This is a genomic window from Rhizobium centroccidentale, assembly GCF_030182565.1.
Taxonomy (GTDB): Bacteria; Pseudomonadota; Alphaproteobacteria; order Rhizobiales; family Rhizobiaceae; genus Rhizobium.
The window spans coordinates 57,672-112,663 of sequence record NZ_JAQJCG010000013.1; the positions used below are offsets into that span (position 1 = coordinate 57,672).

60 protein-coding genes (2 of these 60 cut by a window edge) are annotated in these 54,992 nt (G+C 60.7%); 29 read left to right on the forward strand and 31 right to left on the reverse strand.

The window, feature by feature from the left end; genetic code table 11:
* Positions 1–15 carry the start of a bifunctional riboflavin kinase/FAD synthetase gene (locus PH562_RS17925; protein ID WP_285174424.1) on the reverse strand. Its footprint begins 969 nt before the window's first position, so only the first 15 of its 984 coding nucleotides appear in the window; it begins with the start codon at positions 13–15; its stop codon lies beyond the left edge, outside the window.
* Between the two features lie 15 nt (positions 16–30).
* Positions 31–879, reverse strand: a complete 849-nt coding sequence (locus tag PH562_RS17930; RefSeq protein ID WP_285174425.1) for a TIGR01459 family HAD-type hydrolase — start codon at positions 877–879, stop codon at positions 31–33.
* Between the two features lie 425 nt (positions 880–1,304).
* On the opposite strand from PH562_RS17930, the gene groES reads away from it, so the two are divergent.
* From groES to PH562_RS17945, 3 genes are all read left to right on the forward strand, one after another.
* Positions 1,305–1,601 (forward strand): co-chaperone GroES, encoded by a 297-nt coding sequence (gene groES, locus PH562_RS17935; protein ID WP_113233149.1) that lies wholly within the window; start codon positions 1,305–1,307, stop codon positions 1,599–1,601.
* 74 nt (positions 1,602–1,675) lie between these two features.
* Positions 1,676–3,316, forward strand: coding sequence for a chaperonin GroEL (gene groL, locus PH562_RS17940; protein WP_113234049.1), 1,641 nt, complete (start codon positions 1,676–1,678; stop codon positions 3,314–3,316).
* Positions 3,317–3,788: 472 nt separating this feature from the next.
* Entirely contained in the window at positions 3,789–4,247 is a 459-nt protein-coding gene (locus tag PH562_RS17945) for a hypothetical protein (protein ID WP_285174426.1), read from the forward strand.
* A gap of 57 nt (positions 4,248–4,304) precedes the next feature.
* Here PH562_RS17945 and PH562_RS17950 read toward each other — a convergent pair whose 3' ends face one another.
* Positions 4,305–5,012 carry a glutathione binding-like protein gene (locus PH562_RS17950; protein ID WP_285174427.1) on the reverse strand — a complete coding sequence of 236 codons (708 nt, stop codon included), beginning with the start codon at positions 5,010–5,012 and terminating at the stop codon, positions 4,305–4,307.
* A 213-nt stretch (positions 5,013–5,225) separates the two neighbouring features.
* On the opposite strand from PH562_RS17950, the gene PH562_RS17955 reads away from it, so the two are divergent.
* A complete protein-coding gene (locus PH562_RS17955) occupies positions 5,226–5,669 on the forward strand; it encodes a DoxX family protein (protein WP_285174428.1) in 444 nt (147 codons plus the stop codon).
* Between the two features lie 73 nt (positions 5,670–5,742).
* Here PH562_RS17955 and hisG read toward each other — a convergent pair whose 3' ends face one another.
* The 3 genes from hisG to hisS all read right to left on the reverse strand — a co-directional run bounded on the left by hisG (position 5,743) and on the right by hisS (position 9,275).
* Complete coding sequence (gene hisG, locus PH562_RS17960) at positions 5,743–6,438, reverse strand: ATP phosphoribosyltransferase (RefSeq protein ID WP_113232103.1); 696 nt, start codon at positions 6,436–6,438, stop codon at positions 5,743–5,745.
* Positions 6,438–7,556 carry an ATP phosphoribosyltransferase regulatory subunit gene (locus PH562_RS17965; RefSeq protein ID WP_285174429.1) on the reverse strand — a complete coding sequence of 373 codons (1,119 nt, stop codon included), beginning with the start codon at positions 7,554–7,556 and terminating at the stop codon, positions 6,438–6,440. The genes hisG and PH562_RS17965 overlap by 1 nt, the downstream gene beginning before the upstream one ends.
* Positions 7,557–7,751: 195 nt before the next feature.
* Positions 7,752–9,275 carry a histidine--tRNA ligase gene (gene hisS / locus PH562_RS17970; protein WP_285174430.1) on the reverse strand — a complete coding sequence of 508 codons (1,524 nt, stop codon included), beginning with the start codon at positions 9,273–9,275 and terminating at the stop codon, positions 7,752–7,754.
* Positions 9,276–9,449: 174 nt separating this feature from the next.
* Between hisS and relB the strand changes: the two genes are divergently transcribed.
* The 4 genes from relB to copM all read left to right on the forward strand — a co-directional run bounded on the left by relB (position 9,450) and on the right by copM (position 10,823).
* Entirely contained in the window at positions 9,450–9,677 is a 228-nt protein-coding gene (gene relB / locus PH562_RS17975; RefSeq protein WP_069612387.1) for a type II toxin-antitoxin system RelB family antitoxin, read from the forward strand.
* On the forward strand, positions 9,661–9,930 hold the full coding sequence (locus PH562_RS17980; protein ID WP_083258161.1) for a type II toxin-antitoxin system RelE family toxin: 270 nt from the start codon (positions 9,661–9,663) through the stop codon (positions 9,928–9,930). Before relB ends, PH562_RS17980 begins: the two co-directional genes overlap by 17 nt.
* A gap of 75 nt (positions 9,931–10,005) precedes the next feature.
* A complete protein-coding gene (locus PH562_RS17985; RefSeq protein WP_285174431.1) occupies positions 10,006–10,383 on the forward strand; it encodes a hypothetical protein in 378 nt (125 codons plus the stop codon).
* A 71-nt stretch (positions 10,384–10,454) separates the two neighbouring features.
* The gene (gene copM / locus PH562_RS17990; protein ID WP_285174432.1) at positions 10,455–10,823 is read left to right on the forward strand and encodes a CopM family metallochaperone; all 369 of its coding nucleotides are present in this window, start codon (positions 10,455–10,457) and stop codon (positions 10,821–10,823) included.
* Between the two features lie 39 nt (positions 10,824–10,862).
* On the opposite strand, the gene PH562_RS17995 is transcribed toward copM, so the two are convergent.
* Complete coding sequence (locus PH562_RS17995) at positions 10,863–11,747, reverse strand: LysR family transcriptional regulator (RefSeq protein ID WP_285174433.1); 885 nt, start codon at positions 11,745–11,747, stop codon at positions 10,863–10,865.
* Positions 11,748–11,831: 84 nt separating this feature from the next.
* Between PH562_RS17995 and PH562_RS18000 the strand changes: the two genes are divergently transcribed.
* Positions 11,832–12,128, forward strand: a complete 297-nt coding sequence (locus PH562_RS18000) for a YciI family protein (RefSeq protein WP_285174434.1) — start codon at positions 11,832–11,834, stop codon at positions 12,126–12,128.
* 20 nt (positions 12,129–12,148) lie between these two features.
* On the opposite strand, the gene PH562_RS18005 is transcribed toward PH562_RS18000, so the two are convergent.
* The gene (locus tag PH562_RS18005; protein ID WP_285174435.1) at positions 12,149–13,048 is read right to left on the reverse strand and encodes a LysR family transcriptional regulator; all 900 of its coding nucleotides are present in this window, start codon (positions 13,046–13,048) and stop codon (positions 12,149–12,151) included.
* A 110-nt stretch (positions 13,049–13,158) separates the two neighbouring features.
* On the opposite strand from PH562_RS18005, the gene PH562_RS18010 reads away from it, so the two are divergent.
* A complete protein-coding gene (locus tag PH562_RS18010) occupies positions 13,159–14,184 on the forward strand; it encodes a zinc-dependent alcohol dehydrogenase family protein (RefSeq protein WP_285174436.1) in 1,026 nt (341 codons plus the stop codon).
* A gap of 48 nt (positions 14,185–14,232) precedes the next feature.
* Here PH562_RS18010 and PH562_RS18015 read toward each other — a convergent pair whose 3' ends face one another.
* Entirely contained in the window at positions 14,233–15,285 is a 1,053-nt protein-coding gene (locus PH562_RS18015; protein ID WP_285174437.1) for an aldo/keto reductase, read from the reverse strand.
* A 318-nt stretch (positions 15,286–15,603) separates the two neighbouring features.
* Between PH562_RS18015 and PH562_RS18020 the strand changes: the two genes are divergently transcribed.
* Complete coding sequence (locus PH562_RS18020; RefSeq protein ID WP_113232114.1) at positions 15,604–16,308, forward strand: HAD family hydrolase; 705 nt, start codon at positions 15,604–15,606, stop codon at positions 16,306–16,308.
* Between the two features lie 3 nt (positions 16,309–16,311).
* On the opposite strand, the gene PH562_RS18025 is transcribed toward PH562_RS18020, so the two are convergent.
* The gene (locus PH562_RS18025; RefSeq protein ID WP_285174438.1) at positions 16,312–16,836 is read right to left on the reverse strand and encodes a hypothetical protein; all 525 of its coding nucleotides are present in this window, start codon (positions 16,834–16,836) and stop codon (positions 16,312–16,314) included.
* Complete coding sequence (locus PH562_RS18030) at positions 16,833–17,462, reverse strand: DNA-3-methyladenine glycosylase I (protein ID WP_113232116.1); 630 nt, start codon at positions 17,460–17,462, stop codon at positions 16,833–16,835. Before PH562_RS18030 ends, PH562_RS18025 begins: the two co-directional genes overlap by 4 nt.
* 302 nt (positions 17,463–17,764) lie before the next feature.
* Here PH562_RS18030 and PH562_RS18035 point away from each other — a divergent pair, with 302 nt between their 5' ends.
* From PH562_RS18035 to PH562_RS18050, 4 genes are all read left to right on the forward strand, one after another.
* The gene (locus PH562_RS18035) at positions 17,765–18,547 is read left to right on the forward strand and encodes a L,D-transpeptidase (RefSeq protein ID WP_285174439.1); all 783 of its coding nucleotides are present in this window, start codon (positions 17,765–17,767) and stop codon (positions 18,545–18,547) included.
* A 219-nt stretch (positions 18,548–18,766) separates the two neighbouring features.
* Positions 18,767–19,465, forward strand: coding sequence for a L,D-transpeptidase (locus PH562_RS18040; protein WP_285174440.1), 699 nt, complete (start codon positions 18,767–18,769; stop codon positions 19,463–19,465).
* A gap of 314 nt (positions 19,466–19,779) precedes the next feature.
* A complete protein-coding gene (locus tag PH562_RS18045) occupies positions 19,780–20,451 on the forward strand; it encodes an outer membrane protein (RefSeq protein WP_285174441.1) in 672 nt (223 codons plus the stop codon).
* Between the two features lie 75 nt (positions 20,452–20,526).
* The gene (locus tag PH562_RS18050) at positions 20,527–20,874 is read left to right on the forward strand and encodes a DUF6881 domain-containing protein (protein ID WP_350223777.1); all 348 of its coding nucleotides are present in this window, start codon (positions 20,527–20,529) and stop codon (positions 20,872–20,874) included.
* Between the two features lie 48 nt (positions 20,875–20,922).
* On the opposite strand, the gene glcF is transcribed toward PH562_RS18050, so the two are convergent.
* The 3 genes from glcF to PH562_RS18065 form a co-directional block, all read right to left on the reverse strand.
* A complete protein-coding gene (gene glcF, locus PH562_RS18055; RefSeq protein WP_285174443.1) occupies positions 20,923–22,242 on the reverse strand; it encodes a glycolate oxidase subunit GlcF in 1,320 nt (439 codons plus the stop codon).
* Between the two features lie 215 nt (positions 22,243–22,457).
* Complete coding sequence (locus PH562_RS18060) at positions 22,458–23,657, reverse strand: FAD-binding protein (protein WP_285174444.1); 1,200 nt, start codon at positions 23,655–23,657, stop codon at positions 22,458–22,460.
* A complete protein-coding gene (locus PH562_RS18065; RefSeq protein WP_285174445.1) occupies positions 23,654–25,093 on the reverse strand; it encodes an FAD-binding oxidoreductase in 1,440 nt (479 codons plus the stop codon). The genes PH562_RS18060 and PH562_RS18065 overlap by 4 nt, the downstream gene beginning before the upstream one ends.
* 119 nt (positions 25,094–25,212) lie before the next feature.
* Here PH562_RS18065 and PH562_RS18070 point away from each other — a divergent pair, with 119 nt between their 5' ends.
* Both PH562_RS18070 and PH562_RS18075 read left to right on the forward strand, forming a co-directional pair.
* A complete protein-coding gene (locus tag PH562_RS18070; protein ID WP_113232123.1) occupies positions 25,213–26,109 on the forward strand; it encodes a LysR family transcriptional regulator in 897 nt (298 codons plus the stop codon).
* Between the two features lie 29 nt (positions 26,110–26,138).
* The gene (locus PH562_RS18075) at positions 26,139–26,702 is read left to right on the forward strand and encodes an O-acetyl-ADP-ribose deacetylase (protein ID WP_285174446.1); all 564 of its coding nucleotides are present in this window, start codon (positions 26,139–26,141) and stop codon (positions 26,700–26,702) included.
* Between the two features lie 3 nt (positions 26,703–26,705).
* Here the strand turns inward: PH562_RS18075 and PH562_RS18080 are convergent, their stop codons facing one another.
* Together PH562_RS18080 and PH562_RS18085 are read right to left on the reverse strand one after the other, a co-directional pair.
* A complete protein-coding gene (locus PH562_RS18080) occupies positions 26,706–27,869 on the reverse strand; it encodes an adenosylhomocysteinase (protein WP_285174447.1) in 1,164 nt (387 codons plus the stop codon).
* Positions 27,870–27,996: 127 nt separating this feature from the next.
* Positions 27,997–28,905, reverse strand: coding sequence for a LysR substrate-binding domain-containing protein (locus tag PH562_RS18085; RefSeq protein ID WP_285174448.1), 909 nt, complete (start codon positions 28,903–28,905; stop codon positions 27,997–27,999).
* Between the two features lie 302 nt (positions 28,906–29,207).
* Here PH562_RS18085 and PH562_RS18090 point away from each other — a divergent pair, with 302 nt between their 5' ends.
* From PH562_RS18090 to PH562_RS18100, 3 genes are all read left to right on the forward strand, one after another.
* The gene (locus tag PH562_RS18090; RefSeq protein ID WP_374820124.1) at positions 29,208–29,666 is read left to right on the forward strand and encodes an NUDIX hydrolase; all 459 of its coding nucleotides are present in this window, start codon (positions 29,208–29,210) and stop codon (positions 29,664–29,666) included.
* Between the two features lie 96 nt (positions 29,667–29,762).
* Positions 29,763–31,298 carry an inorganic phosphate transporter gene (locus PH562_RS18095; RefSeq protein WP_285174449.1) on the forward strand — a complete coding sequence of 512 codons (1,536 nt, stop codon included), beginning with the start codon at positions 29,763–29,765 and terminating at the stop codon, positions 31,296–31,298.
* A gap of 70 nt (positions 31,299–31,368) precedes the next feature.
* Positions 31,369–32,106 (forward strand): 16S rRNA (uracil(1498)-N(3))-methyltransferase, encoded by a 738-nt coding sequence (locus PH562_RS18100; RefSeq protein ID WP_285174450.1) that lies wholly within the window; start codon positions 31,369–31,371, stop codon positions 32,104–32,106.
* Positions 32,107–32,110: 4 nt separating this feature from the next.
* Here the strand turns inward: PH562_RS18100 and PH562_RS18105 are convergent, their stop codons facing one another.
* Entirely contained in the window at positions 32,111–32,725 is a 615-nt protein-coding gene (locus tag PH562_RS18105; RefSeq protein ID WP_285174451.1) for a LysE family translocator, read from the reverse strand.
* A gap of 243 nt (positions 32,726–32,968) precedes the next feature.
* Here PH562_RS18105 and PH562_RS18110 point away from each other — a divergent pair, with 243 nt between their 5' ends.
* The 3 genes from PH562_RS18110 to PH562_RS18120 all read left to right on the forward strand — a co-directional run bounded on the left by PH562_RS18110 (position 32,969) and on the right by PH562_RS18120 (position 36,352).
* Positions 32,969–34,342 (forward strand): glutamate--cysteine ligase, encoded by a 1,374-nt coding sequence (locus tag PH562_RS18110; RefSeq protein WP_285174452.1) that lies wholly within the window; start codon positions 32,969–32,971, stop codon positions 34,340–34,342.
* 135 nt (positions 34,343–34,477) lie between these two features.
* The gene (locus PH562_RS18115) at positions 34,478–35,347 is read left to right on the forward strand and encodes a DUF937 domain-containing protein (protein WP_285174453.1); all 870 of its coding nucleotides are present in this window, start codon (positions 34,478–34,480) and stop codon (positions 35,345–35,347) included.
* A 126-nt stretch (positions 35,348–35,473) separates the two neighbouring features.
* A complete protein-coding gene (locus tag PH562_RS18120) occupies positions 35,474–36,352 on the forward strand; it encodes an aldo/keto reductase family oxidoreductase (RefSeq protein WP_285174454.1) in 879 nt (292 codons plus the stop codon).
* Between the two features lie 9 nt (positions 36,353–36,361).
* On the opposite strand, the gene PH562_RS18125 is transcribed toward PH562_RS18120, so the two are convergent.
* The 3 genes from PH562_RS18125 to PH562_RS18135 form a co-directional block, all read right to left on the reverse strand.
* Positions 36,362–37,960, reverse strand: coding sequence for an ABC-F family ATP-binding cassette domain-containing protein (locus PH562_RS18125; RefSeq protein WP_285174455.1), 1,599 nt, complete (start codon positions 37,958–37,960; stop codon positions 36,362–36,364).
* Between the two features lie 149 nt (positions 37,961–38,109).
* On the reverse strand, positions 38,110–38,688 hold the full coding sequence (locus tag PH562_RS18130; RefSeq protein WP_285174456.1) for a dienelactone hydrolase family protein: 579 nt from the start codon (positions 38,686–38,688) through the stop codon (positions 38,110–38,112).
* A 192-nt stretch (positions 38,689–38,880) separates the two neighbouring features.
* On the reverse strand, positions 38,881–39,180 hold the full coding sequence (locus PH562_RS18135) for a DUF1127 domain-containing protein (RefSeq protein ID WP_285174457.1): 300 nt from the start codon (positions 39,178–39,180) through the stop codon (positions 38,881–38,883).
* A gap of 201 nt (positions 39,181–39,381) precedes the next feature.
* Between PH562_RS18135 and PH562_RS18140 the strand changes: the two genes are divergently transcribed.
* Positions 39,382–40,335, forward strand: a complete 954-nt coding sequence (locus PH562_RS18140; RefSeq protein WP_113232134.1) for a LysR substrate-binding domain-containing protein — start codon at positions 39,382–39,384, stop codon at positions 40,333–40,335.
* A gap of 36 nt (positions 40,336–40,371) precedes the next feature.
* On the opposite strand, the gene PH562_RS18145 is transcribed toward PH562_RS18140, so the two are convergent.
* The 5 genes from PH562_RS18145 to guaB form a co-directional block, all read right to left on the reverse strand.
* Positions 40,372–41,004 (reverse strand): TetR/AcrR family transcriptional regulator, encoded by a 633-nt coding sequence (locus PH562_RS18145; protein ID WP_285174458.1) that lies wholly within the window; start codon positions 41,002–41,004, stop codon positions 40,372–40,374.
* 197 nt (positions 41,005–41,201) lie between these two features.
* On the reverse strand, positions 41,202–42,083 hold the full coding sequence (locus PH562_RS18150) for a dienelactone hydrolase family protein (RefSeq protein ID WP_113232136.1): 882 nt from the start codon (positions 42,081–42,083) through the stop codon (positions 41,202–41,204).
* A 146-nt stretch (positions 42,084–42,229) separates the two neighbouring features.
* Positions 42,230–42,652, reverse strand: a complete 423-nt coding sequence (locus PH562_RS18155; protein ID WP_285174459.1) for an MAPEG family protein — start codon at positions 42,650–42,652, stop codon at positions 42,230–42,232.
* A 150-nt stretch (positions 42,653–42,802) separates the two neighbouring features.
* The gene (locus PH562_RS18160) at positions 42,803–43,393 is read right to left on the reverse strand and encodes a hypothetical protein (protein WP_285174460.1); all 591 of its coding nucleotides are present in this window, start codon (positions 43,391–43,393) and stop codon (positions 42,803–42,805) included.
* 3 nt (positions 43,394–43,396) lie between these two features.
* A complete protein-coding gene (gene guaB / locus PH562_RS18165; RefSeq protein WP_113232139.1) occupies positions 43,397–44,881 on the reverse strand; it encodes an IMP dehydrogenase in 1,485 nt (494 codons plus the stop codon).
* 234 nt (positions 44,882–45,115) lie between these two features.
* Here guaB and plsY point away from each other — a divergent pair, with 234 nt between their 5' ends.
* On the forward strand, positions 45,116–45,796 hold the full coding sequence (plsY, locus tag PH562_RS18170) for a glycerol-3-phosphate 1-O-acyltransferase PlsY (protein ID WP_285174575.1): 681 nt from the start codon (positions 45,116–45,118) through the stop codon (positions 45,794–45,796).
* Between the two features lie 49 nt (positions 45,797–45,845).
* On the opposite strand, the gene PH562_RS18175 is transcribed toward plsY, so the two are convergent.
* Complete coding sequence (locus PH562_RS18175) at positions 45,846–46,718, reverse strand: MBL fold metallo-hydrolase (protein ID WP_285174461.1); 873 nt, start codon at positions 46,716–46,718, stop codon at positions 45,846–45,848.
* A 345-nt stretch (positions 46,719–47,063) separates the two neighbouring features.
* On the opposite strand from PH562_RS18175, the gene PH562_RS18180 reads away from it, so the two are divergent.
* A complete protein-coding gene (locus tag PH562_RS18180) occupies positions 47,064–48,494 on the forward strand; it encodes an MFS transporter (protein ID WP_285174462.1) in 1,431 nt (476 codons plus the stop codon).
* A gap of 80 nt (positions 48,495–48,574) precedes the next feature.
* Here PH562_RS18180 and PH562_RS18185 read toward each other — a convergent pair whose 3' ends face one another.
* From PH562_RS18185 to PH562_RS18205, 5 genes are all read right to left on the reverse strand, one after another.
* Positions 48,575–49,312 (reverse strand): RlmE family RNA methyltransferase, encoded by a 738-nt coding sequence (locus PH562_RS18185; RefSeq protein WP_285174463.1) that lies wholly within the window; start codon positions 49,310–49,312, stop codon positions 48,575–48,577.
* The gene (locus PH562_RS18190; RefSeq protein WP_285174464.1) at positions 49,309–50,889 is read right to left on the reverse strand and encodes a Ppx/GppA phosphatase family protein; all 1,581 of its coding nucleotides are present in this window, start codon (positions 50,887–50,889) and stop codon (positions 49,309–49,311) included. The genes PH562_RS18185 and PH562_RS18190 overlap by 4 nt, the downstream gene beginning before the upstream one ends.
* 146 nt (positions 50,890–51,035) lie before the next feature.
* Positions 51,036–51,839: an anti-sigma factor family protein gene (locus PH562_RS18195; RefSeq protein ID WP_285174465.1), complete on the reverse strand. Its 804-nt coding sequence runs from the start codon at positions 51,837–51,839 to the stop codon at positions 51,036–51,038.
* On the reverse strand, positions 51,832–52,476 hold the full coding sequence (locus PH562_RS18200) for an RNA polymerase sigma factor (RefSeq protein WP_285174578.1): 645 nt from the start codon (positions 52,474–52,476) through the stop codon (positions 51,832–51,834). Before PH562_RS18200 ends, PH562_RS18195 begins: the two co-directional genes overlap by 8 nt.
* A gap of 62 nt (positions 52,477–52,538) precedes the next feature.
* Complete coding sequence (locus tag PH562_RS18205; RefSeq protein WP_113232145.1) at positions 52,539–53,081, reverse strand: tetratricopeptide repeat protein; 543 nt, start codon at positions 53,079–53,081, stop codon at positions 52,539–52,541.
* A gap of 197 nt (positions 53,082–53,278) precedes the next feature.
* Between PH562_RS18205 and PH562_RS18210 the strand changes: the two genes are divergently transcribed.
* The 3 genes from PH562_RS18210 to PH562_RS18220 form a co-directional block, all read left to right on the forward strand.
* Positions 53,279–54,331, forward strand: coding sequence for a type III polyketide synthase (locus tag PH562_RS18210; RefSeq protein ID WP_285174466.1), 1,053 nt, complete (start codon positions 53,279–53,281; stop codon positions 54,329–54,331).
* The gene (locus PH562_RS18215; protein ID WP_285174467.1) at positions 54,331–54,828 is read left to right on the forward strand and encodes an isoprenylcysteine carboxyl methyltransferase family protein; all 498 of its coding nucleotides are present in this window, start codon (positions 54,331–54,333) and stop codon (positions 54,826–54,828) included. The genes PH562_RS18210 and PH562_RS18215 overlap by 1 nt, the downstream gene beginning before the upstream one ends.
* A gap of 118 nt (positions 54,829–54,946) precedes the next feature.
* Positions 54,947–54,992, forward strand: the beginning of a protein-coding gene (locus PH562_RS18220) for an NAD(P)/FAD-dependent oxidoreductase (protein WP_285174468.1). Its footprint extends 1,202 nt past the window's final position; only the first 46 of its 1,248 coding nucleotides appear in the window; its start codon is at positions 54,947–54,949; its stop codon lies beyond the right edge, outside the window.

Below are 54,992 nucleotides of genomic sequence, written 5' to 3' on the forward strand. Positions count from 1 at the left end.
ATGGAAAACGGTCATCGACTGCCACTCTCCTCAGACAAGGCGCGGCATCCACCACTTCGGCGAGGCCTGCTCACGCGCCAAGAAGGCGCCGAGAGCGGCCTCATCCGTATGCCCCTCGACGACATATTCGCGGGCGTGGATGCCATGGCTGATATAAAGAAGATCGAGGCCGTAATCGAGTGCGCCGCGTACGTCGGTCGGCATGCCGTCGCCGATCGCCACCACGCGTGACAGCGGAAACTCGCTTTTCACCTCGCGGGCCGCCGCGATCGCGGCATCGTAGATCGGCTGATGCGGCTTGCCGGCGATGCGCGTCTGGCCGCCGAGCCGCTCATAATAGGCGGCCATGGCGCCGGCGCAGGGGATCATGCGATGGCCGCGCTCGACGACGAGATCCGGATTGGCGCAGATCAGCGGCACGTTGCGGGCCGACCAGGCCGTCAGCATCTCGGTGTAATCGTCAGGCGTTTCAGTCTCGTCATCGAAGAAGCCGGTGCAGACGATGCTTTCCGCCTCGCTAGCCTCGACGCGCTGCACGTCCAGACCTTCCAGAATGCCGATATCGCGCTCGGGGCCGAGCAGGAACACCTTCTTCGGCCCCTCGGCAATCAGCTTGCGCGTCACGTCGCCCGACGTGATGATGCGATCATAGACGCTGTCAGGAACACCGATCGCACGCAGCTGCTCGACGACCTTCGGAGCGACGCGCGGAGAATTCGTGATGAGGACGACCGCAAGGCCTTCGCTGCGGGCAGCTTCGAGCGCGATGGAGGCCTCCTTGTAGGCCGTGACGCCGTTATGGAGCACGCCCCAGACATCGCAGAGCGCAACATCATAAAGTCCGCCGATGTCGCGAAAGCTCTCGATCCGTTTGCCCATGCCGTCCTCGCATCAAATAAATCACGGGCTGACATCGCAAACCGGCTGGCAAATTACAAGAGCGGCATGCAAGGTTTTTGCGTCGCACAAGGCCTGAGCAGCGAGCGTGGGCAAGGTCGGCGGGCGGCAAGATTGCGCAGCGGAAGCAACGGGATGACGGTCTGGAAAAGGCGTGATCCGACCCTGTCTTCACGAGGGCAAAATGAGAGCACCTTTGCAACCACATGCTACGCGGCGCCGCCATGGGCGTTAATCATCCTCAAAACAAGCCGAGGCGCGCCGCAAAAAATTCACAGGGCTGTCCTTGACTCGTCCGGAAGCCACCCCTAAATCACCGTCGCTAGCACTCTCAGAGGATGAGTGCTAACAAAATCCATACGGATCCCCGCTGATCCGTGAATGTCATTTGATCGAGGGATTAGACAATGGCAAGCACCAATTTCCGCCCCCTTCATGACCGCGTCGTCGTTCGTCGCGTCGAGTCGGAAGAAAAGACCAAGGGTGGCATCATCATTCCCGATACCGCCAAGGAAAAGCCGCAGGAAGGCGAAATCGTCGCCGTCGGTTCCGGCGCTCGCGATGAATCCGGCAAGGTCGTAGCACTCGACGTCAAGGTTGGCGATCGCGTTCTGTTCGGCAAGTGGTCGGGCACCGAAGTCAAGCTCAACGGCGAAGACCTTCTGATCATGAAGGAAGCCGACGTCATGGGCATCATCGGCTAATTCAGCCGGTTCCCTTTTCCGATACAGCTGACGGGCCTTAAAGCCCCGAAAACGCGAATTCAGGAGTTTCAAACATGGCAGCTAAAGAAGTAAAATTCGGCCGCGGCGCCCGCGAAAAGATGCTTCGTGGCGTCGACATCCTCGCTGACGCAGTGAAGGTCACGCTCGGCCCGAAGGGTCGTAACGTCGTTATCGACAAGTCCTTCGGCGCTCCGCGCATCACCAAGGACGGCGTTTCCGTCGCCAAGGAAATCGAACTCGAAGACAAGTTCGAAAACATGGGCGCCCAGATGGTCCGCGAAGTCGCTTCGAAGACCAACGACGTCGCCGGTGACGGCACCACCACTGCAACCGTTCTCGCCCAGGCGATCGTTCGCGAAGGCGCCAAGGCTGTTGCGGCCGGCATGAACCCGATGGACCTGAAGCGCGGTATCGACCTCGCCGTTGCAGAAGTCGTCAAGGATCTCCAGGCCAAGGCCAAGAAGATCAACACCTCGGAAGAAGTTGCCCAGGTCGGCACGATCTCCGCAAACGGCGAAAAGCAGATCGGTCTCGATATTGCTGAAGCCATGCAGAAGGTCGGCAACGAAGGCGTCATCACGGTTGAAGAAGCCAAGACCGCCGAAACCGAACTCGAAGTCGTCGAAGGCATGCAGTTCGACCGCGGCTACCTCAGCCCCTACTTCGTAACCAACCCGGAAAAGATGATCGCCGACCTCGAAGACGCGTTCATCCTGCTCCACGAGAAGAAGCTCTCGAACCTGCAGGCCATGCTTCCGGTTCTCGAAGCCGTCGTTCAGACCGGCAAGCCGCTCCTCATCATCGCTGAAGACGTCGAAGGCGAAGCTCTCGCGACCCTCGTCGTCAACAAGCTGCGCGGTGGCCTCAAGATCGCTGCTGTCAAGGCTCCGGGCTTCGGTGACCGCCGCAAGGCCATGCTGGAAGACATCGCCATCCTGACGGGCGGCACTGTCATCTCCGAAGACCTCGGCATCAAGCTCGAGTCCGTCACCCTCGACATGCTCGGCCGTTCCAAGAAGGTTTCGATCTCCAAGGAAAACACCACGATCGTCGACGGCGCTGGCGCCAAGTCCGACATCGAAGGCCGTGTTGCCCAGATCAAGGCTCAGATCGAAGAAACCACCTCCGACTACGACCGCGAGAAGCTGCAGGAACGTCTTGCCAAGCTCGCTGGCGGCGTTGCCGTGATCCGCGTTGGCGGCTCGACGGAAGTCGAAGTGAAGGAAAAGAAGGACCGCATCGACGACGCTCTCAACGCGACGCGCGCTGCCGTTCAGGAAGGTATCGTACCGGGCGGCGGTATCGCTCTCCTGCGCTCCTCCACGAAGATCACTGCCAAGGGTGAAAATCAGGATCAGGAAGCCGGCGTCAACATCGTTCGCCGCGCCCTGCAGTCGCTGGTTCGCCAGATCGCTGAAAACGCTGGTGATGAAGCTTCGATCGTTGTCGGCAAGGTTCTCGACAAGAACGAAGACAACTATGGCTACAACGCCCAGACGTCTGAATATGGCGACATGATCGCCATGGGCATCGTCGACCCGGTCAAGGTTGTCCGCACGGCTCTGCAGAACGCAGCTTCGGTTGCTTCGCTGCTGATCACCACCGAAGCCATGATCGCCGAACTGCCGAAGAAGGATGCCCCTGCTGGCATGCCGGGCGGTATGGGCGGCATGGGTGGAATGGACATGATGTGATAAGGCCTCAGCCTTAGTACATTTGTTCAATCCGACATTCGGAATTGACGAAGGGCGGCCCTCGGGTCGCCCTTTTCGTTTTTAGCCCTTATGACTTCGGTCCCAAGCCGCCAAGTCTTGCGGTAGCGCAAATTTACGCAAATTGCCCCATTGCCGTTTTCAAAAAAGCTCTTATAAATCGCAGCGCAGCGATTTTAGAGGGTTAGCTGCAATGAACGCAAATTTTACTTACATTCGGCACGATTAATCGGCACCCACGCATGTTTATGATCTTAAGGATCGAGAGGCGTCTGGATTTTTTACTTGAAATGACTTCATAGCTTGGATCACCAAGCCGGAACAAGCATGACAGAAAATGGAAGCAGCAGAACCGAATGCCCTGCCTTTCATCGGATGCGGCATACGGGAAGACATTCCATCCGGAAGACGCCTGGGAATTTGGATACAGCGCGAGGGGGGACCTGGCGCTCAAATGGGGATCATCTTGTTCAAGATTGCCAAGGCCAATTTTTCCGCACCGTTTGCGCCGGGCTCGCTGGAGTTCGAGGGCCATGACCCCGATCTTTTGGCTCAGTTCTGTATTTCCGAGGGATGGACGGGCGATCTTTCAAGCGGCATCATCAAACTTGGGCAGTGGGGCACAATGCTGCATGGGCTGAGTTCCTCGGAATGCGGCCTGCTGAGCCTCATGTATTGTTATGACCTGCAGGATCGGGCCCGTATCCTCGATCTTTTCGAGCAGGCGGCTACGGCCAATTCGTGCTTCTGCTATTCGACGACGATGCTCGGCGCAGGCGGTCATCGTCAGCCGGTCTTTTGCGTTGGCGAATCCGTTGCTGCCGACAAGCAGCATGCCGGCAGCATGGTCGGCGTTTTCCTGTTTCCACGCTTCAAGCTGGAACCGGGCAGCCAGCTCGCCACCCGGCAGTAAACAGCTGTCGATGCTGGTCGGGTGAATTCACCCAACCAGCTATCGGGCCTAACGTGATCAATCCCGCTTCGGAATGCTGAGACCGCGCTGGCTTGCCGGACGCGCAAGCGCGCGGTCCAGCCAGGCCATGACCGAGGGGAAACTTTCGAACTCCAGAACCTCGCGGCCACCATAGAAGACGTCGACGCCGCGAACCCAGGGGAACGTGGTGATGTCGGCGATGGTGTATTCATCGCCCATGATCCATTCGCGCCCCTGCAGGCGGTTCTCCAGAACGCTGAGCAGGCGCTTGGCCTCATCGCGATAACGCTCGACCGGATAGGGGTTATTGGCGACCTTTTCGGCCGCAAATTTGAAAAAATGGCCAAACTGGCCGAACATGGGACCGACACCTGCCATCTGGAAGAAGACCCATTCAAGGGTCTCGTAGCGCCCGGCTGCGTCGCTCGGAATGAGTTTTCCAGTCTTTTCCGCCAGATAGACCAGGATCGCACCGGATTCGAAAAGACCGATCGGCTTGCCGTCGGGGCCATTGGGATCGATGATTGCAGGAATGCGGCCGTTCGGGTTCAGCGAAACGAATTCCGGGGATTTCTGATCGTTGGTGCCGAAGGAGATCAGATGCGGCTCATAGGCCAGACCGAGTTCCTCCAGAGCGATCGAGACTTTGACACCGTTCGGCGTCGGCAGGGAATAGAGCTGGATGATATCCGGATTGCTGGCAGGCCAGCGCTTCGTGATCGGAAAGGACGACAGATCGGCCATGGGCTGCTCCTGAAAACCATGATTTGACAACTGATTTGGCGCCACAATAGCCGATACGGCTCGTATGGGAAGAGCGATCTAAGCGGATCATTGTTCAATGATTGTGAACTAATTGTATGCAGTTGTTTATCTTTTCAACTCCTCGAAAATCACGAATATCTTTCTTCAGAAATTGTCGCCACCCGATCCCAAGTGAATTTACCGGAGACTGTCATGTCCAACACCAACAACATCATCATTCTTGTGGCGCGCATCCTGCTCGCCTTCATGTTCATCTTCGCCGGTTTCGGCAAGCTGACGGATCCGGCCGGCACCGCGGGCATGATTGCCGGCGCTGGTATGCCAGCCGCAACGCTGCTCACCTATCTTGCCGGCGCCTTCGAATTCGTCACCGGCGTCTGCGTCCTCATCGGCTTCCAGATCCGCATCGTCGGCTGGCTGCTCGCCGCCTTCTGCGTCTTCACCGGCATCGTATTTCATCTGCCGACCGTCAATGTTCCGGACTTCCCGGCTGCGGCGAATGGGTGGATCAATGGCCTGAACTTCGTGAACTTCCTAAAGAACATCACGCTCGCCGGCGCCTACATCATGCTCGCCACCAACGGCGCAGGCGTCTACTCGGTCGACGCTCGCCGCGGTGCCTACGCAGCCGCCTAAGTGCTGCCTATCTCCCAAGACAAAAGGCCCGCCGGAATTCCGGCGGGCCTTTTTACGTCAAATGTTTGGGAAATCAGAGTGCACTGCGCACGGCTGATATGATGCGCTCAACCATCGGATCGCCTTCATGACTCGGCTTGCGCGCGCGCACCAGACAAGCCTCCGAGCGCAGGATGATGCCATCAGACAGGATCTTCAGATGGTTCGCTCTCAGAGTCGAGCCGGTGGAGGTGATGTCGACGATGATATCGGCCGAGCCGGCAGCAGGTGCCCCCTCCGTCGCACCAAGACTTTCGACGATGCGATAGAGCTGTATACCGTGCTGGCTGGAGAAGAACTGCTGCGTCAGCCGCCAATATTTCGTCGCGACTGTCAGCCTGTGACCATGACGGGCACGAAAATCGGCTGCGACATCACCGAGATCGGCCATGCTATCGACGTCGAGCCAGATTTCCGGCACCGCGACGACGACATCGGCATGACCGAAACCGAGCCTAGCGCAGAATTCGACCCGGCGATCGGCCTCCGCCATGCCCTCACGTACGAGGTCTTCACCGGTAATGCCGAAATCGACGCTGCCATTGCCGATCTCTCGCGAGATTTCCGAGGCTGACAGGAAGGCAATCTCGACTCCGTCCCAACCCTCGACACGGCCGCGATAGGAACGATCGTTACCGACGGCGACGATCGGCATTCCGGCACGCTCGAAGATCGCGGCGCAATCGTCCTTCATCCGGCCCTTGGAAGGAAGCGCTATCGTGATGGTCATCAGGCTGCCCTCGCGGTTTCGATACGGTCGAGCCAAAGCGCGAAGCCGACAGCCGGGATATGGTTCTTGGCACCGAGCAGGGTCATCAGCCGGTCGAAGCGGCCGCCGCCGGCGAGCACCGCGCTCGACCCTTCCACCGTCACCTCGAAGACGAGGCCGGTATAGTAGTCGAGCGGGCGACCAAAGGCAGCACGATAGTCGATCTTGGAAGCGTCGACACCGGCGTAGGCCAATGCCGCGACGCGGGCATCGAAGCTTTCCAAGGCCCTGCCCAGCTTCAGACCTGCCGCGTCGGCGAAGCCCGCCAGTGCGGCGGAGGCATCCGAAAGCGGCACGCTCAGGGACAAAAACTCCTCCAGCACGCGGAAGGCCGCATCGTCGAGCCGCGTTTCCGATAAGACCAGCTTCTCGCGAAGGCGGCGGGCGATCTCCTGCGGCGAGCGGCTGGCGTTGGTCGAATAGCCGGTCGCGTGCATGGTGGCGTCGATATGCCTGACCAGCCCCTGCTCGTCGCCACGGCTCAGGAAATCGAGCACATGGGCATCGAGCCCTGTGACCGGCTGCGGGCTTGCAAGATGCGCCAGCAAGGTTTCGAGCTGCATCATGTTGCCGAAAGCGTGGATCAGCCGCTTCTGCCAACCGGATGGCAAGCCGAGCGCCTGTACGACAGCCTCGAACACGGCCTGATCGCCAAGTGTCACGGAGAACGGCTTGCCGGGCACCACGCGATCCAGGATACCGATGGCATCGCTGATGGCGCGGGCATCGGCGTTCGCCGTATTGCCATCACCCAAATCCTCGATGCCGGCCTGGTAAAATTCATGGCCGCCTTCGCGGCGCTGGCGGAAGATCTCGCCGAGATAGGAATAGCGCTTCGGCGTGCCGGTGGCGGTCTCGATATGGCGCAGGCAGACGGGAATGGTGAATTCCGGGCGCAGGCAAAGGCTGGCGCCGGTTTCGCTTTCGGTCATGAAGATGCGCCGGCGAAGATCCTCGCCGGCCATATCGAGAAACGGTTCGGCCGGCTGGATGATGGGCGTATCCACCCGCTCCGTCCCGCGGACGGAGAATTCGTCCAGCAGATCGCTGGCAAAATTCGGGAGGTTAATCAGGGGCATGGGGCTATTCTCCCCTTCTCCCCGACGGGGAGAAGGTGCCCGACAGGGCGGATGAGGGGGCCGAGGAACGAAGGGACGAGGATTCTGAGCGCCAACGTACGAATAGCTCGCGTGAGCCCAGAGCCCCCCTCATCCGGCCCTTCGGGCCACCTTCTCCCCGAGGGGAGAAGGAGAAAACGAGACTGCTCGACACACTCAGACATTGCCGAGCGCCCTCTTCCGGTCTTCCGCCTGTGCCGCCAAGATAGCCTTGACCTTCTCGATCAGTTCGGCCTCCGGCACGGTTTCCTGCGCAACACGGGCTTCGCGCCAGCTGGCATTGTCCTCGATCTCGCCGGAAAGGCGCTTGCCCTCGATCAGATCCTTGATCTGCACGACGCCCTGGGCACGCTCGTCGCCGCCCTGGATGATGGCGATCGGGCAGCCGCGGCGGTCGGCGTATTTCAACTGGTTGCCGAACTTCTTCCAATTGCCCTGGAACATTTCGGCGCGGATGCCGGCGGCGCGCAGTTGCTGCGTGAAGCGCTGGTAGCGTCCCATGGCATCGACATCGCCGTCCATGACGGTGACGAGCACCGGCTCGATCACTTCGTCCGTGCCGAGCTTGCCTAGGTTCTTCAGCGCCGTCATCAGGCGCGACACGCCGATGGAAAAGCCGGTAGCAGGCACCGGCTGACCCATGAAGCGCGAGACGAGCCCATCATAACGGCCGCCGCCGCCGACCGAACCGAAGACGACCTTCTCGCCCTTCTCGTTGGTGACGTCGAACAGCAGCTCGGCTTCGTAGACCGGGCCGGTATAATATTCGAGGCCGCGTACGACGGAGGGATCGATCTTGATACGATCCGACTGATAGCCGGCGCTGGTCACGAGGCTGCCGATGAAATTCAACTCCTCGACGCCTTCGCCGCCCTTGGACGTGCCGGCGACGAGCTCGGCAAGCTGACCCGCACTTTCCGCATAGTTCTTGATGCCGACGAAGAAGAGCACCTTCTCGATCTGGCTTTGGTCGAGACCCGCACCCTTGGTAAAGTCGCCGGACTCGTCCTTGCGGCCGGGGCCGAGCAGCAGCGCCACGCCTTCCGAGCCGAACTTGTCAAGCTTGTCGATGGCGCGCAGCACATTCAGCCGCTGGGCAGCCTTGTCATCGCCGCCGAGGCCGATGGCTTCCAACACGCCGTCGAGAACTTTGCGGTTGTTGACGCGGATCACATAGTCGCCGCGCTTTATGCCCAAGGCTTCCAGCGTGTCAGCCATCATCATGCACATCTCGGCATCCGCCTGCACGCCCGGCGCGCCGACGGTATCGGCGTCGAACTGCATGAACTGGCGGAAGCGACCCGGACCCGGCTTCTCGTTGCGGAAGACGTAGCCGGCGCGATAGGTGCGATAGGGAAGCTGGATCTCGTTGAAATTCTCCGCGACGTGCCGGGCAAGCGGCGCCGTCAGGTCATAGCGCAGCGACATCCACTGCTCGTCGTCATCCTGAAGCGAGAAAACACCTTCATTCGGCCGGTCGCTATCGGGCAGGAACTTGCCGAGCGCATCGGTATATTCGAACAGCGGCGTTTCGACAGGATCGAAACCATAATGCTCATATACCCTACGGATCTTGGAGGTCATCTCGTTGACGGCGCGAATGTCGCTGGCCGAACGATCGACAAAGCCGCGCGGCAGGCGGGCCTTGAGCTTCTGCGGTTTCTTTTGTTTGTCGCTCATCTCTAGGGTAATCCGGTATGGAAACAGTCGCGGTTAACTAGCGGATTGGGCCGAATGCGGCAAGGATTGTTATAAGTTAGCGGCCGACAAAACCGACAAATGACGGATGACAGACGGACAAGAAAGATGTATCTTTGGGATACGCGCATCCCAATTCCTATCAAGGCCATCTTGATGAGCAAACAAACCGCCATCCGTCTGCCAGATGAAACCTATGAGCGCCTGCAGGCTCTGGCCACGCGAACGGGCCGGACCGCAACCTTCTACATTCGTCAAGCCGTTGAGGCGCACTTGGACGAAATGGAAGACGTATACTTAGCAGAACGCGCCATGGAGCGGATTAAGAACGGTGAAGACGAGGTCGTAAGCTCCGAGGAATTCTGGCGTGGCATGGACGATTGAGTATGCGCGATCTGCTCGCAAATTTGTCGAAAAACTCAATCCAGAGACACGCAAGAGAATAAGGAGCTTTCTCGAGGAACGTCTCGCCACTTTGCATGATCCCCGTCAGGTTGGCGATGCTCTGCAGGGTGCGCGGTTGGGGAATTACTGGCGTTATCGAGTCGGCGATTACCGAATTATCTGCGACCTGCAGGATAGCCGCTTGGTTGTGCTTGTTATCGAAATCGGAAACCGTCGCGACGTCTATCGTTAGGCGTAATTTTGGATTTGGAACAATACCGGAAAATGGCGGGTTGGCGCCGGACTCGCTTCATCCTATGTTGATTGCATGCGTTTCTTTGCGATCCTGACAATGGTGATTGCCTGGCTGTTCTACGGTGCCATGCCGGCGCTGGCGAACTGTTCTATCTGCGATTCCGTCACCGCAATTCCCGCCGCATCAACCATGAGCATACATGATGGCATAACCGATATGCCTGACATGGCGGGCCATGCCAACATGGCCGAGCCCCAGCAAAAGAAGCCGCAAAACCCTTGCGCCGGTGGCATGGCGCATGTGGCGTCCTGTGCCGCCTGCATTGCCTTGATGCCGACCCTTGCGGTCGAAGGTGGCAAACACGCCTTCTCCTATCCGGCGCCAGAGCCCGGACAGCGTCTTGCTGGTTCCCTGCCGCAGCCGGCAGCACCTCCTCCCCGTTTCATCTGACGATATCCTGCATTCAATCGACGAGCGTTGCCGCTCAAATCTGATACCGTCCTGAAACGGAGAGAATATCTATGACTACTTCAAGATCGCTGATCCTCGCCAGCGTATTTGCTTTTGCCCTCACCCTTCCCACCTTTGCCGACGACATGAAGGGCATGGACATGAGCAAGCCGATGGGCGACCAGAGCGCCTCCAGCAAGGCGTTCAACGATGCCATGGGCAAGATGCACAAGGACATGATGATCCACTACAGCGGCGACGCCGATGCGGATTTCGTCCGCGGCATGATCCCGCATCATCAGGGCGCGATCGACATGGCGAAGATCGAGCTGAAATACGGAAAAGATCCCGAGCTGCGCAAACTGGCGGAGGCCGTTGTTACCGCGCAGGAAGCCGAGATCAAGGAAATGAAAGCCTGGCTGCAGAAGCACGGCAAGTAATTCACCCCATAATGAGGGGCGGTATCCATGCCGCCTCTCTCACCGTTCCGGATGCGGACGGCGGAAGATCCCATCCAACCAACTGGAAACGGCGCGTATGCGCACGAGCGGACGAAGCTCGGCATGCTTCAGCAGCCACATCTCTCGCACCGGCAGATTGCTGTCACCGCTATCGATGCGGCAAAGACCTCCCACATTCTCGGCCAGGATTTTCGGCAGCAGCGCGCGACCTAATCCTGCAGCCGCGGCCTGCAGCAGAGCCTCGGCATCGTTGACTACAAGCTGGCTGGAACGACCTGACTTTTCCGCCTGTGCGGCAATCCAGCGGGCATGCGGCAGATGCGCCATTGCCTCTTCATAGATGATCCAGGGCAAATCTTCCGCATGCCTCTCCTGCCCGGCAGCGACATAGACGGCATAGTCCAGCGTCGCGATCCGCCTGGCGACGACTTTGCCGTTTGTCATATCGGCAGGTCTTGCGAGGCGCAGTGCCATGTCCGCCTCGCGTCGGGTCAGATTGAAATTTCTGGAATCGCCGATGAGTTCCAATTGCAGGCCGGAATGTTGCGCCAGCAGACTGGGCAGCGAGGGGATCAACAGCCGGCTGATGAAGGATGGCGCCGCCGTGAGGCGTACCTTGCCGAGTGCCATGGGATCGGTCGCATCCAACGCGCCCGACAGCGCCATGACTTCGGCCTCAATCGTCTCGGCCTTCGCCACCGCAATCTCGCCCGCTGGCGTGGGCAATAGGGCACCACCTCCATCGCGCGAGAACAGCGTCGTGCCGAGGCGTTTCTCTAGAATGCGCAGGCGGCGACCGACCGTCGTCGCATCCGTCCCGAGCACCCTGCCGGCAGCGGCAAGGGATCCACCCCGCGCGAACGCCAGAACATGGCGCAGATCGTTCCAATCGATATCGTGCAATTTTGCAGCTCCTGACGGCAAACTTACCACATGTATCGGTATTATTGCAGCTTTAGACTGGGAATATCCAGCAAGGAGATGACGATGCCCCTATTCGCAGTCCTGTTCGAGGACGATCAACAAAACGCCGCCACGATCCGCAAGGAATATCTGCCGCGTCACTTCGCCTTCCTAGAGGCGAATGCCGCTTCCATCAGGACGGCTGGACCACTCAGCCGGGAGGTCGACGCTTTTGCCGGCGGCCTCTGGCTTGTCGAAGCGGAGACAGCCGATACCGTCGATCGTCTGGTGAAGGAAGATCCGTTCTGGGCGGCAGGCCTGCGCAAATCCGTGCAGGTCTTCAGATGGAACCAGGTATTTGCGGAGGGCGCGCTCCTTTAACCGGAGGCATCATCACATGCTCAGTCCATGACGTCAGGCAGGCGCGCGGCGAGCAGGTCGATGACCATGCGCATCTTCAGCGAAAGCTGCGGCACCTGCGGCCAGACGGCATAGATGTTGACGGGCCGGCTGGAGACATTGAGCACCGGCATGAGCTTGCCCGCGTGCACATAGCCCCGCACCAGCCAGCAGGGCAGCCACGCAATGCCCATTCCGGCGGCGGCCGCATCCGCAATGACCTCCAGGTCATCAAGACGCAACCGCGTCTGCGGAAAATAGTCGACGGCTGCACCGTCGCCCTGCAGGAAGGTCCACCTTTTGGCTTCCCCCGATCTCGCATAGATCACGAGATCGTGGCTATCGAGATCGGCAATGGTCTGGGGCGTACCTCTGGCAGCGAGATAATCCGGCGAGGCGCATAGCGTCATGCGATGGAGGGCGATCTTGCGGGCGGCAAGGCCGGCTTCGTCCCGCAACACGCCGTTGCGAATGGCGAGATCGAAGCCCTCGTCGAAGAGATCGACCACGCGATCGCTGAAGGAAAGGTCGAGTTCAAGCTTGGGGTGGATACGCGCCAATTCCAGCAGCAGCGGAGCAGCGCAGCGGCGGCCGAAAAGGACAGGCATCGAGATGCGCAGACGTCCGGTAACCTCGCGCTTACCCGATTCCAGCATGGCTTCGCCGGACTGTATCTCGTCCAGCGCCCGGCGGCAGCGCTCGTAAAAAGCTTGCCCCTCGTCGGTGAGGCTCTGCATGCGGGTGGTGCGGTGAAACAGGCGCACATTCAGGCGCCGCTCCAATTTGGCGATGGTCTTGCCGATCGCCGAGCGGGAGAGATTCATGCGCGTCGCCGCGGCCGAAAAGCCGCCGGCTTCGACCGCCTGCACGAATTCGGGAATGCCGTTGAGCATGTCATTCATGACGATTGCTTCCTTTGGGGAACCAGTTAGCGGAAATAATATCGCCACTGGCGACCAGAAAGCAACGATATGCTCTATCCATTGCTTTCAATTCCTCTCAGGAGATCATGATGACGAAGACCATGAAGCGTTGGACTCTCGATAAGATTGCCGTCGGCGCGCCTTTGAATCTGACGGAAACCGCAATTCCCTCGCCCGCGCGCGGCGAGGTTCTTGTGCGGGTCAAGGCCGTTTCTCTGAATTATCGCGACAAGCTCGTGCGCGAGACCGGCATGGGTCTTCCGATCCAATTTCCCTTCGTGCCGGCTTCCGATATGGCGGGCGTCATCGAAGCGGTGGGAGACGGCGTGACCAGATTTGCCACAGGAGATCGGGTCATCTCGACCTTCCACCCCGGCTGGATCGACGGCAAGCCGCTCGGCGATGCCCGCACACCTCCCTACAAGACGCTTGGCGGGTTCTATCCCGGCGTGCTCTCGGAATATATCGCCATGCCGGAGGACTGGTTCGTATCGGCACCGAAGAGCCTCGATTATGCCGAGGCGAGCACCTTGCCTTGTGCCGGTCTCACGGCATGGTTTGCGCTGGTGGAACGCGGCAAGGTCAAACCGGGTGACAGCGTGCTGGTGCAGGGAACGGGCGGCGTGGCACTGTTCGGGCTGCAGATCGCCGCGGCCCAGGGCGCCGAGGTCTTCGTGACCTCATCGGGACGGGAAAAGCTCGAGCGGGCCAAGGCTTTGGGCGCTCATCACGGCATCGACCGCAGCAAAAGCGATTGGGTGGAGGAAGTCTATCGTCTCACCAACGATCGGGGCATCGACCATATCATCGAAATTGCCGGCGGGCCGAACTTCGGCCAGTCCCTGAAGGCGGTGGCGCCTCATGGCCGGATTTCCGTCATCGGTGTCCTCGAAGGCTTCGACATCTCCGGTCCGGTGGCACCGCTGCTGCTGAAGTCCCCCACCGTGCAGGGCATCGGCGTCGGCCATCGCCGCTCGCTCGAAGATTTCGTGCACGCGGTCGACAGCATCGGCCTGAAGCCCGTCATCGATCATCGCTATGCACTCGGCGAGGCAGCTGCCGCCTTCGATCATCTCGATCGCGGCCCCTTCGGCAAGATCGTCATCGAGCTTTGACGTAAAGCCGGGCCGCCGCGAAAGGCTGCGGCCCGGCTTTGCATGATATCAAACCTTCGGCTCGAAGGGCTGCGGTACGCGCTGGGCGCCCTGGCGGGTCAGCATCCAGCCGGGATATTCGGGCGCTAGCGCGCTGACTTCATCGAGCTTGGCCATATCTTCGGCATCGAGCTTCAGCTTGACGGCCGCCAGATTCTGATCGAGCTGATCGAGACGCTTGGCTCCGATGATGATGCTGGTGACGAAGGGCTTCGCCAGGATCCAGGCAAGCGCCACAGTAGCCACACTGGAGCCGTGCTTCTCCGCCACTTCGCGCATGGCGGCGACGCAGGCCCAGGCGCGGTCCTTGTCGACGGGCGGGAAATCGAAGCTCGCACGCCGCCCCTCGCCATTGCCGGGAGCGCCCGGACCATACTTGCCAGAGAGCAGGCCGCCTGCCAGCGGCGACCAGACCATCAGCCCCAGCTTTTCCTCAGCCATGACAGGCACGATCTCCCGCTCGAGATCCCGGCCGGCGATGGAATAATAGGCCTGCACCGTCTCGAAGCGAGCAAAGCCGCGGCGTTCCGAAATGCCGAGCGCTTTGGCAATGCGCCAGGCCTGCCAGTTGGAGACGCCGACATAGCGGACCAGGCCACGCGAAACGAGATCGTCCAGCGCCCGCAGCGTCTCGTCGATCGGGGTTACCGTATCCGTGGCGTGGATCTGATAGAGGTCGATGTGGTCGGTCTGCAGGCGATCGAGGCTCGCCTGCACGGAGTCCATGATATGGCCGCGCGAGGCGCCGCGATCGTTCGGCTTGTCGCCCATGACGCCATAGACCTTGGTGGCGACGACGACATCCTTGCGGGGAACGCCGAGATTCTTCAGGGCCTGACCGAGCAGCTTTTCGGAATTGCCGAAGGAATAGACGTCGGCGGTGTCGATGAAATTGACGCCGGCCGCGAGCGAGCCTTCGACGATCTTATCCGCCAGCGCCTGGTCGACGTCGGCAATGGAGCCCCAGAGGCTGTTGTTGGGATTGGCTTCGCCGAAGGTCATCGTGCCCAGGCAAAGTTCGGAGACGAACAGGCCGGTATTGCCGAGTTGATTGTAACGCATAGGAGAAATTCCCTTGTGGTCAGCCGGAAGACTCTTCCCGCCGGTGAACGCTATCTTTTCGCTGAATTGGCCTCGGCACGACAGCCGCAGTCGGGGCTGCCCTGGGGAGATCATAAGACGGTCGTCGAGGCCGGGCTCTGGCTCCGCGGCGATCGAGACAACAAGCACATAATGCACCGGAAATCGATTTCAACACGAGACCTCGGACCGATCACGATGCGGTGACCGACGCATGCTCTTGCGTCCGACTGGCTCTTGCGTCCGGCTGGGCGCGGATTAGACTCCAGCCTTCATATCATGCGCAGAACGGACATACCGATGACGCAACGCCCTTTGACCACGATCGGCTTCGACGCCGACGACACGCTCTGGCAGAACGAGCAATTCTACCGGCTGACGGAGCTGCAATTTACCGAACTTCTCGCCGATCACGCCGCAAGCGATGTCATTGCCGCGCGGCTACTGGAGGCTGAAAAGCGCAACCTCCGCCATTACGGTTTCGGCATCAAAGGTTTCACCCTCTCGATGATCGAAACGGCTATAGAGATCACGGAGGGCGAAGTGCCAGCGACCGTCATCGCGCAGATCCTCGATATTGGCCGCGATCTCCTCGCCCATCCCGTCGAAACGCTGCCGCATGTGCGCGAGACGTTGGAAGCGCTGTCGGGAAAGTATCTGCTGGTGCTGATCACCAAGGGCGATCTTTTCGATCAGGAGCGCAAGCTCGCCCAATCCGGGCTCGGCGACCTTTTCGATGCGGTCGAGATCGTCTCGGACAAGAACGCGTCGACCTATCGCCGCATCTTCTCCAAGGTCGGCGACGGGCCGGAACGGGCGATGATGATCGGCAATTCGCTGAAATCGGACATCGTGCCGGCGCTTGCCGCCGGCAGCTACGGCGTCTTCGTGCCGCACGAGCTTACATGGTCGTTCGAGCATGTCGAGGAGCCGACCGAAGCGCCGCGTTTTCGCAAGATCGGTCATCTCGGCGAGCTGCATGGCGTGATCGAAACGTTGCAGTGACCCTTACTGTCCCTGCTTCGAACGCGGCGGAAACAGTATCGGTCCCTGATCTTTCTGCTGATCGGCCGGCGCCTGCTGCACGGCCGGCGGATTGGGGTCGATGAGGATCTCGTATGGCGCACCGAGACCGCGCCGGCGCGTGACGCGCGAGTAATAGGGCTTGATCAGCCAGGTCGTATCCTCATTGACGGTGACGTCGGCGGTGTTGCCGTCTTCATCCGTGCCGAAGAAGGATTCGTCCTCGCTCGACGAGAGGTCGAAGATCGCCATGTAGGCATATTTGCTCTTCGAGCTGAAGGTGATCCGTACATGCTGGCCCTTCTTCAGCGGCAGTGTGTAGACCTTGCCCTTGCCGAACTTCGTCCAGCCCGTCAGCCTCTCGAGAACGGCCGGCAGAGCGATCTTCTCAAGCTTTTCACCACGGTCGAGCTGCGGCAGCTGTTGTTGCTGAGTATCACTTTGCGCATGGGCTGTGGCGCTGAACAGCGCAAAGATCGTCAGCGAAAGACCGAGAAGCGCAGCTCTCATGGCCGCACCAATGCACATCGCATCGCCTCCACCTCTTTCCGGCAATAGCAGCCCTCGATGTGATCGTTGACGAGGCCCATGGCCTGCATGAATGCATAAACTGTGGTCGGGCCGACAAAGGTCCAGCCGCGCTTTTTCAGATCCTTCGAAATCCGCACCGAAGCCGCCGTCGTCGGATTGGCGCGAAGATGGGCAAGATCGAAGATCTCCGGGCGCTCGGCAACGCTCGGCTCATGGCTCCAGAAATAGCGGGCGAGCGAACCGAATTCGTCGCGCAGCTCGATGGCGCGGTTGGCATTGTTGATGGTGGAAACGATTTTGCCGCGATGGCGGATGATGCCGGCATCGGCGAGGCAGCGTTCGATATCCGCTTCGCCAAACTTGGCGACTTTCTCGAAATCGAAGCCCGCAAAAGCGGCACGGAAATTCTCGCGCTTGCGCAGGATCGTCAGCCAGGACAGGCCCGACTGGAAGCCTTCGAGGCAGATCTTCTCGAACAGCCTGATGTCGTTGACAACAGGCCGACCCCATTCCTCGTCGTGATAGCGCTGATATTCCGGCAGATTGCCGTGCCAGAAGCAGCGGTCCTTGCCATCTTCGCCGGTGATGATGCCCGTTTCGGCCATTTTCGCGATTCGTCCCCTATTTCAGCACGCGCCACCGGAAACCGGTAAGCCACTATCGGATAAATTGAGATCAATCAAATGCTTAAATTCATAGGCTGACTTCGACGATCGCGCATTCCGATTCATGATTTACCACTTGCAAACCATCTTTCCAAACCAAGCGGTAACCCTGACAAAGCTTTATCGGCTTCGCGGCATTTTGATGAATAGATGTTTACCATTCGCTCGCGTGCAAGTGGCACCATTGTTTCGACCGGGCGCTTTCGCGCCCATCCTCGGCCCATGTGTAGAGAGTTTGTCCGATGATGAAACATGCCGTCCTGTTTGCCGCGGGCGCTCTGAGCCTGCTTGCTGCCAACGCCTTTGCCGACGATCGCTATCAGTCGCGCCCGCCCGTCATCGTCAGTCCCGATCTAACAGCCCCGTGGGTGATGCAGCTTGGCGGCGGCAACGTGCAGCCGGTCGTCTATCCCCGCCCGATGGCGCGCCGCGCCGCCGATCCCAGAATGGAGCAGCAGGCCAATCCGCAGGTGCGCCAAGTCGTGCAGCCGCGCGGGCTGTTTGCGCGCCCGATCGTGCAGCAGGTCGCCATGGCCCACCCTCAATATCCGGCAGTCCGAGGCCAGATCGATCCGCAGTTCCTGCCGCAGATCGTCGACTACCAGACCAAGGAAAAGCCCGGCAGCATCATCATCGACACCAATAACCGCTTTCTCTATCTGGTGATGGATGGCGGCAAGGCACGGCGCTATGGCGTCGGCGTCGGCAAGCCCGGCTTCGAATGGGCGGGCGCCCATACCGTGACCCGCAAGCAGGAATGGCCGGACTGGACGCCGCCCGCCGAGATGATCTCGCGCGAAGCCGCCAAGGGCCACTATCTGCCGGCGCACATGGAAGGCGGCGAAGGCAATCCGCTCGGCGCCCGCGCCATGTATCTGGGCTCCACCCTCTATCGCATCCATGGCACCAACGCCCCCTGGACGATCGGCAGTGCCGTCTCGTCCGGCTGCATCCGCCTTCGCAACGAAGATGTCATCGACCTCTACAACCGCGTGAAGGTCGGCACCCGCGTCACCGTCATGTAATTTCTAATGACCGCTGGACCTGTGCGGCGATACTATCCCATCGAGGGAGCAGTATTCGGCGCACCGGACGGCCCGCCACTATAGTTCAGACTATAGTCTGATCCGCGATAGAAGAGAGGCTGGTTCTTCCAGACCATTCTCCTTATCGGGTATTTTGATCTTGATCCCTTCGTTGGTTCCGGTAATTTCCTACCGGATTCAACGAGGGGAATGCCAATTATGAAAGCAGCATTGTCGATCGTGACGGCAGGTGTCGTCGCGGCGTGTCTTCTTACAGCATCGAACGCAGCGGCCTTTACCGCCTCAGCACCCTATGCGACGCCAGCCACGCGCGGCGATGTGATCCGGGTCGCGATGGACCCGCAGGGCCAGGTGAAGCCGCAGTTCCAGCGGCGCATGGTGCGGCTGGCGACGAACGAGGAGCCGGGCACCGTTATCGTCGACACCAACAACAAGTATCTCTACCTCGTCGAAGGCAATAACCGCGCAAGACGCTATGGCATCGGCGTCGGTCGCGATGGTTTCGGCTGGTCCGGCGTCGTCAAGGTCGGCCGCAAGGCGGAATGGCCCGGCTGGACGCCGCCGCCGGAAATGATCGTGCGCGAAGGCAAGAAGGGCCACAAGCTGCCGGCCTATCAGGAAGGCGGCGAGGACAATCCGCTCGGCGCGCGCGCCATGTATCTCTATCGCAACGGCGACGACACCGCCTTCCGCATCCACGGCACCAACCAGCCATGGAGCATCGGCCTCAACATGTCCTCCGGCTGCATCCGCATGATGAACAAGGACGTGATCGATCTCTACGACCGCGTTCCTGTGGGCACCAAGGTCATCGTCGTTGGCCCCGGCAATAAGCAGGGCGAGGTCAGCTATCAAGATCGCGGCGTCGATGTGCTGAGGACCCTGTTCGGCGGCTGAAAAAGCCGCCTCTCTGTCTTACCCGAATCAGGCAGCGGCATAACGGGCGCTCCGAACGATGGCATGACCATTTATGCGAGATCGGAGCGCTCGCATCACTTGCAACAGCTTATTGCCTGCAGGCTGGAGTAAGGACGCTGTTGCGCCAGTGTTACAACTCGGCACTTATCGTGCCGCATCGCCGAAAAGCGGCCCGCTGCCTTCAGTTTGCCGTCAGTTTTCCCGCCTAAGCCGTGCTTGACTATCCATGACTGCAATAGAAGTGTCATGGAAGCGCGTTTAGATAGCGGCACTTTGGCATCCGAGGATTTCATATGCATCGTGCATTTCGCATCAAGCAGCCGGCATTCGCCGCGCTTGCGACTTCCGCATTCATATTTGCCGCAAGCTCTGCCTCGGCAGAGATGCAATTTTCAGCTTACGGCGGCATACAGGGCGCGACAGGCAGCAATGTGACCACGTCGGACGGCGCTGATTTCGACCCTAACTGGTCCGGCAAATCCTTCAAGATGCCGCCCTATTTCGGCTTCCGCGGCATCTGGTGGCTTGACGAGTTCGACAAGCCGAACTGGGGCGTGTCGCTCGATTATACCCATGCGAAAGTCTATGGCGATCTCGGCAATACGCCCGGCTGGTCGCATTTCGAGTTCACAGACGGCCTGAACATGCTGACGCTGAACGCGCTCTACCGCTTCCAGGACCCTAGCCGAAACTGGACGCCCTATGTCGGCCTCGGCGCCGGTATCAACGTGCCGCACGTCGAAGTCACCCGCGCTTCCGGTACGACCTTCGACTATCAGTTCGGCGGTGCTTCGCTGCAGGCGCAGGCGGGCGTCAGCTATCAATTCGCCAAGCACTGGTCGACCTTTATCGAATACAAGGGCAACTACAACTTCGTGAACAACGTCTCGATCGATAGCGGCGACACGCTGAAGACCAGGGTTTTCACCCACGCTCTCGACTTCGGCGTCTCGTTCAACTTCTGACGTCATTCACGCTGAAGTCGCAATCGACCCCTCAAACCGGTTCAGACTTGGGGGATCTTGTGCTATGTTTCAGCCATGAGCTTTTTCTACTACCGATGTGACTGGATCCATCCGGAAAGCGAGGAGCCAGTCATGGTTTATTACGAGGTCGATGTCGCCGGCGATGTTCCGCGACTGATCGACGTGTTTGCCGATGGTCGCCGGCAATGCATGTCGATTGTCGATTTTACTCCAGTCGGACGTGAAATGCCGCGGATCGCCAGCCTGGTCGAAGGCTCGTTTTACGATAGTATTGCCGGCTTGGTAGACGGCATCTTCTTCGAAGAGGGCCAAGAGCGCATCAGCATGACACGCATTGCCGCCGATCGGTTCGAAGTCGAATGGCAGGCTCATCGCCTGCCCACGCCGGACAAGTTGCATTAGTACGCAATTCCGGACGGAAAACCGCTCTGCACTTTTCCTGGAATTCCTCTAAGCAGCGGCCGGCTGCAGACCCTTCAGTTTCGCGGGCATTTCGCCGCCATAGGCCCAGTCCAGCAGCTCCACCGTATGCAGGATTGGGATAGCCGTTCCCGTGGCGATCTGCGTGATGCAGCCGATATTGCCCGTGGCGATGATATCGGCTTTCGTCGCTTCGATGTTCCTGACCTTGCGCGCCTTCAGCTCCGCCGAAATTTCCGGCTGCATGATGTTGTAGGTGCCGGCCGAGCCGCAACAGAGATGTCCCTCCGCCGGATCGCGCACCGTGAAGCCGGCCGCCTTCAAAAGCAGCTTCGGCAACATGGTGATCTTCTGCCCATGCTGCATGGAGCAGGCGGAATGATAGGCGACCGTGATGCCGCGCGGCATATGCGAGGGAAGGTCGAGACTTGCGAGATATTCGGTGATGTCCTTGGCGAGCGCTGACACCCTTGCCGCCTTGTCGGCATAGGCTGGATCGAGGCGCAGCATGTGCCCGTAATCCTTGATGGTCGTGCCGCAGCCCGACGCCGTGATGATGATGGCGTCCAGCCCTCCGGCCTCGACCTCACGCAGCCACACATCGACATTGGCGCGGGCGGCGGCAAGCGCCTGTTCCTCGCGCCCCATATGATGAACCAGCGAGCCGCAGCAGACCTCCCCTTCCGGTACGACAACCTCGACACCGAGGCGACTCAGCAGGCGGATGGTGGCTGCGTTGATTTCGGGATCGAGCACCGGCTGAGCGCAGCCCGTCAGGATCGCCACACGACCGCGCCGCTCCGCCTGCGGTGCGTGCAGCATCGGCTTTGCAAAAGGCGACGGCGCGGGAATGCTGCGCGGCGCAAGATCGAGCATGGCGGCGAAAGCCTTCAGAGCCGGAACGCGCCTCAACAGACCCTTGAATGGCCGGCCGAGGTTTGCGAGCCGCAAGGCCAGCCGGAAACGGCTGGGATAGGGCAGCACGGCTGCCAGCACATTGCGAGTCAGCCGATCCATCAGCGGACGCTTATAGGTATTCTCGACATGGACGCGCGCATGGTCGATCAGGTGCATGTAATCGACGCCTGAGGGACAGGTCGTGGTGCAGGCAAGGCAGGAAAGGCAGCGGTCGATATGCGTCACCACTTCGGCATCGGCCTGCCGGCCGTTTTCCAGCATATCCTTGATGAGATAAATGCGGCCGCGCGGGCTGTCGAGCTCATTGCCGAGCGTCACATAGGTCGGGCAGGTGGCGGTGCAGAAACCGCAATGCACGCATTTGCGCAGGATTGCCTCGGATTCGGCCACATGCGGATCGGCGAGCTGTTCGGGCGTGAAATTGGTTTGCATTTACACATGTCCCCGTTCGAGCAAGACCGTGCCCCTCATCCGGCCTATCGGCCACCTTCTCCCCGTTTTAACGGGGAGAAGGGGATAGACGCAGCCTCCGTCGTCCCTCAGCTTAGTTACATCCGATGCTGCCGAGTAAAAGACGTCGTCCCCTCTCCCCGCCCGCGGGGAGAGGGTTAGGGTGAGGGGCAATCGTAGATAAGACGCCATCTGCATCACCCCATCTTCCCCGGATTGAAAATCCCCGCCGGATCGAATTTTTCCTTCACGCGCGCCGAAAGCAGCGCCACTGCTTCAGGTTGCGGCTGGAAGGCCGGTGTCGTCGCACGGTGGGCTGGGGTGGCGCGCATCAATGTCGCATGCCCGCCACCAAGCGCGTGAATGTAGCGCCTAAGCATCTCACCTTCCGGCGCCGCTTCCATTCGCATCCAGACGAGCCCGCCCTGCCAATCGTAATAGGCATCGACACCTTCCTCCAGGCGAAGAGCCGCAACGAGCTGATGGCCGGTGCCGGGGGCGACCGAGACGCGCCAGACCGGACGCGAAGTGCCATCGGCATAGGGCTTCACATTGCGGATCTCACGCCAGAGCCTGCGGCTGTCATCCCTCTCAAGACGTTTCACCGAGCCGAGCCGGCTCATGGCGGCGGCAAGCTTTTGGCCGCGGACCGAGACAGAGCCCGGAAGACCCTCAATGCGCAGCACCGTCGCCTCGCCTTGCGGCAGCTTGCCGTCGAGAAAGGACCAGGCGACCGTTAGCGGTAGATGGGCGGCGCCCGATACTTCGAGCGGCAGGGCCATGGCGGCGGCCATCGCATTGGCAGCTTCGGCATCGTTGAGACCGGAGAGGACAATCGTCTCCTCGGTCTTCGGCTTCGGCGGCACACGGAACGTTACTTCGGCCAGAAGGCCGAGCGTACCGTGTGAGCCGGCCATCAGCTTGACCAGATCGAGACCGGTGACATTCTTCATCACCCTCCCCCCGGCCTTGACGATCTCGCCCTTGCCATTGACGAAACGGACGCCGAGCAGGCTATCGCGCGCCGCGCCACTGACGAAACGGCGTGGGCCGGAGACGTTGGCTGCGAAAATGCCGCCGATCGTCGGCTCACCTTCGGTTGCCATCAGCGGCCTGTGATCCATCGGCTCGAACGCCATCATCTGGCCGGCCTCGGCAAGAGCCGCCTCGATCTCGGCGGCCGGCGTGCCGGCGCGGGCCGTCATCACCATCTCACCCGGATTGTAGGCGACGATGCCGGTCAGGCCACGTGACGAGAGCACCGCTTCGGACGCCACCGCGTTGCCGAAGCCGGATCGCGTATTGCCGCCGACGATCGCGAGAGCCGCGCCGCGTGTCGCATGATCGCCGATGATTGAGGCGGCTTCCTCCTCGGTCCTGGGACGAAATTCGGTCATGCGGCGTTGCGTCCGTCGAGCGGGAAGACTTTGGAAGGATTGAGGATCCAGCCGGGATCGAAGGCCGCGCGCACCGACATCATCTGGGCGAGATCGACATCGGCATATTGGTGCCGCATCAGGTCGCGCTTCTCGATGCCCACACCGTGCTCGCCTGTGAGGCAACCGCCGGCATCGACACAGAGCCGCAGGATATCATTGCCGGCCGCTTCCGCCTTGGCTGCCTCGTCGGGGTCGTTGGCATTGAAGAGGATCAGTGGATGCATGTTGCCATCGCCTGCATGGAAAACATTGGCGACGCGCAGGCCATAGCGATCGACGATCTCCGTCGTCTTCTGCAGCACATAGGAAAGCTGGCTGAGCGGCACGGTGCCGTCCATGCAAATATAATCGGCGATGCGGCCGGTGGCGCCGAAGGCGGATTTCCGGCCCTTCCAGATCAGGGCCGCCTCGGTTGCCGACTGGCATTCGCGCACCGTCTTGACCTTATGAGTACGGGCGATGGCGACGATGCTAGCCAGCATATCATCCATTTCCGCCTCCGAACCTTCAACCTCGACGATCAGCAGGGCCCCTACATCGAGGGGATAGCCGGCTTTGGCAAAAGCTTCACAGATTCCGATTGCCGGCTTGTCCATGAATTCGATCGCGACGGGCACGATGCCGGCGGCAATCACATCGGCCACACAGGCGCCGGCCTCCTCGGAACTGTCGAAGCCGAAGAGCACCGGCCGGGCGCCTTCCGGCTTGGCGATGAGCCGCACCGTCGCCTCGGTAACGATGCCGAGCTGACCTTCGGAGCCGCAGACGAGACCGAGCAGATCGTAGCCCGCCGCATCCAGTGCCTTGCCGCCGAGATCGATGATGGTGCCGTCGGTGAGGACAAGCTTGACGCCGAGCAGATTGTTCGTCGTGACACCGTATTTCAGACAGTGGGCGCCGCCAGAATTCATGCCGATATTGCCGCCGATGGTGCAGGCAAGCTGCGAACTCGGGTCGGGTGCATAAAAGAAGCCGTCGGCCGAAACACTTTCGGAGACATGGAGGTTCGTCACACCCGCCTGCACGGTCGCGGTGCGGTTGGCATAATCGATATCGAGGATGCGGTTCATCTTGGAGAGGCCGAGGACGACGGCATCTTCCTGCGGTATCGCGCCGCCGGAGAGCGAAGTGCCGGCGCCGCGCGGCACGACGGGAATGCCGTAGCGATGGCAATATTTCATGACGGCTGCCACTTCCGCCGTCGAGCGCGGCAGGGCGACGGCAAGCGGCAGGCGGCGATAGGAGACGAAGGCATCGGTTTCGAAGGGTACGAGTTCGCGCGGCTCATGGATCAGGCATTCCGGCGCGAGAAGATCGGCTAGATCGGCAACGATCGCGCTGCGGCGAGCCAGAACATCCGCACGCGGCTCCAGAAATGAAATGGCCTCGGCCATGCCGTCCTCCTCCTGCATCCCTTTGCGGATACAGCCCCTTTTAGCGCATTACAGGCTTAGCGCTTTCCCAAGTTTGGAGCAAATGATAAGCACTTATTCCAAAACAGGAACAATTCTGCATGACCAATTTAGGAGATCTCGAGATCTTCGCCAGCGTCGTCGCGACCGGTAGCATGTCGCTGACGGGCCGTGCTCTCGGTTTTTCGCCCGCCGTCATTTCGAAGCGCATCAAGCGCCTGGAAGACAGGCTCGGCACACGGCTCCTGCAGCGCACGACGCGGCAGATTTCGCTGACGGAAGCGGGCCAGGGCTTCTACGACCGCGTGCTTGCCATTCTCGCCGGGCTGGAAGAGGCGGAAGCCTATATTGCCGGCCGTTCCTCGCAGATGCACGGCACGCTGAAAATCTCGGCCCCAACCTCCTTCGGCCGCCTGCACATCGCGCCGCATCTGAAATCCTTCATGCAGGCCCATCCCGAACTGGCACTCAACCTCGTGCTCAGCGACGAATTCGTGGATATCGTCGGCGGCGGCTTCGATCTTGCCATCCGCATTGCCGAACTGACGGATTCCAGTCTCGTCGCGCGCAGGCTGGCCCCCGTACGCCGCGTGCTCTGTGCCTCCCCTGCCTATATCGATGCTCATGGCATGCCCGAGGATATCGACGATCTGCGCCGACATATCTGCCTGCCCGCGCACAATCTCGACCCGTGGCGGCTGGAGGGGCCGAAAGGCAGCCTGATCTTTCGGCCCGAGGGCAGGCTCATTACCAATTCCAGTGAAGTCGTGCGCGAAGCCGTCATTGCGGGCCTCGGCATTGCGCTGCGCTCGACCTGGGATATCGGGCCGGAACTGCGCGACGGCCGCCTCGTGCAGGTGCTGCCGGCCTATGAAGGCTCGCACAACGTCACGCTGTCGGCTGTTTACCCCAGCCGGCAATTCCTGCCGGCAAAAGTGCGCGTCTTCATCGATTTTCTCGCGGAACTTTATGGCCCCCTTCCCTATTGGGAGCGGTGAGAACCCTTTCTGGGATCGAGGAGATCATCATGTCCGCGCCTGAGATCATTCGTTCCGATGTCACCTCCACCGCGAAGACGCGCTTCACCGTGGCTCTCGGCGATATTACCAAGCTTCCGGTCGATGCCATCGTCAATGCAGCCAACAGCAGCCTGCTCGGCGGCGGGGGCGTCGATGGCGCGATCCATCGTGCTGCCGGACCGGATCTCCTCGCCGAATGCCGGAGCCTGAACGGCTGCAGAACCGGTCAAGCGAAGATCACCATGGGATACCGCCTGCCGGCACGGCATGTGATCCACACCGTCGGCCCTGTCTGGAACGGTGGCGATCGTGACGAGGAAGAACTGCTCGCCAGCTGTTATCGCAACAGCCTCGGCCTTGCCCGGGAACGCGGGCTCAAAACCATTGCCTTCCCGGCAATCTCCACCGGCGTTTATCGCTTTCCCGCCGAGCCGGCGGCGGAGATTGCGATCCGCACCACCCTTGCCGAAAGCAAGGATGGCGCCTTCGAGGAGATCATCTTCTGCTGCTTCGGCGACGAGATGGCGGCACTCTACGACCGATTGCTGCCGCAGGCGCTGTTCGGAGCCTGATGCCTATCGCGCCAGATCGAGATAGGCGGAGGCGACCAGGGCATCTATATCGGTGGGAACGGGGATGACGCAGGCCTCCTTGCCGAGGCCGCCCTTGGCGACCCGCTCCAGGCATCGCGCCTGCAGGGCGAAGCCGAGATCCATGGATTCGACAGTATTCCCCAGCGGACGCGGGCCGGCCAGATTGGCCATGTGACCGCCGCCGAGAATGTGGAAGGCTCGGCCATCGCGCATGTGGACGGACTCGATCTGCTCAACTTCGTAGCGATCGACGCCGACGACATCGGGACTGCTGCGGAAGCCTTCGACATCGATCTCATGCGGGAAGTGGCCGCCGTTCATCAGGATCGCACCATCCTTGATCAAGGGCAGATCGGCAACCGTGATGATGTTCGGATAGCCCGTCACAGTGATCAACACATCGGCAGAGCGGATCGCTAGTTCACGCAGCGGCGTTGTGAAGCCATCGAGATGAGCTTCGAGTGTCGTCACCGGATCGATATCGACGACGCTGACGGCGGAGAATGCGTTGCGGAAGCACGCCGCCGTGCCCTTGCCGCAGGCGCCGTAGCCGAAGACGGTCACACGCTTACCATTGGTGGAGCGGTTGGTGAAGCGCAGATAGCTTTCGAACATGCTTTGCCCGACGGCATGCCGGTTTTCGGCGAACTGCTTGATCGGGCTGTCGTTGATGACGAGGATCGGCATGTTGAGCTTGTCGCGCATCGGCAGCAGCCGGGTGCGGCCGGATGTGGTTTCCTCGGTGCCGCCAAGCAGATTGGCATAGGCCCTGTCGGCCGCGCGAGCGAAGAGATCGCCGCCATTGTCGAGCAGCAGGTCCGGCTTTTCCGCCAGGATCGCGTCGAGGCTCGCACCATGCTCCTCTGCGTCGCGGGTCTGCGTCGCAAAAACCTTGATGCCCTGAGCGCGCAGATAGTCCACCGTTTCCGGCTGGGTGCTGTTGAGATTGCCGGTGCAGACGAGATCGGCGCCGCCGGCACGCAGCGTCATCAGCAGCGCAACCGTCTTCGGCTCGAGGTGAATGCCGGTGCCGATGGTGAGGCCGGCAAAGGGTTTTGTGTTACGAAATTCCGCTGCCGTGGCGGTCAGGAGCCGGCAGCTGCGCGCCACCCAGTCGATACGCGAAAGAGAAGAAGACTGATCCATGATGCGCTCTTGCCGGTTGGTTCGATGCCGCGATCTGTCACGATCGCAAAGGAGGTGTCGATGGACATTGCAATGCGCTGCATGGCAGAAAATCTGCCATGTCGGTGCGCTTCGTTTTGGTGTTTTGCTAAGCCGGTTCGGCCCCTGCCTCGCTTAGCCAATCCGCCAATCGTACCAACGCCGGGTCCTTCACGTCGCTGCTGCGAATGCTGAGGCTGTAGCCTGCCGGCCTACGGATGAAGCCGAAGGGCGCGACCAAAATACCGCGATCGATTTCCTCGCCAATGGCGGTACGTGGGGCGATGGCGACCCCGAGGCCCGAGCGGGCGGCGCCGATCGCAAGCAGCAGGTCTTCGAATTCGCGATTGCCGGCAAAGCGGATGGGGGCGTGACCGCTTTCGGCAAACCAATCCTCCCACAGGCTCGGGGCGGAACGGCTTGCAAGGGCAACGGCTCCGGCAAGCGTCGGTACACCATCGGCAAGCCCGAGACGATCGGCGATATCTGGCGTTGTGACGGGACCGAACTCATCCTCCATGAAACGAATGGCCGTGATATCGCGCATCGGCCGGTATTCGCCCCCCATGATGACCGCTTCCAGGTCGGGGCGCTTGGCAAGCGGCTCAACGATTGCCATCGGTACGATATCGATATCGATATCCTGAAGGACCGTCTGAAGCGCGGCGAGGCGCGGCATCAGCCACCAGACGGCAAAGGCCGAGGGAACGCCGAGCCGGATCGACCGCCGTTCGCCGCCGGAAAGTTCGGCGGAGGCCCGCGTCAGGATGCCAAAGGCGACGCCAACGGAATCGGCGAATGCCCGGCCCTTCGCTGTCAGCACCAGCCGGCCATTCTCCCGGTCGAACAGGGGTACGCCAAAATGTGCCTCCAGCAGGTTCAGCTGCTGCCTGATAGCCCCGCGCACGACGCCAAGCTCGTCAGCCGCCTTCAAAATGCTACCGCAGCGCGCCACCGCATCGAAGGCACGCAGCGCGTTCAAAGGCGGCAGGCGTCGAGGCGGGGTGCGTCCGGACATAATAAATTTTTTCTCTCTTTCCAAAACGATAGCAGCCACATCCAAGCAATTGCGCCATCTGCGGCACGAAAATGCTGTTGAATGTCGCTTTCAGCACAATCGCCGGCGAATATCAGAAGACAAATCCTCGCATTTTTATCTATGCAACACTCAATAATTTTGTGGGGAAATACCATATAGCCTTATATGACGCGCAAATTTTTTCCACACCATGATAATATAGATTCCAGCCTTCACTCCAACTCTCAAAGGTGAACCGACAATTGGCCTTTCTCAGCCGCATAGCAAATGATGTGCAACTCATGTTTCGGCGTCCGCCGCGACAGCAATATGCTGCGCTTTGTTATCGGGTGAAAAAGAAAACCGGTCATTTTGAGATGTTGTTGCTGACCAGCCGCGACACCGGTCGCTGGGTCATCCCCAAGGGATGGCCGATGCCCGGCAAGCTCTCCCACGAGGTCGCTGCCCGCGAAGCCTATGAAGAGGCAGGCGTGCGCGGCGTGGTGGAAACCGAGCCGCTAGGCTCATTCGGCTACGACAAGGTGCTGAAGGACGGCATTCAGGTGCCGTGCAGGGTGCAGGTCTACGCCCTCGAAGTCAGTGAACTCGTCAAGAACTTCAAGGAAAAGGGTGAGCGCTCCATGGAGTGGGTCTCCTTCGAGGAAGCCGCGGAACGTGTTCGCGAACCGGAGCTGCACGACCTCATTCTTGCCTTCGCTCAGCGGATGACGGCAGCTCCCCCTGCAATCCAGGCGAAATAAGCCACATTCGTCACAAAAAACTGTGCCAGTGTGCATGGCGGATATTGCGCGCCTCATCGGTCAGCGCAATACGAGAGTTTTGACCCAGAGAATTGCATGCCCGACCGACCGGCCACGCCTTCAAAAAGGACGCTCGACAAGGACCTCGACAAATTCACCTATGTCGAGGACGCGACTCATCACGTCACGAGGCGTCTGGTGGCGCCGGGCATCGGCCTGATCTTCCTCGGTCTCGCCATGGTCTTTGCCGGGATCTACGTGCTCGACCAGCCGGGGGCGACCCTGATCTTTGCTGCGGTGGCGCTTGCCGGCTACATGGCCATGAACATCGGCGCCAAGGACGTCGCCAACAATGTCGGCGCGGCCGTCGGTGCGCGGGCGATCACCATGGCGCAGGCCCTCGCCATGGCGGCAATTTTCGAGATTCTCGGGGCGACGATCGCCGGCGGCCCGGTCATCAACACGATCTCGACACATATCGTCGACACCAACCGCATCATCAGCATCGGCAAGCTTGCCTGGCTGATGATGGCAGCCCTTCTCGCAGCAGCGCTCTGGATCAATTTCGCCACATGGCGGAAGGCGCCCGTTTCAACCACGCATACGATCGTCGGCGCCGTTGTCGGCGCAGGTGCAGCTGCCGTCGGCCCGGAACTGGTGAACTGGAACACGCTGGCAGCCATTTCCGCAGGCTGGGTTGTAACGCCCTTTCTCGGCGGCACCATCGCCGCCGGCATCCTCTATTTCATCGAGACATGCATCATCTATCGCGACGACAAGATTGCCGCCGCCAGATACTGGATTCCCATCCTGATCGGGCTGATGGCCGGCGCCTTCTCGGGCTACCTCGTGGTCCAGCTCGAACCCAAAGGCGCAATACCCAGTATCCTCAATCTGACGATCGGCCTCGCGGTCGGCATCATCGCCTGGCTAGCCGCGCGGCCGCTGGTAAAGGCGCAATCGGTCGGGTTGGAAAACAAGAACAGCTCGCTGCGCAAGCTTTTCCGCCTGCCGCTGATCTGTTCGGCAGCCCTGATGTCCTTCGCGCATGGCGCCAACGACGTTGCCAACGCCATCGGGCCGCTGGCCGCGATCGTCCGCGATATCGGGCTTGGCGGCTCGCTGAACGTCTTCGCTGAAACGACCACCCAGACGGCTCCCTTCTGGGTGGTCATGATCGGCGGCTGCGGCATTTCCGTCGGCGTTCTGCTCTACGGGCCACGGCTCATTCGTCTTCTGGGTGAGCAGATCACCAAACTCAATCCGATGCGGGCCTATTGCGTCGCGGTGTCTGCGGCCCTCACCGTCATCGTGGCCGCCTGGTTCGGTTTCCCGGTGAGTTCGACCCACATTACCGTTGGCGCGGTCTTCGGCGTCGGCTTCTTTCGCGAGTGGTCCACCGTCCGTTCCAAGCGGCGATTTGAGTACATGCGCAAAAAGGCCGAGGCGGCGGGCATACCCTGGAGTGAGCCGGAAGCCACCGATGAGCGCAATCCCGATGAGGTTCATCGCCGCCGGCTCGTGCGCCGTTCGCATTTCATGACCATCATCGCCGCATGGGCGATCACGGTGCCGGTCGCAGCCCTGCTTGCCGCCATCGTTTATTGGGTTATGGTCGCGCTCTTCATTTAGAGCGGTTCGGTTCCCACCGAGTCTCCGAACCGCTCTATCTCATTGTTCTAAGTAATTCCGGGGATCATCCATGCGCGCCAATTTCCGCATGCAGCGGCTGTTTGTGACATCAAACATCAAGGCAGGTGCACCCATCGAGGCGGACCATGACCAGTTCAACTATCTCGCCAACGTGCTGCGCATGGAGGATGGCGCCGAACTCCTGATCTTCAACGGCCGCGACGGCGAGTGGAAAGCCGGCGTTTCCTTCCCCACCCGCAAGCGCCTCCTGCTGACGCCGGTCGAGGAGACACGCCCGCAGCCGGCCCCGTCGGACCTGCATTATCTCTTTGCGCCGTTAAAGGTCGGGCGACTGGATTATCTCGTACAGAAGGCGGTCGAAATGGGCGCCGGCCTCCTGCAGCCGGTCATGACGCAGCATGTGCAAGGCAAGATCACCAATCTCGACAAGGTCAGGGCCAATGTCATCGAGGCTGCCGAGCAATGCGGCATCCTTGGCATTCCCGATGTCGCCGAGCCGGTGAGGCTTACCGATCTGTTGGCAAGCTGGCCGCGCGAGCGCCGCATCATCTATTGCGACGAGGGCGATGCCGGCCAAAATCCGCTGCCGCTTTTGACGCAGGTAAAGGAGAAGCATCTGGCGCTGCTGGTCGGCCCAGAAGGCGGCTTTTCCGAAGAAGAGCGCTCCCTCTTGCGCAGCCTCGATTTCGTCACCGCTATTCCGCTCGGTCCGCGCATCCTGCGTGCCGATACGGCGGCTGTAGCCGCGATGGCCGTTATCCAGGCCGCGATCGGCGACTGGAACTGAGGCTTCACTCCAGCACGGCGACGACGGTCGCAACGACCAGCAGGATCGCCAGCGAGATGTTGACGATCCGCGAGATCTTCGGATCTTGAAGAAAACGGGACAGCGAAGCGCCGACGAGAAGCCACACCATGTGGATGGCGACGATCATGACCGTCAGCAGCGCAATCTTGGCGGTAGCGTCGAGCAGCCTCTGATCCTGAAACAGGCTGACGCCGGCAAAGACGGCGGCGATCGCCAGGTAGGCCTTGGGATTGGCGACGGCAAGCAGGAACCCGCCGGAAAAGGCAGGCGCCGCGACCTGATCGTCGCGGCGGGACAGCGGCGGCGCCGTGGCGATCTTGAAGGCGAGATAGAGGATATAGACGGCGGAAACCACCGTCAGCAGCAATGCGCCGTGCGGCACGGACAGCAGGATCGCAACGACGCCGGCGGCGACGGTCAGCAAAACCGACACGGTGCCTGCGATGAGACCGGAGACGTAAGCGAGCGACCGCCTGAAACCATAGGCGGCGCCCATTGCTGTCGCGCTGATCGTGGACGGGCCTGGGCTGCCCATGATGACCACCGAAGCAAGCAGCAGTGTCAGTATGGAATAGTAAAGGGCATTGGGACCGTTCATCGATATGCTCCGCTTGATGTCAATGGAAGCAAAACTAGCGGCGTGAATAGAGAGGCGTCTTGAACGCTTGTGCAAATATGCTTGTGCCTGCCACTGGCGTGATGCACTTGCGAGACATAAAATCCTATTTTTTTGAACGACCCTTGAAAGAAATTCACTTGCGCCGTACGTCAATCCGCGTCAATCACCCTCCTGTTGACCTGCGGCTGGCGCGGGTTCTTCTCCGAGATCTAAGGTAATACCATGGCGCGCGACACCACCGACCAGACCCCGCTCTCCTCGGTCTCGGAAATGACGGCCTATCTGGCCGCCGGCAACAAGCCGAAGGAGAAATTCCGCATCGGCACCGAGCACGAGAAATTCGTGTTTTTCCGCGCCGACAACAGCCCGGTCCCCTATTTCGGCGAAGCCAGCATTTCCGCGCTCCTCACGGGACTGCAGAAGAAGAGCGGCTGGGATCCGATCATGGACGGCGACAACATCATCGGGCTCGGCGAACCCTCCGGCATGGGCGCGATCTCGATCGAGCCGGGCGGCCAATTCGAACTTTCCGGCGCGCCGCTCGAAACCATCCATCAGACCTGCAAGGAATCGAACAATCACCTGGCGGCGGTGCGCGAGATCGCCGAGCCGATGGGTATCCGCTTCCTCGGTGTCGGCGGCAGCCCGAAGTGGACCCTTGCCGAAACGCCGCGCATGCCGAAATCGCGCTACGAGATCATGACCCGCTACATGCCGAAGGTCGGCACCATGGGTCTCGACATGATGTACCGCACGTGCACGATCCAGGTGAACCTCGACTTCTCGTCGGAAGCCGACATGCGCCGCAAGATGCGCGTTTCGATGAAGCTGCAGTCGCTGGCAACGGCGCTTTTCGCCTCCTCTCCCTTCACCGAGGGCAAGCCGAACGGGCTTTCCTCCTGGCGTGGCGAGATCTGGAAAGATACCGACAACCGCCGCGGGGGCCTGCTCGACTTCACCTTCCGCGACGATTTCGGCTTCGAAGACTATGTGAAGTGGGCGCTCGACGTTCCCATGTATTTCGTCGTTCGCGACGGCCGTTATCACGACTGTACCCATGTCACTTTCCGTCAGTTCATGGATGGAGCGCTGAAGGGCGAAATCACCGATTGGCAACCGACGATGGGCGATTGGACGAACCATCTCTCCACCCTCTTCCCGGATGTTCGCCTCAAGCGCTTCCTCGAAATGCGCGGCGCAGATGGTGGCCCGTGGCGCCGCATCTGTGCGTTGCCGGCCTTCTGGGTTGGCCTGCTCTATGACGACGAGGCGCTGACGGCGGCGGACGAGCTGACCAAGGACTGGAACTTCCAGGAGGTCAACGCGCTGCGTGATGTCGTTCCGGCACTGGGCTTGAAGGCTTCGATCAAGGGCCACGGTCTGCTTGATATTGCACGCGAAGTGATCGGCATTTCCCGCCTTGGCCTGAAGAACCGCAATCGCCTGAATGGCGACGGCCAGGACGAAACCGTCTTCCTTTCGCCGCTCGACGAGCTGCTTGCCAAGAAGGGCACGCTCGCTGACGATCTGCTGATGCTCTACAATGGCCGCTGGAACCAGTCGGTCGAGCCGATCTTCGAGGAATATCAGTACTGATAGGCGATTGGCTGCTGTCATTAGCCGGTCAAGCCGGAACAGAAACCGGTAGGCGCACCCTTTTTTCCCGCTATACTGCTGCAAGCAAGCGCCGCGTGATTCCGAAGCGGCCTCATAGCGGGGAAAGGGACTTCGATGCTGCCACTCTTCGACATGATGATGCAGGCACAGAATGGCGCCGCCACGGAGGCCATGGCCAAGCAGTTCAATCTGGCGCAGGAGCAGGCGACGAAAGCGATGGCCGCGCTGATGCCGGCCTTTTCCTCCGGCTTTAAGCGCAGCGCCACCGATCCCTATAATTTCATAGGCGTGATGCAGGACATCAGCTCCGGCAACTACGCCAAATATTTCGAAGACATGACCAGGGCCTTTACGCCCGAGGGCGTTGCCGACGGCAATGCGGTGCTCGGACGGCTGTTCGGTTCGAAGGACGTGTCGCGTGCGATTGCCGCACAGGCCGCACAGATGACCGGCATCGGTCAGGAAATCTACAAGCGCATGCTGCCTGCCATGGCCGATACGCTGATGGGCGGTCTGTTCAAGGAAACCAGCGGCCAGATCCCACAGATGGCCAATCCCTTCCTCAATACCGATATGGGCGAGATGATGCAGGACTGGCTGCAGAGCATCGGCTTTGCGCCCAAGCAGCAGCCGACGCCGCAGGCAAGCATCTTCGACAATCCCTTCACCCAGGCGATGGAGCTGATGTTCGGCGCCGATGCGGTCAAGCGCGAAAAGCCGGCGCCGACCAATCCTTTCCTCGACAATCCCTTCGCCAAGGCCTTTCAGGACATGATGAAGAACTTCCCGATGCCGGCGGAGCCGCCGAAGGAAGAACCGAAGGCCAAGCCTGCCGCCGGCATCGACATGGCGGCCTATACCGAGATGTTCAACGCCATGTTCGACAGCGGCCTCGAAGTGCAGAAGAATTACCAAAAGAACATGGAAGCGATCTTCGACAGCTACATGCAGAGTGGGGACAAGCCGGCGCCGAAACAGAAGTGACGCTCGAGTAGTCTTATTCCGTTCCATCCACTGTTCGTAATTCCGCACAGGCCGTGCGGATTGCACCCGATTATCACACACTACGACTGCGCCTATTTCTTATTTCATCTTGAAAAGGAGATAGCCATGTCCAGCATCGATCAATCCGGCAGCTTTACCCTTGGGGACCGCAAGGTCAAACGGCTCGGCTACGGCGCCATGCAGCTTGCAGGCCCCGGCGTATTCGGCCCGCCGAAGGACCACGACACCGCGCTCGCAGTCTTGCGCGAAGCAATCGCATCCGGCATCAACCACATCGACACCAGCGATTTCTACGGTCCGCATGTGATCAACCAGCTGATCCGGGAAGCGCTCCATCCCTATCGCGATGATCTCGTCATCGTTACAAAAATCGGCGCACGGCGCGGCGCGGATGCCTCCTGGCTGCCGGCCTTTTCGCGCGAGGAGCTGACGCAGGCGGTTCATGACAATCTGCGCAATCTGAGGCTCGACGTGCTCGATGTCGTCAATTTTCGCGTCATGATCAACCCGCATCACCCGACAGAGGGCTCGATCGAGGCGCCGCTGACCGCCCTTGCCGAACTTAAACGGCAGGGTCTGGTGCGCCATATCGGGTTGAGCAATGTCACGCGAAACCAGATCGCCGAAGGGCGTAAGATCACCGAGATCGTCTGCGTGCAGAACCTCTACAATCTGGCACAGCGCACGGATGATGCACTGGTCGATGAGCTGGAACACGACGGCATCGCCTATGTGCCCTTCTTCCCGCTTGGCGGCTTTACACCGCTGCAATCCTCTTCACTCTCGGATGTAGCGGCGCGCCTGAACGCCACGCCGATGCAGGTGGCTCTTGCCTGGCTGCTGCAGCGTGCGCCGAACATCCTACTCATTCCAGGTACCTCGTCGCGTGCCCATCTCAGGGAGAATATCGCGGCCGCTGAACTCAAGCTGCCGGAGGATGCGATCGCCGAACTCAATCGCATCGGCGGCGACGACCATGCCTGACACGATCCCTCAACGATCCAAGGCGCCTCGAGCAGGCATTTCGAGCCGCCTCTCTATCCCGATATTCTCGAGAAACACTTCGTCGTGGCTGACGACCAGAAGCGCGCCCTCATAGGCACGCAGCCCGGCTTCAACCGCAGCGATGGAGTCGATATCGAGATGGTTGGTCGGTTCGTCCAGGATCAGCAGCGATGGTGGCGCCGCGCCCCCGAGCACGCAGGCAAGCCCGGCGCGCAGAAGCTGGCCTCCGCTCAGGCTGGAGACGATCTGCAGCGCGGCATCAGCCCGGAACATGAAGCGCGCAAGCGCGGCCCGGCAGACGTTTTCGTCCGCATCCGGGTTGATCCTTCGGAAATTGTCGCGGATCGAAATCGATGGGTCGAGAAGGCTGACCCTTTGGTCCAACAGAGCGGAACGGACAACCCGCACCGTTCCGCTCCAGGGTTTTAGCGCGCCGGAGACCAGCGCCAGCAGTGTCGTCTTGCCCGAGCCGTTCGGCCCGGTGACGGCAACACGTTCCGGCCCCGTCATGATGAAATTGAAGTCGCGCAGGATCGGCCGTTCTGGCTCGTAGCCGGCGGTGACGCCTTCCATCTTGAGGACGATCCTGTTTGCCGGCAATCCTGATGTCGGCAGCTTGACGGTCAGCGGCTGCAGGATTTCGATCTTTTCGCGAGCCGCGGCAGCATCCTGCAGGGCTTGGGAGCGGCGTCGTTCGGCAAGCCGCGTATTTTCCGCGCTCGTTATCTCGGCTCGCTCCCTCAAACCGCCAAGCATGATGCGTGGTATGCCGCCCTTGGCCGCCATCTTCCGGCCGACCTTGTCCCGCCTCGCCTGCCGCTCGACGGCTGCCTGGGCGCTTCTCTCCACTTCGGCGACACGCTTCTCCGCCTCGGCGAAATCACGCTCAGCTGCGGAAAGCTCCAGCGCCTTGCGTTCGCGATATTGGCTCCAGTTGCCGCCATAGCGCGAGGCGCTGAGCGATGTCAGTTCGACGATCGCATCCATGGTATCGAGCAGCTCACGGTCGTGGCTTATGACGATGGCGCCTGCCCTCCAGCCCGCAAGCAGATCGATGACAGCAGCGCGGCCGTCGCGATCCAGATTGTTTGTGGGTTCGTCGAGGATCAAGAAATCAGGATCGTCGACGATAAGGGCCGCAAGCCCGCAACGGGTGCGCTGTCCTCCCGACAGGGTCACGAGAGGCGTTTCCGGCGTGACGTCGAGCCCGACACGATCAAGGGCTGCGGCGATGCGCGACTCGAGCGTCCAGTCGGCCAGGGCGAGTTCATCGTTGGTCGCCTCCCCGGCTTCCGCCCGCTTCAGGACGGCAAGGGCTTCGCTTGCGCCAAAAAGATCGGCAACGGTCTCGTCCGCTTCCACCTGCACGCTCTGGCGCAGGATCCCCAATCGGCCGTTGAACGAGATGCTGCCGGATTGCGGCTGCAGTTCGCCGGAGATGAGCTTGATCAGCGTCGTCTTGCCGACGCCGTTGCGTCCGACAAGGCCGGTGCGCTCGGCGCCGAAGCTCAGATCGAGATTTGAAAGAAGCGGCCGGCCGTCAGGCGTGGACCACGAAAGATTGGATAGAACGATGGATATGGGCATGAGCAAGAATGTCCTCGATGGCAAGGCTGAACGGCATTGCGGTCGAGGTGGAATCCATTGCTGCACACATCCTGTTGGTATCAACGATGCTCATAAACTAAGCGAGCGGCATCTTCAGTTCAAGTCCTGCGAGTAAAGATGCAGGCGTTTCACGCATTGGCATCGATGGCGTCAAGGAAGTCGATGACACGTTTCCAGGTGAGATCGGCGGCCTTGGCGTCATAATCGGGCAGGCTGGCATCGGTATAGAGATGGCCGCCACCCGGATACCGAAAAATCTCTGCAGCTGTCCCGGAGCGCTCGACGGCCCGCCGCCAGGCGGCAACATCTTCCTCCGGTTCGAACGGGTCCGGTTCGGCCAAATGCAGCTGCAAGGGCAGACCCTTGCGCGCGTTCTCGGCGATCGGGGCGACGCCATGCAGTAAAAGGATGCCGGCCGCCTTTTCCCGCTTGGGCCAGAGGCTGGAGATAACGCCGGCCCCCATTGAAAAGCCGGCCAATACGGTCGAGGCCGGCAGCCCTGCCAGCGCCCATTCGGCGCGCTCGCAGATCGTTTCCCAGCCGATCTCGTCCTTGAATTCGAAACCTTCTTCGATGGATCGCGCAATCAGCCCGTCATAGAGATCCGGCGCGAAAGCCTTGTGCCCGGCCGCCTGCACACGCTCGACCGCCTCATGCTCGAGCGAGCGCAGACCATAGACGGAGTGGAAGAAGATCACTGTTGCCATCATCGCTTTCCTACTATTCGGATCAGGTCGTTAGATAAGACAGTTGCCGCAGGAGGCAACTTGCCCGCGCGTGATCCATGACGAAAACCCGATCTTCAGAAAGAAAAAACCCGGTGTTGGCCCTTGGGCCGAACACCGGGAAAGAGGCAGGGCTTATTGGCTATCACCCTGCGGGGAAACTATCGTCCGCCATCAGCCTCTAAAGCCGCTGAAGGCGGAGAGGCGCACGCGGCGGCGCGCGGAATTGGTGAGATGACCGGACGGATCCCCGAAGAAGGTCGAGGTGGTCAGCGCGGCGTTCAAATCCTGCCTGGTGAGGCCGATGTCGCTCAACTGAGTGTCGTTCAGTTCATTCAGATATTCGATTTCCTTACGATTTCGGATTGCGCGCCAGATCGATGAGACATTGCTCAAAGCAAGCCCCACGCGTGCCGTCAGCGACAGCGATGGCGTTGGCAAACCGAGTCCGAGTGTCCGATCTATCGTGCGCATTTCCATATTCCTTTCCTTGGGGCACGCGCATCAGCCAGGCCCCTTCCCGATCATCCGGAAAAGGGCATAGGCCGGGAGGAGTTCGACAAGAGTTCTGTTCGATTGGTATGCTGAATTGCATTCAGAAGATGCCAAAGCCCTATTGATCAGTCCAACGAATGTTTCTAATGATAACTATCAAACTCCTTTATAGGTAAACCCATGTCCGCGCCGCTTGACATCGATCAGTTGCAGACCTTCATCGCAATCGTGGATTCAGGAAGCTTCACCAAGGCGGCCGACCGCGTGTTCAAGACGCAATCGGCCGTCTCCATGCAGATGCGGCGGCTGGAAGAGCGCATTGGCAAGCAACTCTTTATCAAGGATGGCCGCGGCAACCGCCTGACGGCGGAAGGCGACAAGCTGCTGAATTACGCCCGCCGCATCATTCGCCTGAACAACGAGGCGATGGCAGCTTTCGATGACAATCGTCTCGAAGGCACGCTGCGCATCGGCACACCGGACGATTATGCCGACCGCTATATGCCCGAAATCATCGGCCGCTTCGCCAAGACGCATCCGAATGTCGAGCTTTACATCGTCTGCGAACCCTCGGTCGACCTTGCCGAGCGCATGCATCGCGGCGAGCTCGATATTGCGCTCGTCACCCACAATCCGCGCGAACGCATGTCGGACGTGGTTCGAACGGAACCGCTCTGCTGGGTCGGCTCGGCCAATCATCCGCTGCGCGACGATGCGCCCATTCCGCTCGCCGTCGGCCGTCGCGACTGTCAATGGCGCCAGCTCGCCTGCTCGGCGCTCGATGCCGGCGGCCGCGACTATCAGATCCTGTTCACCAGCTGGTCCTGCACCGTCGTTGCCGCGGCCGTGCTTGCCGGCATGGCGGTTTCGGTCATGCCGGAATCGGCGCTCAGGACCGGCATGAAAGTGCTGACCCAGGCCGATGGCTTTCCGCCGCTGCCGCCGGTGCAGATCGGCATCATGAAGCGGGCCGGCCTGTCCGTATCACTGATGAACGCCATCACCGCCCATATTTCGGCCTGCCTGGACAACATCACGCCGGCTGCGGTGGATGACGATCTCGATGGCGAGGTGAAAACCTATACGCGCTTCTATCCGCGACTGCGCGCAGGGCACATTCTGCCGGGCTGGTGAAATCGAAGCGCACCAGCCGGTTAGCTTCGTCGATGGTTACTGCTCCGGCTCCGCCAGCAGGGTGGCGCGGATCACCTGCTTCCATTCATGCAGCATGCGATGCGCCATTTCCTCCTCGCTCATGATGGCAAAGCGGACGGATGCGCCGATCAAATGGCTGAACAGCTGCGTGCGCGCCTCGAGGTCGATGCGGCTTTCAGCCGGAAGGAAAGGCCGAATGCTTTCCAGGAAAATTTCGGCGACACGCTTGCTGTGCTGTATGTTGAGCCGGAGGATATCCCTGTCGATATCGGTACCGAGCCAGACGCCGATATAGGCGGGATCGCTGCGAAACTCGCGATAATACCAATCGATCATAGTGCAGACGAGCTCGATGGCGTGATCGAGTGATGTCACGAAGGCAAAAGCCTCTCCGACCTTTTGCCGGATGCGGCTGGAATGCCGTTCGAGCAAGGCGCGGACAATCGCCGCCTTGTCCGGAAAATACTGATAGACAGAGCCGATCGGGATTGCCGCAACCGTAGCCAGCTCTGTCATCTTCATTGCGCTCACCCCCTTCTCGGCGATCAGCGCGGCCGCAACCGACAGGATGGCATCAACACGCTGGATGCTTCGCTCCTGCTGTGGCCTCTTTCGAAACGTAATGCGGTCGGGATTATCCGGATTCATGCTCTTCCCGTTTCATTCTAGCACTGAACGACGCTCAAGCGCGCAGACGCTATGACATCCGACGCGTTCAATGCGCGTAAACGGGAAAAGTCCAATTTTAATCATAACTTAGGAGCAGGCGCGAACTCCGGAACGAGGGCCAAAACATGGTTTCGGCCCTCGTAATCGGTAAGCCCGCATCCTGAACCTGTGCCGTTCTAGGACAGGTATTTCCTCAGGAAATCGACTGTCCTGCCCCAGGCAAGATCGGCCGCCTTCTTGTCGTATCGGGCAGCCGAGGTATCGTTGTTGAAAGCGTGATTGACGCCGTCATAGACGAAGATCTCGAAGGTCTTGCCGCCGGCCTGCAGCTCCTTGCGGTAGGCATCGATGCCGGCATTGATGCGATCGTCGAGGCCGGCGTAATGCAGCAACAGGGCCGCCTTGATCTTCGGAACCTCGCCTGCCGACGGCTGCGCGCCGTAGTAGGCAACGCCAGCCTTCAGCTCCGGTGAGATAGTCGCGAAACGGTTGACGAGGCCGCCACCCCAGCAGAAGCCGACGGCACCGACCTTGCCGTTGGCGCCATCCGTTTTGGCGAGATAGGTGAGGCTCGCCTCGGCATTGGCGGCCGTTAATGCCGGATCGAGATTGGTGAACATGTCGCGGGCCTTGTCCTCGTCCTCGGGCGTGCCGCCGAGCGGAGACAGGAAATCGGGCGCCAGCACCACAAAACCCTCCAGCGCCACCCGACGGGCGACATCGCGGATATGCGGGTTGAGGCCGCGGTTCTCGTGGATGACGATGACACCGCCGAGGTTGCCGGCCGCATTTTTCGGGCGGGCGAGATACCCCTTCATCTCGCCCTTGCTACCGGCAAAAGTCACATCCTTGGTTTCCAGCCTGTTGTCATCCGCGGCAATGACCTCGGCGCTTGCCTTGTTGGCGGCAAGCAGCGGCGCGATGGCAGCGGCGGCGCCGGCCGAGCCTGCGAGCTTGGTCAGCTTTTCCATGAAACTCCGACGGTCGAGCGTCAGATGCGTGTATTCGTCATAGGCGTTGATCATCGCCTGCGTCACGACCGGCTTTTCCGTGCTCATAATCCTCTTCTCCCTGTTTCCCCGGCAGCAGGCAACAAACGACCGGCCACCCGCTGACAAGATAGGTCAACCGATGTCGCCGTAACGGTAAAGGAAAAACACAAAAGCGTTACCGCAGGTTGCGGCTTGCGGCAATGCGGGCAGCCTCAGGAGAAGACGAGCCAAATGCCAAGCCAGCCCCACATACAGACCAGGGCTGCAAAGCCGAGAGTGAAGAGCGGGCTGCGATAGCGCAGATTATTGCTGGTCACATGCACGAAGGCATGCGCGTAGCGCGTGGCGACGAAAATCCAGGCGAGGATTACGGCCGGCAGATTATCCGCCTGAGCGGTGTAGAGGACGATACAGCCGACGTAGAAAAGCAAGGGAAGCTCGAACTGATTGGCGAGGCTGTTTCGCACCACCAGGCTTTCCGCCGGTTCGTCGGCTGTATGGTTTTCGCGGAATTGCGCTGGCTGGATGCGGCCGGCCTTCACCAACACGCGGCGGCGCCATCCGAGGAGCGCATAGAGGATGAAGACCAGTATCGCATGCGCCACCATGGGCCAAAACATTTCATAGCCGGTCACGCCGCCAACTCCTTTGGAACTTCCGAAAGCCGAACCACTGTATAGCTTTGTCCTTAAATCGATTCCGATTTAAGGACAAAGCTATACAGTAGATCTAAAATGCTACAGCGACCTTTGCGCGTCACGTATGACGCGCGGCGCTGTAGTCAATCAGGACGGCCGCGTGCCGTCTGGCGACAGGTAGCGAAAAATCGCGAAGCGGGCCAGTAGAATAACCGTCACAACCAGTGTCAGGAATTTCAGCCGCACGATGATCGGCAGCAGGCCTGCCAGCAGCGATATCGTGGCATCGGATGGCATTGCGGGCGGATAGAGCATCAGGCCGGCGATATTCTCGGCATAGTCGACGAGCGTATAGAAGATCGGCAGGCAGAAGATGACTGCGGTCGCGCCAGGTGGGATCTGCCGGCCGAAGAAAAAGCCGCCGGGGCCGACCAGCCGCATTAGGCAAAACAGCAACCCGCCCAGCACCAGCGGGAAGATCAGCTCAGGCCCGAGATACATCGAATGCAGGATGGTCGCCGGATCGGGGTGATCCTTGAGGTAACGGATCATGGCGATCACGTCGTCGCGCTCATAGCCGCCGATCCGCGCATCGAGCATCGACTGACCGGCTGCTGCATCACTGAACGCCCGGACGAAGCCGGCCTGAATCCAGGCAAAAAGTGCCAGGGAAAGAGCCGCAAGGATCGCCGCCAGACCCTGTAAGGACCTGGCACTGTCCGAAGCGCGATCTGCCATCGATCAGCCGCCTGCGCCAGGATAGTTCGGGCTTTCGCGGGTGATCGTGACGTCATGGGCATGGCTTTCGCGCAGGCCCGCGCCGGAGATGCGCACGAAGGTGGCGCGCTCCTGGAAATCCTTGAGATCGGCACCGCCGACATAGCCCATGGCTGCCTTGAGACCGCCTGCGAGCTGATGCAGCACGCCGGAGACAGGCCCCTTATAAGGAACCTGGCCTTCAATGCCTTCCGGCACGAGCTTCAGCGTGTCACGGACCTCGGCCTGGAAGTAGCGGTCCGCCGAGCCCCGCGCCATGGCGCCGACGGAGCCCATGCCGCGATAGGCCTTGAAGGACCGGCCTTGGTAAAGAAAGACTTCGCCGGGGCTTTCGTCCGTGCCGGCAAGCAGCGAGCCGATCATGACAGCCGATGCTCCGGCGGCGATCGCCTTGGCAAGATCGCCGGAGAATTTGATGCCGCCATCGGCGATGACAGGAATATTCTGTTCCCGCGCCGCTTCGACAGCCGACATGATAGCGGCAAGCTGCGGCACGCCGACGCCGGCGACGATACGGGTCGTGCAGATGGAGCCGGGGCCGATACCGACCTTGACTGCATCGGCGCCGGCATCGATCAGCGCCCGCGTGCCGTCATAGGTGGCAACATTGCCGGCCATGATACGGACGGAGTTGGACAGCTTCTTGACGCGGGTGACGGCATCGAGAACACGTTGCGAATGGCCGTGGGCGGTGTCGACGACCAGAAGGTCGACGCCAGCCTCGATCAGGCGTTCGGCGCGCTCGAAACCATCGTCGCCGACATTGATGGCCGCGGCGGCGCGCAGGCGGCCCTGCGCATCCTTGGAAGCGTTCGGGTTAAGCTGCGACTTCTCGATGTCCTTAACAGTGATCAGGCCGACCAGACGGCTATCGCCGTCGACGACGAGCAGCTTTTCGATACGATGCGTGTGGAGCAGGCGCTTGGCTTCCTGCTGCTGCACGCCATCCTTGACCGTGACGAGATTCTCGCGGGTCATCAGTTCGTAGATCTTTTGCGAGGGGTCAGACGCGAAGCGCACGTCACGATTGGTGAGGATGCCGACGAGGCGATGCGATTTCTCGACGACCGGAATGCCGGAAATGCCGTGCGCCTTCATCAAGGCGAGCGCCTCGGCAAGCGTAGCGTCCGGACCGATGGTGACCGGATTGACCACCATGCCGCTTTCGAACTTCTTGACCTGACGGACTTCTTCGGCCTGCTGCACCGGCGTCAGGTTGCGGTGGATAACGCCGATACCGCCGGCCTGGGCCATGGCAATCGCCAAACGGCTTTCGGTCACCGTATCCATCGCCGCTGAAATAATCGGCAGGTTGAGATCGATATCCTGGGCGATGCGGGTGGCGACATTCGTCTGGCCGGGCATGACCTCGGAGTGTCCCGGCTGCAGGAGCACGTCATCGAATGTCAGAGCATCCAACCCGGTTGGCGTTTCAATAATGCGTGCCATGGCCAATTCCTTCGTCTGTGAAAAACAGGAAAGCCCGGAACGAATCGTCTACCGGGCGATCTTGCAAGTGTTGCTTGGAAGTTGGCGAGGGCTGGTAACACGTCTATGACAGGAAGGGAATAGCAAAAAGCGATGGGCAGCTATGCTAAGCCTTGGTTTCAGTAAGGGATCCAACCTCTACGCTGTGATAATTTCATGCAAATGACTATTGAGGATTCAGACAAGGTGGCACCTATGACGTTCTGGATAGCGAACATCATTGGATTGGCGATCGCTTATCTGCTCGGCTCCATTCCCACGGGCTATCTGGCGGGAAAACTGCTCAAGGGCATCGATCTTCGCGAGCATGGCTCCAAGTCCACCGGTGCAACTAATGTATTACGCATCCTCGGAAAATGGCCCGCTTTGGTGGTGCTCCTGGTCGATGTACTGAAAGGCGCAGGGGCGATCCTCTTTGCCCGTTGGCTCTATCCTTGGCTCGACACACTCACACCGGTCGCTTCGCCGACGGCGCTTGACCCGAACAATCAACAGGTCTTGGTGCCTTGGGCGGTTTGCTTGGCCGGGCTCGCCGCACTGCTGGGGCATAGCCGTCCGATCTGGTTGAATTTTCGAGGCGGCAAGTCCGTCGCAACTGGATTGGGCCTATTGCTGGCGATAACCTGGCCGGTCGGCTTGGGCGCGGTGACGATGTTTGGGATTTTGCTGGCAGTGTTCCGGATTGTTTCCCTGGGATCGATCCTGGCCGCATTGACGGCGATTGCCCTTATCTGCAGCCTGGAGCAGCCGTTGCCCTATCGATTGCTGGTCATTGTGGGCGGTGTTTACGTCATAATACGCCATCGCACCAACATTCAGCGGCTGCTGGCGGGGACAGAGCCTCGCCTTGGGCAGAGCGCAGCGGCCCAGAATTGAAGCCGGCATCGCACGTTTGGCATGTGCGATGCCGACGCCCCCAATTGGCTCACAGATCGAACTGGTAGCTCTTCGGAACATAGCGAAAACCTTCCGGCTGCTTTTCGACGAAACCGACGGCGGGGAAAGGCATGTGGAAGCCGAGGAAGGGGATGCGGTCGGCGGCGATCATGTCGAAGATGCGGCGGCGGGTTTTGGCCGCCTGCGGCTTGTCCAGATCGAAACGCACGTCCCAGTCCGGACGGCCGAGCGACAGGACATAATGGTTGGCGGTGTCGCCGGTCATGACGAGCTGCCTGCCGTCGGATTCCAGGTGGAAAACGAGATGGCCGGGTGTGTGACCTGGTGCCAGCATCGCGGTCATGCCGCGGACGATCTGATCGCCATCCCTAAGGAAGGTCATCTTCTCGGCGAAGGGCACGACGTTGGCGAGGACTGCCTTGTGGCCGCCCTCGGCCGGCGTTCCCTCGCGCGCCTTGTCTGTCCAGAACCCGTATTCGATTTCGCCTGCGACATAGCGAGCATTCGGAAAAGCAGGACCGCCCTCCTCCATCAGCCCGTTGATATGATCGCCATGCAAATGCGTGAGAGCGACGACCGTGATCTGCTCCGGCGTGTAGCCGGCAGCCTTCAGCCCCTCGCGAAAACGGCCCAGGCCACGAGCGCGTCCGGCTGCACCAAAGCCGGTATCGACGACGATCACGTCGGAGCCGGTGTCGATGATGGCGGGCGCGTAGCTGTTCACGAGCTTTTCCGTCGGCAGGAAATTCTGCTCCAGTAATTTGCGAACGGTGTCGGGCGCCTGGTTCGAGCCGAAGGTCTCCCAGGGATTGCCCATGATGCTGGCGCCGTCCTTGACGACGGTGACGGTGCAGGATCCCAATTTGAACCGATGCGTATCCGGGGGCAGGACGGCTGTCATGAACTCACTCCTTATGTTGATGCGCAGCGTAAGCCGCGCCTATCGTCATCGCCGGCGACAGCGGACCGGAAGTTGCGCGTCTACAACCGAAAATTTGGTCATGACAAGACAATCCAATTCCGCTAATACACCGCCGACGTTTTATGCGCTCAGCATTTACATGCTCTTAGCATATGTTAGATCCTGCTTTCCATGCCCTGCGGTGGCGGAATCACGAAGACGTGATCCCCTGTGGTCCATGGAGCGAAATCCAGGATTGGCAGCGACCTCGCATAGGACTACAGAGCGGCTGATCGCGCCAACAGCGATAGCCTTACCGAGACAGACCTATCAAGGCGGATGCCCATGAATCGCATCGTTCCATTGATCCTCGCCGTCGCACTCTTCATGGAACAGATGGATTCCACCGTCATCGCGACAGCGTTGCCGGCCATCGCCAACGACCTCCATGTCGGCCCGATCACGCTGAAGCTGGCCCTGACCTCCTACATGGTGTCGCTCGCCGTCTTCATCCCGATCAGCGGCTGGATGGCGGATCGCTTCGGCGCGAAGAACATTTTCCGCGTCGCCATCTGCGTCTTCGTCATCGGCTCCATCATGTGCGCCTTTTCGGGCGGCCTGCTGGAATTCGTCTTCGCCCGCTTCCTGCAGGGTGTCGGCGGCTCGATGATGACGCCCGTCGGGCGCCTCGTGCTGGTGCGCACCACGCAGAAGAGCGACCTTGTTTCAGCCATGGCGCTGCTTTCCATCCCGGCGCTCGTCGGCCCGCTTGCCGGCCCGCCGCTCGGCGGCTTCATCACCACCTATGCCTCCTGGCACTGGATCTTCCTGATCAACGTGCCCGTCGGCATTCTCGGTGTCATCCTGTCATCGATCTTCCTGCCCGATGTGGAAGCAACCATGCCGCCGAAACTGGATGTCATCGGCTTCCTGCTGACATCTTTTGCAGCCTCCGGCGTCGTCTTCGGCATGTCCGTCATCAGCCTGCCGGCCCTGCCGCCCTATATCGGCATCTCGGCCGCCGTTATCGGCTTCGTCTGCGGCTTCCTCTATATCGGCCATGCGCGCCGGCATCCGGCGCCGATCCTCGATTTCACGCTGCTGAAGAACGCCACCTTCCGCGCCTCGGTGACGGGCGGCACGCTGTTCCGCATCTGCATCGGCGCCATGCCCTTTCTGACACCGCTGATGCTCCAGCTCGGCTTCGGCCTCAATCCGTTCCAGTCCGGCCTCATCACCTTTGCCGGCGCGATCGGCGCGATCTCTACCAAGTTCATCGCGCGGCGCGTCTTCACCGCCGTCGGCTTCAAGACGGCGTTGCTTTCGGCTGCCGCCGTTACGACAGTCACGACGATCTGCACCGGTCTTTTCCAGCCGTGGACGCCGCATCTCATCATCGTCGGCATCCTGCTGGTCGGCGGCTTCTCGCGCTCGTTCTTCTTCACCGGCATCAATGCGCTCGCCTTTGCCGATATCACCGACAAGCAGGCGAGCCAGGCGACATCGATGAGCTCGGTCATGCAGCAAATCAGCCTGGCGCTCGGCGTTGCCGTCGCCGCCATGATCCTGGAAACCTCGACCTTCTTCAGCGGCACGCAGCTACAGGTCCGCGATTTCCACATCGCGTTCTTCTGCATTTCGATCCTGACCGTGGTCGCCACCATCCCCTTCATCCGAATGGATCGCAGCGCCGGCGCCATGGTTTCCGGCCACAAGGCTGGCCTCAAGCGTGTCGCAGCGGTACAGCCGCAGGTAGAGCAGACGGTCGCAAAGTGACGGTCCAGCCCTCATTGCGCTTCAGCCAAACGGCAGCGCAATGAGGGTTTCGTCAGTTTAGCGATCGAGGGTCGCCGAATTTAGCGCTCGGCGGCGGCTTGCTCTTCTTCCGTCTCGCCTTCCGGCTTCCGGCCCTTGAAGCCTTTCGCCAGCAGGAACATTTCCACCGACTCGGCTCTGGATGCGCCGGGCTTTACATGGATGACCTGACGGAAATTCTGCTTGAGGAAGGTCAAGAGGTCGCGCTCCGTACCGCCCTGGAAGGTCTTGGCAAGGAAGTGTCCGCCTTCGGCCAGCACCTCGACGGCGAAATGGGCTGCCACTTCGCAGAGATGCATGGTTCGCAGGTGGTCGGTGCGGTGATGGCCCGTCGTCGGCGCGGCCATATCCGACAGCACCAGATCGGGCGTACCTCCGACCGCATCGATCAGCCGCTGCGGCGCATCCGGCTCCAGAAAGTCGAGCTGCAGGATGCTGACGCCTGGAATCGGGGCCATTTCTAGGAAGTCGATCGCGGCGACGCGGATATCCTCCTCGGTCGAGTCGGTCACTTTGGCGGCGATTTGCGACCAACTGCCCGGAGCGGCACCCAGATCGATGATGCGTCGAGCGCCCTTGAGGATCTGATGCTTCTCGTCGATCTCCAGCAGCTTGAAGGCGGCGCGGGCGCGGTAACCTTCAAGCTGGGCGCGCTGCACATAGGGATCGTTGATATGGCGCTGCAGCCATTGGCGCGACGAAGCCTTCAGCTTCTTTTTCTTGACGCGCTGGCCGAGCTTGCGGCCCGTGCGGTTGCCGGCGATGGTTGGCTTGGTCACGTCTGCGGCCCCTTCATATCCCTCGGTCGATGACCCCGGCGCGAGCGACCCCGCCGCCAAACGCCATCGTCTGCCATCATGTCGGTCAGCAATCCCTCGCGCAGGCCGCGATCGGCAACGCGCATGCGCGGGCTCGGCCAACGGCGGCGGATCGCCTCCAGAATGGCACAGCCTGCCAGCACCAGATCGGCGCGATCCGGCCCGATGCAGGGATTGGCGGCGCGGCCGGCAAAATCCCAGGACAGGAGCTTGGCCTGCATCGCGCTCACTTCATCATCCGACAGCCAGACGCCGTCGACCCTGCGGCGATCGTAGCGCGGCAAGTCGAGATGGACGCCGGCAAGCGTCGTCACCGTGCCCGAAGTCCCGATCAGGTGGAAATCGCCGCTGTCGCGCGCGGCGCCATGCACCGGCGGGCAATCGAAACGCTCGAGCATGCGCTGAACTTCGGTGACCATGGTCTCGAACAGTTCAGGCGTTACATCGCGGCCGCCATGCCGCTCGGAGAGTGTGACGACACCGACGGGCAGCGAGGTCCAATGGGTGATGTGATTGGCCAGCCGGCTGGATCGGTTCTCGCCGATACGGATGACGGCAATCTCGGAGGAGCCGCCGCCGATATCGAACAGAACGACAGAGCGCGCCTCCGGCCCCACGAGCGACGAGCAGCCCGACACGGCAAGCCGCGCCTCGGTTTCGCGGTCGATGATTTCGAGCTGCAGACCGGTTTCTTCGGTCACGCGAGACAGAAACGCTTCCCCATTGTCGGCGGCGCGGCAGGCCTCGGTCGCGATCAGCCGCATACGCCGGATTTCACGCGTTTTCAGCTTGGCGGCGCAGATGCGCAGCGCCTCCACGGCCCGATCCATGGCCTCGCTCGACAGACGTCCGCTGGCACCGAGCCCTTCACCAAGACGCACGATGCGCGAAAAGGCATCAACCACCCGGAACTGGCCCGGACGTGTCGGCTGTGCAATCAGCAGACGGCAATTGTTGGTGCCGAGGTCGAGGGCCGCATAGAGGTCGAGTGGCCGGGAATCGGCGTCGGCATAGTGGTGATGTTGGCCCTGCCCTTCACGGCGCGGCGGCGATTGCCTGATCTGGCGATGCTCGTCATGGGCCACTGACGCATGCGCGTTCGAAGGTGCATTGGCAGGCGCGACGATCTGCGCCACTTTCTCATGCACCAGAGGCCGGCCCTGCAGGCCACGCTTGCTGCGATGCTTGCGCCGGTTCTTGCCGCTTTTATGCGAAGACGGATGGCCATGATCCGGCGAGGCACGATGCTCAGCCGGTGCCGAAAGCTGCTGTATCTGGGAAGCAGACTGCGCGCCACCTTGGGCTGCGCGTGCACGGCGCCGGCGCTTGCGCTTTTTGGCCGGTAAGCCAGCCTCATCCTCTGCTGGGCGTTGCGCCACCTGGCTGGACTTGCCTGCCTGGGCGGCCTCCGCAGAATGAGCGTTCGGACGGCCATGACCGCGCTTACGCTTCGCGCGCCGGGAGGATTTACCCTTCCTGCGCTCTGCTGCCGACGCCCCGTCTGCCTGCGGCGCTAGGCCGCTGTCGGGGTCACTCACGTATCTTTTCCACCGCGCCGCGCAAGGTCCCTGAAGGTATGCTGCTGGCACTCGTTCGATTTTCGTTGGGCAAAGAATACCAGCAGGATGGGTTTTCGCCAAATTCTTTTTGAATCACGCCATTTTAGTCGCGCGCCAAACAGCCCTCAGGCGATCAGATGCGCCCTGACATCAGCCGCAAGTTGCTCCATCCGGTCGATCGGCGCATGCCCGATCAGCATGAAGGCGTGGCTGGCGCTCGACCAATAGACGACATTCATGCCCTTGCGATTTTCCATGTCCGGCGCCGCCGCACCCTTGGCGGATCGGACGATGCAGAGCGCCATGGGACCGCTTTCCGGATCGAGATAGGCGATCTGAGCCAGCGGCTTGCTGTCATAATTCAGGATCTGAGCACGCTTGAACTCGACACCCGGCATGGCGACGGCTTCGGGCGCCAGCGACAGATTCAATTTGGCACCGACTTCATTCAATTGCGCAACCTGCTGCGCGCGATCGCCGGCCGGAGCACTCAGCGTATCCACCGTGTAAAGCGAGAGATATTCGGCCACCACTGCACGCCATTCGGCATCCTCGTCCGGCTGCGAACGCTTACGGCCGATACCAATCACTGCACGGTCGACAGCAATGGCGGCGACGAAACTCGCGGCCATTGCGGCCAGGAAACCGCGGCGGCCGATGCCAGCGGCGCGGACCTTGTCCTCCTTGGACGAGGGAATGGCGGCAAGCATGGCATCCAGCTTCGCAGCCGGTGCCTCATCAAGCATCGGCTGGAATGCCTCTGCGAAGGGCAAGGTGCTGCGCGACAGAAAATCGAATCGTTCCGCCACCTGCTCGTCGTCGGCGATCAATCGTTCGATCCGCTCGCGCTCGGCAGCATTCAGCTCGCCATCGATGAAGGCGGTGAGCTGCTCGTCCGAGGGCATCTGTCCTTTATGCGATTCACTCATTTCCATTCCCCAGTCGCTCACCTCCGGATGATTTTCCGTCCGCCGCTATCCCCATGCCTTCGGCGAGTTTCGCCCGCGCCGCCGCCAACCGGCTCATGACCGTGCCGATCGGCACATCAAGAACGTCGGCCACCTCGCGATAAGAAAGCCCTTCGACATAGGCCAGGAACACCGCGGTGCGCTGCGCTTCCGGCAGGGCCTGAACGCGCTGCAACACCTGCCCGGCCAGAACATGCGTTTCGGTTTCGCGAGCACCATCAAATACGAGGGTCTCATCGGCATCGACAAAGCCCTGCCCCATACGCACTCGGCGCGATCGGACCTCGTTCAGCCAGATCGAATGCAGGATGGCAAAGAGCCAGCGGTCGAGCCTCGTGCCGGCGGTAAACTGCGCCGCCCGTTCCAGAGCCCTGACACAGGTCGCCTGTACAAGATCGTCGGCCACGTCGCGCTGACGCGACAGCACGACACCATAGCGCCACAGCCGCGTCAGATGTTGGGACAGGCCTGCCCTGATATCCTCTTCGCTCGCTATGGCATCCTCCGCCGCTTTCGCATGTCCGGGAGCCGCCGATCTTTTTGGCGGCTCCGTTGCCGTCAGACTATAAGCAGAAATTGCGCCACGAGCGACCGGCATCACTCCCATATCCCTCGCAAAGCTCCCTGCTTCTCGTCTTTATCCCCGGCGCTGACCTGCGATCACAAGCTGGACGGATTCATGATCGCGGCGTGGAGATCGCGATATTCCTCACAGCTCGTGTTGCCGCAGAGCGTCTTGATCGTGTTCAGCTGGTCCTTGGCGAGGTCCATCTGGCCCTTGATGACGTAGGCTTCGCCGAGATATTCACGAACCAGCGTGTACTTCGGATCCATGGCGACGGACTTCTGGTAATAGGAAATGCCTTCGTCCGTGCGGCCTAGCTTGCGGGTAACATAGCCGCGATAGTTCAGCGCTTCCGCCGTGTTCGGGTTCTTCATCGTGTCGAGAACGGCCAGGGCTTCCTCGTAGCGATGATCCTTCTTGGCGAGCGAATAGGCGTAGTCGGCGCGGTTTTCGTCGGTGACGTTGGCGCTCTGCTGCTTGACGCACTTCTTCGCCTTCTGATCGTAGATCTCGCCCTTCTTGCAGGTCGGCGTCGTACTGGAATCGTCGCCTGCGGCGAAGGTGGGAACGGCGAAAGCGCCGAGGGTCAGGCTTGCACCGAGGGCGATGGAAGCCAGGCGAAATGCTTTGGTCGTCATGGAATGTCTCCTTGGCAAAATGAACGTTGCGAGGGGAGAACACACCGTCTGCATATTTTATTCGAACGACCCCGGAATTTTTTCGACATATCCTATGTCGAGACGCCGTCACTCTTTCGTGACTGCTCCGGCATCGAATAGACCACCTCTATCACGTGTTTCAGCCGACATGCCCCTCAAGGGCGCAGGAGAAACTCGTGACCGATACCGTCAAACTTCTAAGCCTTGCCGTCGCAACGCCCGACAATATCATTCTCCAGACCGACGCTGCCGAGACGGCTGGCCGTCTGTTCTCGGACCGCTTTCAGGACTTCAAATATCTCGCCCGCGTGTTCGAAAGCACCGGCATCCGCAAGCGCCATGTGGCGCGGCCGCTTTGCTGGTTCAAAGAGCCGCATGGCTGGCAGGATCGCATGGCCGCCTATACAGAGGTGGCCTCGGAGCTTTTCCGCCGGACGGCGGCTGCAGCGCTGCAACGCGCCGGTCTTGAGGCCCGGCATGTGGACTGCGTTGTTACCGTCTCATCCACCGGACTTACGACGCCGAGCCTCGACGCTCGGCTCGCCGGCTTGATGGGTTTTCGCAGCGATATCGAGCGCGTGCCGGTCTTCGGGCTCGGCTGTGCAGCCGGCGTATCCGGTCTTGCGGTCGCGACGAAGATGGCACGAAGCCGTCCGGGCGCTGTTGTCCTTTTTATCTCGATCGAACTCTGCTCCCTTGCCTTTCGGCTCGACGAACTGACACGGCCCAACATCATTGCCACCGCGCTGTTTGGCGATGGAGCAGCAGCCTGCGTGCTGCGGGCCGGCGAAGGCGGAATTGCAGAGATCGAATCGACGGGCGAACATCTTTTCCCCGACAGCCTCAGCATCATGGGCTGGAAAATCGACGATACCGGCTTCGGCATCATCCTCGAACAATCGCTGCCAATCTTTGCCGAAACGCATCTCAAGAGCGCCGTTGCCGGCATCCTGGAGCGATCCCGGCTATTACTCTCGGATATCGACCGCTTCATCTGTCATCCCGGCGGCGCCAAGGTACTGGCGGCTCTCGAAAGCGCGCTCGGCCTTGAAGAAGGCTCGCTCGATATCGAACGCGAGGTGATCCGCGACTACGGCAACATGTCCTCGCCCACCGTAATGTTCGTGCTCGAGCGCGCGATCACGGCTGGCTTGCCGGAACGTTCCGCCCTGCTTGCCATGGGGCCGGGATTTTCGGCAAGCTGCATCACCTTGAAGAGGGTCGCCTGATGCTGTGGCCTTCGATCACGCTTCTGGCCTTCGTGACGCTGCAGCGACTGGCGGAGCTCATCTATGCAAGGCATAACACCGCAGCACTCCTTGCCCGCGGAGCCCATGAACATGCAGCGGAGCACTATCCCTTCATGGTGGCGATGCATGCGGCCTGGCTGATCGGATTATGGTTCTTAGCCATCGGCCGGCCGGTCGATCCCTTCTGGTTCGTGCTGTTCATGGTGCTGCAGGCGACGCGCCTCTGGGTGCTGGCGACGCTTGGGGAACGCTGGACGACGCGCATCATCATATTGCCCGGCGCCGCTCTGGTGACCAAAGGTCCCTATCGTTTCCTCAGCCATCCCAACTATGCCGTCGTCGTCGGCGAGATCGCCGTGCTGCCGCTTGCTTTCGGGCTGCCGCTTTATGCCGCAATCTTTTCTGTGCTCAACGGCATCATTCTCGCAATCCGAATCCGCGCCGAAAACACCGGCCTGCGACAGACTGCAAACTGATCCGCATTTTTCAATTGCGCCGCTCAAATTTGGCAGGCATTTTCGATGCTTAGAGCACGGTCAGGCCATGCGGAACGACCGGGCGGCAATGCAATAGGCATGCGGATAGCAGGATAAGATGACAAAGGACGCAATCGTTCTCGGCGCAGGCATCGTCGGCGTTT

What these genes read in the sequence shown, in the direction of transcription:
- PH562_RS17930 (WP_285174425.1), bottom strand. Translation starts at nt 879, where the DNA reads ATGGGCAAACGGATCGAGAGCTTTCGCGACATCGGCGGACTTTATGAT.
- groES (WP_113233149.1), top strand. Translation starts at nt 1,305, where the DNA reads ATGGCAAGCACCAATTTCCGCCCCCTTCATGACCGCGTCGTCGTTCGT.
- groL (WP_113234049.1), top strand. Translation starts at nt 1,676, where the DNA reads ATGGCAGCTAAAGAAGTAAAATTCGGCCGCGGCGCCCGCGAAAAGATG.
- PH562_RS17945 (WP_285174426.1), top strand. Translation starts at nt 3,789, where the DNA reads ATGGGGATCATCTTGTTCAAGATTGCCAAGGCCAATTTTTCCGCACCG.
- PH562_RS17950 (WP_285174427.1), bottom strand. Translation starts at nt 5,012, where the DNA reads ATGGCCGATCTGTCGTCCTTTCCGATCACGAAGCGCTGGCCTGCCAGC.
- PH562_RS17955 (WP_285174428.1), top strand. Translation starts at nt 5,226, where the DNA reads ATGTCCAACACCAACAACATCATCATTCTTGTGGCGCGCATCCTGCTC.
- hisG (WP_113232103.1), bottom strand. Translation starts at nt 6,438, where the DNA reads ATGACCATCACGATAGCGCTTCCTTCCAAGGGCCGGATGAAGGACGAT.
- PH562_RS17965 (WP_285174429.1), bottom strand. Translation starts at nt 7,556, where the DNA reads ATGCCCCTGATTAACCTCCCGAATTTTGCCAGCGATCTGCTGGACGAA.
- hisS (WP_285174430.1), bottom strand. Translation starts at nt 9,275, where the DNA reads ATGAGCGACAAACAAAAGAAACCGCAGAAGCTCAAGGCCCGCCTGCCG.
- relB (WP_069612387.1), top strand. Translation starts at nt 9,450, where the DNA reads ATGAGCAAACAAACCGCCATCCGTCTGCCAGATGAAACCTATGAGCGC.
- PH562_RS17985 (WP_285174431.1), top strand. Translation starts at nt 10,006, where the DNA reads ATGCGTTTCTTTGCGATCCTGACAATGGTGATTGCCTGGCTGTTCTAC.
- copM (WP_285174432.1), top strand. Translation starts at nt 10,455, where the DNA reads ATGACTACTTCAAGATCGCTGATCCTCGCCAGCGTATTTGCTTTTGCC.
- PH562_RS18000 (WP_285174434.1), top strand. Translation starts at nt 11,832, where the DNA reads ATGCCCCTATTCGCAGTCCTGTTCGAGGACGATCAACAAAACGCCGCC.
- PH562_RS18005 (WP_285174435.1), bottom strand. Translation starts at nt 13,048, where the DNA reads ATGAATGACATGCTCAACGGCATTCCCGAATTCGTGCAGGCGGTCGAA.
- PH562_RS18010 (WP_285174436.1), top strand. Translation starts at nt 13,159, where the DNA reads ATGACGAAGACCATGAAGCGTTGGACTCTCGATAAGATTGCCGTCGGC.
- PH562_RS18015 (WP_285174437.1), bottom strand. Translation starts at nt 15,285, where the DNA reads ATGCGTTACAATCAACTCGGCAATACCGGCCTGTTCGTCTCCGAACTT.
- PH562_RS18020 (WP_113232114.1), top strand. Translation starts at nt 15,604, where the DNA reads ATGACGCAACGCCCTTTGACCACGATCGGCTTCGACGCCGACGACACG.
- PH562_RS18025 (WP_285174438.1), bottom strand. Translation starts at nt 16,836, where the DNA reads ATGAGAGCTGCGCTTCTCGGTCTTTCGCTGACGATCTTTGCGCTGTTC.
- PH562_RS18030 (WP_113232116.1), bottom strand. Translation starts at nt 17,462, where the DNA reads ATGGCCGAAACGGGCATCATCACCGGCGAAGATGGCAAGGACCGCTGC.
- PH562_RS18035 (WP_285174439.1), top strand. Translation starts at nt 17,765, where the DNA reads ATGATGAAACATGCCGTCCTGTTTGCCGCGGGCGCTCTGAGCCTGCTT.
- PH562_RS18040 (WP_285174440.1), top strand. Translation starts at nt 18,767, where the DNA reads ATGAAAGCAGCATTGTCGATCGTGACGGCAGGTGTCGTCGCGGCGTGT.
- PH562_RS18045 (WP_285174441.1), top strand. Translation starts at nt 19,780, where the DNA reads ATGCATCGTGCATTTCGCATCAAGCAGCCGGCATTCGCCGCGCTTGCG.
- PH562_RS18050 (WP_350223777.1), top strand. Translation starts at nt 20,527, where the DNA reads ATGAGCTTTTTCTACTACCGATGTGACTGGATCCATCCGGAAAGCGAG.
- glcF (WP_285174443.1), bottom strand. Translation starts at nt 22,242, where the DNA reads ATGCAAACCAATTTCACGCCCGAACAGCTCGCCGATCCGCATGTGGCC.
- PH562_RS18060 (WP_285174444.1), bottom strand. Translation starts at nt 23,657, where the DNA reads ATGACCGAATTTCGTCCCAGGACCGAGGAGGAAGCCGCCTCAATCATC.
- PH562_RS18065 (WP_285174445.1), bottom strand. Translation starts at nt 25,093, where the DNA reads ATGGCCGAGGCCATTTCATTTCTGGAGCCGCGTGCGGATGTTCTGGCT.
- PH562_RS18070 (WP_113232123.1), top strand. Translation starts at nt 25,213, where the DNA reads ATGACCAATTTAGGAGATCTCGAGATCTTCGCCAGCGTCGTCGCGACC.
- PH562_RS18075 (WP_285174446.1), top strand. Translation starts at nt 26,139, where the DNA reads ATGTCCGCGCCTGAGATCATTCGTTCCGATGTCACCTCCACCGCGAAG.
- PH562_RS18080 (WP_285174447.1), bottom strand. Translation starts at nt 27,869, where the DNA reads ATGGATCAGTCTTCTTCTCTTTCGCGTATCGACTGGGTGGCGCGCAGC.
- PH562_RS18085 (WP_285174448.1), bottom strand. Translation starts at nt 28,905, where the DNA reads ATGTCCGGACGCACCCCGCCTCGACGCCTGCCGCCTTTGAACGCGCTG.
- PH562_RS18090 (WP_374820124.1), top strand. Translation starts at nt 29,208, where the DNA reads ATGTTTCGGCGTCCGCCGCGACAGCAATATGCTGCGCTTTGTTATCGG.
- PH562_RS18095 (WP_285174449.1), top strand. Translation starts at nt 29,763, where the DNA reads ATGCCCGACCGACCGGCCACGCCTTCAAAAAGGACGCTCGACAAGGAC.
- PH562_RS18100 (WP_285174450.1), top strand. Translation starts at nt 31,369, where the DNA reads ATGCGCGCCAATTTCCGCATGCAGCGGCTGTTTGTGACATCAAACATC.
- PH562_RS18105 (WP_285174451.1), bottom strand. Translation starts at nt 32,725, where the DNA reads ATGAACGGTCCCAATGCCCTTTACTATTCCATACTGACACTGCTGCTT.
- PH562_RS18110 (WP_285174452.1), top strand. Translation starts at nt 32,969, where the DNA reads ATGGCGCGCGACACCACCGACCAGACCCCGCTCTCCTCGGTCTCGGAA.
- PH562_RS18115 (WP_285174453.1), top strand. Translation starts at nt 34,478, where the DNA reads ATGCTGCCACTCTTCGACATGATGATGCAGGCACAGAATGGCGCCGCC.
- PH562_RS18120 (WP_285174454.1), top strand. Translation starts at nt 35,474, where the DNA reads ATGTCCAGCATCGATCAATCCGGCAGCTTTACCCTTGGGGACCGCAAG.
- PH562_RS18125 (WP_285174455.1), bottom strand. Translation starts at nt 37,960, where the DNA reads ATGCCCATATCCATCGTTCTATCCAATCTTTCGTGGTCCACGCCTGAC.
- PH562_RS18130 (WP_285174456.1), bottom strand. Translation starts at nt 38,688, where the DNA reads ATGGCAACAGTGATCTTCTTCCACTCCGTCTATGGTCTGCGCTCGCTC.
- PH562_RS18135 (WP_285174457.1), bottom strand. Translation starts at nt 39,180, where the DNA reads ATGCGCACGATAGATCGGACACTCGGACTCGGTTTGCCAACGCCATCG.
- PH562_RS18140 (WP_113232134.1), top strand. Translation starts at nt 39,382, where the DNA reads ATGTCCGCGCCGCTTGACATCGATCAGTTGCAGACCTTCATCGCAATC.
- PH562_RS18145 (WP_285174458.1), bottom strand. Translation starts at nt 41,004, where the DNA reads ATGAATCCGGATAATCCCGACCGCATTACGTTTCGAAAGAGGCCACAG.
- PH562_RS18150 (WP_113232136.1), bottom strand. Translation starts at nt 42,083, where the DNA reads ATGAGCACGGAAAAGCCGGTCGTGACGCAGGCGATGATCAACGCCTAT.
- PH562_RS18160 (WP_285174460.1), bottom strand. Translation starts at nt 43,393, where the DNA reads ATGGCAGATCGCGCTTCGGACAGTGCCAGGTCCTTACAGGGTCTGGCG.
- guaB (WP_113232139.1), bottom strand. Translation starts at nt 44,881, where the DNA reads ATGGCACGCATTATTGAAACGCCAACCGGGTTGGATGCTCTGACATTC.
- plsY (WP_285174575.1), top strand. Translation starts at nt 45,116, where the DNA reads ATGACGTTCTGGATAGCGAACATCATTGGATTGGCGATCGCTTATCTG.
- PH562_RS18175 (WP_285174461.1), bottom strand. Translation starts at nt 46,718, where the DNA reads ATGACAGCCGTCCTGCCCCCGGATACGCATCGGTTCAAATTGGGATCC.
- PH562_RS18180 (WP_285174462.1), top strand. Translation starts at nt 47,064, where the DNA reads ATGAATCGCATCGTTCCATTGATCCTCGCCGTCGCACTCTTCATGGAA.
- PH562_RS18195 (WP_285174465.1), bottom strand. Translation starts at nt 51,839, where the DNA reads ATGAGTGAATCGCATAAAGGACAGATGCCCTCGGACGAGCAGCTCACC.
- PH562_RS18200 (WP_285174578.1), bottom strand. Translation starts at nt 52,476, where the DNA reads ATGCCGGTCGCTCGTGGCGCAATTTCTGCTTATAGTCTGACGGCAACG.
- PH562_RS18205 (WP_113232145.1), bottom strand. Translation starts at nt 53,081, where the DNA reads ATGACGACCAAAGCATTTCGCCTGGCTTCCATCGCCCTCGGTGCAAGC.
- PH562_RS18215 (WP_285174467.1), top strand. Translation starts at nt 54,331, where the DNA reads ATGCTGTGGCCTTCGATCACGCTTCTGGCCTTCGTGACGCTGCAGCGA.